At 53.5% G+C, this 44,145-nt stretch carries 40 protein-coding genes and 2 pseudogenes (1 of these 42 cut by a window edge); 20 read left to right on the top strand and 22 right to left on the bottom strand.

Translation table 11 applies throughout. The features are described 5' to 3' along the window. Window positions 1-121 precede the first annotated feature (121 nt). The 4 genes and pseudogenes from CLV44_RS17715 (at window position 122) to CLV44_RS05940 (ending at window position 2,139) form a co-directional block, all read left to right on the top strand. On the top strand, window positions 122-217 hold the full coding sequence (locus tag CLV44_RS17715; RefSeq protein ID WP_425436399.1) for a helix-turn-helix domain-containing protein: 96 nt from the start codon (window positions 122-124) through the stop codon (window positions 215-217). A gap of 86 nt (window positions 218-303) precedes the next feature. Continuing rightward, window positions 304-513 (top strand): annotated as a pseudogene (locus tag CLV44_RS17515) (integrase core domain-containing protein); the annotation flags it as partial. Window positions 514-873: 360 nt separating this feature from the next. Beyond that, a complete protein-coding gene (locus tag CLV44_RS05945; protein ID WP_106591188.1) occupies window positions 874-1,296 on the top strand; it encodes a DUF4399 domain-containing protein in 423 nt (140 codons plus the stop codon). Window positions 1,297-1,656: 360 nt separating this feature from the next. Next, a complete protein-coding gene (locus CLV44_RS05940; RefSeq protein WP_106591187.1) occupies window positions 1,657-2,139 on the top strand; it encodes a hypothetical protein in 483 nt (160 codons plus the stop codon). A gap of 130 nt (window positions 2,140-2,269) precedes the next feature. On the opposite strand, the gene CLV44_RS05935 is transcribed toward CLV44_RS05940, so the two are convergent. After that, entirely contained in the window at window positions 2,270-2,764 is a 495-nt protein-coding gene (locus CLV44_RS05935; RefSeq protein ID WP_106591186.1) for a paraquat-inducible protein A, read from the bottom strand. A gap of 247 nt (window positions 2,765-3,011) precedes the next feature. Here CLV44_RS05935 and CLV44_RS05930 point away from each other — a divergent pair, with 247 nt between their 5' ends. Beyond that, window positions 3,012-4,058, top strand: a complete 1,047-nt coding sequence (locus CLV44_RS05930; protein ID WP_106591185.1) for an NAD(P)H-dependent flavin oxidoreductase — start codon at window positions 3,012-3,014, stop codon at window positions 4,056-4,058. A 4-nt stretch (window positions 4,059-4,062) separates the two neighbouring features. On the opposite strand, the gene CLV44_RS05925 is transcribed toward CLV44_RS05930, so the two are convergent. The 3 genes from CLV44_RS05925 to CLV44_RS05915 all read right to left on the bottom strand — a co-directional run bounded on the left by CLV44_RS05925 (window position 4,063) and on the right by CLV44_RS05915 (window position 7,960). Further along, on the bottom strand, window positions 4,063-4,893 hold the full coding sequence (locus CLV44_RS05925; RefSeq protein WP_106591184.1) for a CvfB family protein: 831 nt from the start codon (window positions 4,891-4,893) through the stop codon (window positions 4,063-4,065). A 139-nt stretch (window positions 4,894-5,032) separates the two neighbouring features. Beyond that, window positions 5,033-6,535: a diguanylate cyclase domain-containing protein gene (locus tag CLV44_RS05920; protein ID WP_211298088.1), complete on the bottom strand. Its 1,503-nt coding sequence runs from the start codon at window positions 6,533-6,535 to the stop codon at window positions 5,033-5,035. A gap of 186 nt (window positions 6,536-6,721) precedes the next feature. Beyond that, window positions 6,722-7,960 (bottom strand): iron-containing alcohol dehydrogenase, encoded by a 1,239-nt coding sequence (locus CLV44_RS05915; protein WP_245912615.1) that lies wholly within the window; start codon window positions 7,958-7,960, stop codon window positions 6,722-6,724. 37 nt (window positions 7,961-7,997) lie between these two features. On the opposite strand from CLV44_RS05915, the gene CLV44_RS05910 reads away from it, so the two are divergent. Next, window positions 7,998-8,882 (top strand): AraC family transcriptional regulator, encoded by an 885-nt coding sequence (locus tag CLV44_RS05910; protein ID WP_106591182.1) that lies wholly within the window; start codon window positions 7,998-8,000, stop codon window positions 8,880-8,882. A gap of 9 nt (window positions 8,883-8,891) precedes the next feature. Here the strand turns inward: CLV44_RS05910 and CLV44_RS05905 are convergent, their stop codons facing one another. From CLV44_RS05905 to CLV44_RS05895, 3 genes are all read right to left on the bottom strand, one after another. Further along, the gene (locus CLV44_RS05905; RefSeq protein ID WP_106591181.1) at window positions 8,892-9,074 is read right to left on the bottom strand and encodes a tRNA (uracil-5-)-methyltransferase; all 183 of its coding nucleotides are present in this window, start codon (window positions 9,072-9,074) and stop codon (window positions 8,892-8,894) included. A gap of 99 nt (window positions 9,075-9,173) precedes the next feature. After that, on the bottom strand, window positions 9,174-9,758 hold the full coding sequence (locus tag CLV44_RS05900; protein WP_106591180.1) for a class GN sortase: 585 nt from the start codon (window positions 9,756-9,758) through the stop codon (window positions 9,174-9,176). After that, window positions 9,755-11,806: a marine proteobacterial sortase target protein gene (locus CLV44_RS05895; RefSeq protein WP_170069276.1), complete on the bottom strand. Its 2,052-nt coding sequence runs from the start codon at window positions 11,804-11,806 to the stop codon at window positions 9,755-9,757. The genes CLV44_RS05900 and CLV44_RS05895 overlap by 4 nt, the downstream gene beginning before the upstream one ends. Window positions 11,807-11,909: 103 nt before the next feature. On the opposite strand from CLV44_RS05895, the gene creB reads away from it, so the two are divergent. Together creB and creC are read left to right on the top strand one after the other, a co-directional pair. Next, window positions 11,910-12,575: a two-component system response regulator CreB gene (gene creB, locus CLV44_RS05890; protein ID WP_106591178.1), complete on the top strand. Its 666-nt coding sequence runs from the start codon at window positions 11,910-11,912 to the stop codon at window positions 12,573-12,575. Continuing rightward, window positions 12,572-14,056: a two-component system sensor histidine kinase CreC gene (gene creC, locus CLV44_RS05885; RefSeq protein ID WP_106591177.1), complete on the top strand. Its 1,485-nt coding sequence runs from the start codon at window positions 12,572-12,574 to the stop codon at window positions 14,054-14,056. Before creB ends, creC begins: the two co-directional genes overlap by 4 nt. A gap of 334 nt (window positions 14,057-14,390) precedes the next feature. Here creC and ppsA read toward each other — a convergent pair whose 3' ends face one another. Continuing rightward, window positions 14,391-16,724, bottom strand: a complete 2,334-nt coding sequence (gene ppsA, locus CLV44_RS05880; protein ID WP_425436400.1) for a phosphoenolpyruvate synthase — start codon at window positions 16,722-16,724, stop codon at window positions 14,391-14,393. Between the two features lie 244 nt (window positions 16,725-16,968). On the opposite strand from ppsA, the gene ppsR reads away from it, so the two are divergent. Then, a complete protein-coding gene (ppsR, locus tag CLV44_RS05875; protein WP_106591175.1) occupies window positions 16,969-17,787 on the top strand; it encodes a posphoenolpyruvate synthetase regulatory kinase/phosphorylase PpsR in 819 nt (272 codons plus the stop codon). Here ppsR and CLV44_RS05870 read toward each other — a convergent pair whose 3' ends face one another. Beyond that, entirely contained in the window at window positions 17,788-18,156 is a 369-nt protein-coding gene (locus CLV44_RS05870; protein ID WP_106591174.1) for a DOPA 4,5-dioxygenase family protein, read from the bottom strand. It lies immediately after the preceding gene. Window positions 18,157-18,304: 148 nt separating this feature from the next. On the opposite strand from CLV44_RS05870, the gene efpL reads away from it, so the two are divergent. Together efpL and CLV44_RS05860 are read left to right on the top strand one after the other, a co-directional pair. Continuing rightward, on the top strand, window positions 18,305-18,871 hold the full coding sequence (gene efpL, locus CLV44_RS05865) for an elongation factor P-like protein EfpL (protein WP_106591173.1): 567 nt from the start codon (window positions 18,305-18,307) through the stop codon (window positions 18,869-18,871). 130 nt (window positions 18,872-19,001) lie between these two features. After that, window positions 19,002-19,931 carry a tellurite resistance TerB family protein gene (locus CLV44_RS05860; RefSeq protein WP_106591172.1) on the top strand — a complete coding sequence of 310 codons (930 nt, stop codon included), beginning with the start codon at window positions 19,002-19,004 and terminating at the stop codon, window positions 19,929-19,931. A gap of 32 nt (window positions 19,932-19,963) precedes the next feature. Here the strand turns inward: CLV44_RS05860 and CLV44_RS05855 are convergent, their stop codons facing one another. Together CLV44_RS05855 and aptA are read right to left on the bottom strand one after the other, a co-directional pair. Next, window positions 19,964-21,457 (bottom strand): CoA-acylating methylmalonate-semialdehyde dehydrogenase, encoded by a 1,494-nt coding sequence (locus tag CLV44_RS05855; protein WP_106591171.1) that lies wholly within the window; start codon window positions 21,455-21,457, stop codon window positions 19,964-19,966. Window positions 21,458-21,499: 42 nt separating this feature from the next. Then, window positions 21,500-22,819, bottom strand: coding sequence for an omega-aminotransferase AptA (aptA, locus tag CLV44_RS05850; protein WP_106591170.1), 1,320 nt, complete (start codon window positions 22,817-22,819; stop codon window positions 21,500-21,502). A gap of 168 nt (window positions 22,820-22,987) precedes the next feature. Here aptA and CLV44_RS05845 point away from each other — a divergent pair, with 168 nt between their 5' ends. The 6 genes from CLV44_RS05845 (at window position 22,988) to CLV44_RS05820 (ending at window position 30,160) form a co-directional block, all read left to right on the top strand. After that, the gene (locus CLV44_RS05845; RefSeq protein ID WP_106591169.1) at window positions 22,988-23,905 is read left to right on the top strand and encodes a LysR family transcriptional regulator; all 918 of its coding nucleotides are present in this window, start codon (window positions 22,988-22,990) and stop codon (window positions 23,903-23,905) included. 144 nt (window positions 23,906-24,049) lie between these two features. After that, window positions 24,050-25,069: a TRAP transporter substrate-binding protein DctP gene (gene dctP / locus CLV44_RS05840; RefSeq protein WP_106591168.1), complete on the top strand. Its 1,020-nt coding sequence runs from the start codon at window positions 24,050-24,052 to the stop codon at window positions 25,067-25,069. A gap of 65 nt (window positions 25,070-25,134) precedes the next feature. Continuing rightward, the gene (locus CLV44_RS05835) at window positions 25,135-25,707 is read left to right on the top strand and encodes a TRAP transporter small permease (RefSeq protein WP_106591167.1); all 573 of its coding nucleotides are present in this window, start codon (window positions 25,135-25,137) and stop codon (window positions 25,705-25,707) included. Continuing rightward, the gene (locus CLV44_RS05830) at window positions 25,704-27,011 is read left to right on the top strand and encodes a TRAP transporter large permease (RefSeq protein ID WP_106591166.1); all 1,308 of its coding nucleotides are present in this window, start codon (window positions 25,704-25,706) and stop codon (window positions 27,009-27,011) included. The genes CLV44_RS05835 and CLV44_RS05830 overlap by 4 nt, the downstream gene beginning before the upstream one ends. A gap of 108 nt (window positions 27,012-27,119) precedes the next feature. Beyond that, complete coding sequence (locus tag CLV44_RS05825; RefSeq protein ID WP_106591165.1) at window positions 27,120-27,740, top strand: LysE family translocator; 621 nt, start codon at window positions 27,120-27,122, stop codon at window positions 27,738-27,740. A 161-nt stretch (window positions 27,741-27,901) separates the two neighbouring features. Beyond that, window positions 27,902-30,160 (top strand): TonB-dependent receptor, encoded by a 2,259-nt coding sequence (locus CLV44_RS05820; RefSeq protein ID WP_211298087.1) that lies wholly within the window; start codon window positions 27,902-27,904, stop codon window positions 30,158-30,160. Window positions 30,161-30,348: 188 nt separating this feature from the next. Here CLV44_RS05820 and CLV44_RS05815 read toward each other — a convergent pair whose 3' ends face one another. From CLV44_RS05815 to CLV44_RS05805, 3 genes are all read right to left on the bottom strand, one after another. Beyond that, window positions 30,349-30,651 carry a type II toxin-antitoxin system RelE/ParE family toxin gene (locus CLV44_RS05815; protein ID WP_106591164.1) on the bottom strand — a complete coding sequence of 101 codons (303 nt, stop codon included), beginning with the start codon at window positions 30,649-30,651 and terminating at the stop codon, window positions 30,349-30,351. Continuing rightward, window positions 30,639-30,896 (bottom strand): type II toxin-antitoxin system Phd/YefM family antitoxin, encoded by a 258-nt coding sequence (locus CLV44_RS05810; RefSeq protein ID WP_106591163.1) that lies wholly within the window; start codon window positions 30,894-30,896, stop codon window positions 30,639-30,641. The genes CLV44_RS05815 and CLV44_RS05810 overlap by 13 nt, the downstream gene beginning before the upstream one ends. Before the next feature lie 617 nt (window positions 30,897-31,513). Next, a complete protein-coding gene (locus CLV44_RS05805) occupies window positions 31,514-32,623 on the bottom strand; it encodes an alcohol dehydrogenase family protein (protein ID WP_106591162.1) in 1,110 nt (369 codons plus the stop codon). A gap of 160 nt (window positions 32,624-32,783) precedes the next feature. Between CLV44_RS05805 and CLV44_RS05800 the strand changes: the two genes are divergently transcribed. After that, window positions 32,784-33,650 (top strand): LysR family transcriptional regulator, encoded by an 867-nt coding sequence (locus CLV44_RS05800; RefSeq protein ID WP_170069275.1) that lies wholly within the window; start codon window positions 32,784-32,786, stop codon window positions 33,648-33,650. Between the two features lie 464 nt (window positions 33,651-34,114). Here the strand turns inward: CLV44_RS05800 and CLV44_RS05795 are convergent. Continuing rightward, window positions 34,115-34,938: pseudogene (locus CLV44_RS05795) on the bottom strand (IS110 family RNA-guided transposase). Between the two features lie 552 nt (window positions 34,939-35,490). Here CLV44_RS05795 and CLV44_RS05790 point away from each other — a divergent pair. Further along, window positions 35,491-36,498 carry an MsnO8 family LLM class oxidoreductase gene (locus tag CLV44_RS05790; protein ID WP_106591160.1) on the top strand — a complete coding sequence of 336 codons (1,008 nt, stop codon included), beginning with the start codon at window positions 35,491-35,493 and terminating at the stop codon, window positions 36,496-36,498. A gap of 62 nt (window positions 36,499-36,560) precedes the next feature. Here CLV44_RS05790 and CLV44_RS05785 read toward each other — a convergent pair whose 3' ends face one another. Together CLV44_RS05785 and CLV44_RS05780 are read right to left on the bottom strand one after the other, a co-directional pair. Then, window positions 36,561-37,415, bottom strand: a complete 855-nt coding sequence (locus tag CLV44_RS05785; protein ID WP_106591199.1) for a DMT family transporter — start codon at window positions 37,413-37,415, stop codon at window positions 36,561-36,563. A gap of 62 nt (window positions 37,416-37,477) precedes the next feature. Further along, window positions 37,478-38,044 (bottom strand): TetR/AcrR family transcriptional regulator, encoded by a 567-nt coding sequence (locus CLV44_RS05780; RefSeq protein WP_106591159.1) that lies wholly within the window; start codon window positions 38,042-38,044, stop codon window positions 37,478-37,480. A 107-nt stretch (window positions 38,045-38,151) separates the two neighbouring features. Here CLV44_RS05780 and CLV44_RS05775 point away from each other — a divergent pair, with 107 nt between their 5' ends. Further along, complete coding sequence (locus CLV44_RS05775; RefSeq protein ID WP_170069274.1) at window positions 38,152-38,631, top strand: HPP family protein; 480 nt, start codon at window positions 38,152-38,154, stop codon at window positions 38,629-38,631. A gap of 169 nt (window positions 38,632-38,800) precedes the next feature. On the opposite strand, the gene CLV44_RS05770 is transcribed toward CLV44_RS05775, so the two are convergent. From CLV44_RS05770 to pqqC, 5 genes are all read right to left on the bottom strand, one after another. Next, window positions 38,801-40,177 (bottom strand): NAD(P)-binding domain-containing protein, encoded by a 1,377-nt coding sequence (locus CLV44_RS05770; protein WP_106591158.1) that lies wholly within the window; start codon window positions 40,175-40,177, stop codon window positions 38,801-38,803. Window positions 40,178-40,449: 272 nt separating this feature from the next. After that, window positions 40,450-42,330, bottom strand: a complete 1,881-nt coding sequence (locus tag CLV44_RS05765; RefSeq protein ID WP_106591157.1) for an alpha/beta hydrolase family protein — start codon at window positions 42,328-42,330, stop codon at window positions 40,450-40,452. Then, complete coding sequence (pqqE, locus tag CLV44_RS05760; RefSeq protein ID WP_211298086.1) at window positions 42,296-43,441, bottom strand: pyrroloquinoline quinone biosynthesis protein PqqE; 1,146 nt, start codon at window positions 43,439-43,441, stop codon at window positions 42,296-42,298. The genes CLV44_RS05765 and pqqE overlap by 35 nt, the downstream gene beginning before the upstream one ends. Further along, a complete protein-coding gene (gene pqqD / locus CLV44_RS05755) occupies window positions 43,434-43,712 on the bottom strand; it encodes a pyrroloquinoline quinone biosynthesis peptide chaperone PqqD (RefSeq protein ID WP_106591155.1) in 279 nt (92 codons plus the stop codon). Before pqqD ends, pqqE begins: the two co-directional genes overlap by 8 nt. After that, window positions 43,705-44,145 carry the 3' portion of a pyrroloquinoline-quinone synthase PqqC gene (pqqC, locus tag CLV44_RS05750; RefSeq protein WP_106591154.1) on the bottom strand. The gene runs 318 nt beyond the window's last position, so only the last 441 of its 759 coding nucleotides appear in the window; its start codon lies beyond the right edge, outside the window; the stop codon is at window positions 43,705-43,707. Before pqqC ends, pqqD begins: the two co-directional genes overlap by 8 nt.

Here is a 44,145-nt window from a genome sequence, read left to right as displayed (position 1 = left end):
TTTGATTAACGCGCGACCAAGAAAAGCGTTAGAGTATATTTCTCCGTTGGAATATCTGGCGGGCAGGCGTGTGTCACTTATGATGGCAATCTAGGATCGAGCCCTCCGTAAATAACAGCCGGTGCGTCACATCGCCAGCACTTTTGGTATCAGCACGCACACAGTGTACAAGTGGCTTGTTCGCTACCGAGAGGCAGGTTTAGCTGGTATTGAATAGGTGCAATCTGTGCAGCGCTACGAGTACCCCAAGCCGGGTGACATGCTGCATATGGACATCAAGAAGCTGCCGCGCTTCGACCGACCTACACGCCCAGAACGAACGGCAAGGCCGAGCGCTTTATACAAACGATGATCCGGGAGTGGGCGTACGCTGTGCCTTACGCAAACGACATTTCAAGGACTTGGGCGTTGACGGATTGGATTAATCACTACAACAAACAACGCCTTCATGGCTGTATCGGAAATCTACCGCCGGTGTCTCGAATACCGAAACTGCGTGAACAACGTGTTTAGCATTCACACTTAGATTCTACATCCCGGGTGATAGTTTAAACGATTGTCACCCACCATGTATTTACAACTTAGCCTAATGCATTTGAAAAATGCCTATACAATCACCCGGGACATCACTTAAAAAAAGCCCTGAAAGCACCCCACGGGAACCAGCACTAACAAAAACATATATCTAATGCATTGAAATACTTTATATAATCATCCGGGATGTAAAAGTTTCGCTAAACAGCCAGTATCAAAAAACAACACAGGCGCAGCTTATATTGGACAAAATAAAGGAAGTAATATAGATTATTTATCGAGTATTTCGTATTGGCCTGCCATTCTTCGCCAATAAATCAAAATAAAAGGAGTTTATATATGTTCAAGACAGTTTTAGCCCTAGGCATGACCGCAATCATCAGCCAAACAGCCATGGCTGCCGAAACAGCAGCAAGTGCATCTGCACCAGAAGCCAAAGTTTATATCATTTCACCTGAAAACGGCGCAACCGTCAGCGAAACATTCACCGTACAGTTCGGCCTCAGCGGTATGGGCGTTGCACCCGCGGGTACAGACAAAGCCAATACCGGGCATCATCATCTGATGGTCGACGGGGAGCAAGCTCCCATGGCCGGAAAAGCAATGGGCCAGGAAGTCATGCACTTTGGTGGTGGCCAGACGGAAACCACTATCACCCTAACACCAGGCCAGCACACGTTGCAGCTTATTCTGGGCGACATGGGTCATGCACCACATAATCCTCCGGTCGCATCTGAGGTAATAACCGTAACCGTGGAATAACCTGAAATCTGCCATTTCCCGAGCGGGCCTGGAAGGTCCGCTCTTTTTTTGCATGACAAAACCGTACCTGCGATCAAAGCGCCACGCCTCTCAGTAAGCGGCAATACTGCTGACACTTCACGTCTACGTCGCAGTCTGGCGTCATTGAAAAGTAAAATTTTTTATGGAAAAATATCGAACAAATTGCCACCCAACGGCCTCCTTATATTAATCTCCTGCATATACTTCAAAAAATATTAATATAAGCAGACGATTCTAACAATCAAGCCTGCGGAAGCCATTCGGTAATTTTAAAAACATGCCTGGTACGAAATTTGAACTTACAGGAATGAAAATACTTTCATCAATCATGGAGGAATCATGAAAAAAGCACTTACTATTTTTTGCCTCGCCAGCGTTGCACTCAACGCCAATGCCGGTGTTCAAGAAAAAAAAGCCCTGCGTGCTGCTGAGCAAAACATTGCAACAGCTATTACCGATCTGAAATCAGCATGTGGCAATCCTCAGCTGGAAGCGAGTATTGCCTGGGATGCAGTAGATGAAATGGCCACAAAAAATGCCGACATCATCCAGGAAAAAGGCATTCGACCGGCATGGATCTACACTCAACTAAGCGATCGTACCGTTGCCACAGCCGAAGCACTGTCCACCATCTGCAAAGACGACGCCGATTACAAAGAAGCAATAGCCGAAATGACTCATATCGTGGTTGAACCCAAGGAAAAATACGACGATTATAAGTCCGAATTTTCACTGGACGGCACGACTTTGACAATCACTAACGGCTGGTACATGACACGCTCCGCAAGTGATTTCAGAACACGCCTACTGGATCTCTACTGATCCGACACACCAGTAAACACTGAACCGGCCTGTATCGTTACACGCCGGTTTGATACCACAAAAAGCTGCCATTGAAAGGCAACCTGTCTCGACAAGGTTGATACGCGCCTTGGCACTTTAAACAGAGATATCACCTCGCTCCCGCTTTGGCTCTGAACTCATAACCTGCCATTTGTTTTTGCACCAGCAGCATGGATAGTAAAACAGAAAGCCCGAAAAATATAATACCAACGTGGACCGAAACACTTGCAATAACGCCCAGCTTTATAGTGGAAACAATAATAGATATTACAAATACATCCGCCATGGACCACTTACCGATAATAGCAAGACGCTTTACCATAAGGGCTTTCTTTTCTTTATCAGGTTCTTTATTTTTTATTAACCGGACTATTAAATAAAGTTTTACGGCTGGTATGGCAATACTGAATATAAATAAAATTAAAAATATAAAAATCTCACCTTCTCGAAAGAGGTGTACAACTGCACTGATTAGAGAAAACTCATCGCTGAATACGATCAGTTTGTGAAAAGTGAACATGGGAAGACTAATCCCTGCGATGAATAGCACACAAGCTACTACCCAGATGATCTCCTCTGAAATAAAGCACTTCACCCTACTCATTATCAGCCTTTAAAATTTTGTAATGATGGAAATCAGCTTAAAGGTTATCATCAGTAAAGTCTGCAGCCTCAACACACCCTGCCATGCCCGATGTGGCGCAGCCATAGAGCGACATGCAGATCTACAAAAATCACCACCTAAAGCATTATTTTGTCACACTATTCATTTTGTTACTGTGTTCAATTACATATTAATAACAGTTATAAGGCAAAAAACTGCTGCCGATTGCTGGTTGACTGGAGTATCCATGTCCATACTGTACAAATTGTTCAATATTTCCCTGCCGATCATCCAGGCACCCATGGCGGGTGTTCAGGGCTGGGAACTGGCAGCTGCGACGTCTGCCGCTGGCGGGCTGGGATCACTCCCCTGCGCCATGCTGACACCGGAAGGTGTACGTGAAGCGGTACTGAAGATTCGTGAACATACTTTGAAACCGATCAACCTCAATTTCTTCAGTCACGTTCAGCCTCAGCCGGATGAATCACGCCAAAAGGCTTGGCTGGAGAAGTTCCGACCCTACTATGAAGAACTGGGTATCGGCATGCCGGAAAACATCGGTGGTGCCGGGCGGCAGCCGTTTAATGAGGCAATGGCAGAGGTTGTGTGTGAGTTGAAACCGGAGGTCGTCAGCTTCCACTTCGGTTTGCCCGAGTCTTCACTACTGCAGAAGGTACGTGACACCGGAGCCAAGGTACTCTCGTCCGCAACGACAGTTGAAGAAGCACGCTGGCTGGATGCACGCGGAGTCGATGCCATCATCGCTCAAGGTATTGAAGCCGGTGGACATCGCGGCATGTTCCTGAGTGAAGACATCAGCACTCAGACAGGTACTTTCGAGTTGCTGTCGCAGATCATGAACGCTGTAACGGTACCCGTCATTGCAGCCGGAGGTATCGCCGATGCCAAAGGCGTTAATGCTGCAATGCTGCTGGGCGCTGCCGGTGTGCAGGTCGGGACCGCATTTCTGCTGTGCCACGAGACCAACACATCAGCGGTACACCGTGCCGCATTGCAAAGCGAAGCCGCCCACACAACCGCGCTGACCAATATTTTCAGTGGCCGACCGGCGCGCGGGATCGTCAACAGGATGATCCATGAACTGGGCCCGATCAACCCCCAGGCACCCTGCTTTCCGTTTGCAACGGCAGCATCTGCGCCGTTACGGGCCCACGCCGAACGCATGGGCAGTGCAGACTTCACACCCTTGTGGGCCGGGCAGAATACCCGGGGCTGTCGCGAAGTGCCCGCCGCCGAGTTGATTGCGATGCTCTCCCGCGGTTTACTGATATAACCGTTCAGCCCTTGAGGTGGATGCCGCGCTCGTCCTGACTGATACGACCGGCCTTCATCAACTGCCCAATCGCCATCTTGTAGGCCTTCTTGCTGACACCGAAGGTCTCAGAGATGGCCGCGGGGTCGCTCTTGTCACCCAGCGGACAGAATCCATTACGGGTCTCAAGATATTTCAGCACTTGCTGCGCCAGCGGGTCGATACGGGCATAGCCGGGTTTTTCCAGCATGACATCAACCTTGCCGTCTTCTTCACGCACCTGTTTGATAAAGCCGGGCATACGCTGACCAGAACGGACGGGGCGATGTATATCCTGCGTGTGCAGCAACCCCATGGCACGGTTGTCGATAATCACCTGGTAACCGATATCCGTCGGACGCACGACCAGCAATTCAATCAGCTGCCCCTGGGGGTAGTCCTCACCGCTTTCCAGATGTTTTTCCAGCTTGGCGGTCGCTGCAATACGGTCGGTATTGTCGAGATACAGGAACACGGTGACATAATCACCGACGGTCAGCGGCTTGAGCTGTTCGTTAAATGGCAGGAACAGATCCTTGGGCAGCCCCCAATCCAGGAAAGCACCAATCTGGTTCACATCCACGACTTTCAGACTGGCAAACTGACCAACCTGAGCACGCGGCCGCCGAGTGGTGGCAATCGGCATGTCGTTGGAATCCAGATACACAAACACCTGAAGGCTATCGCCCAAACGAGTCCCTTCCGGCACTTCGGATTTAGGCAGCAGAATACCGCCATCACGCCCGCCTTCCAGATAAACGCCGAACTCGACTTCGCGAATAACTTTCAGCTTGTTGAACTGCCCCGTCTCGGCCATGTACCACCCCGTTGTTACGCTGCAAATCCACTACACCGGACAATACCGCCGCTGCAGTGACAATAAAAAGGCACCCCTCGGGGTGCTGTGCGGAGTATACCTGAGTTTACGGCCGAGAATGCAGCACAACGCCGCCGTGTTAATCGCAGGAATCAAACTGGCAAATGGCATGGCCACCGGACTGCTTCGCTTTGTACATCGCCTGATCGGCGCGGTGCAGTATTTTTTCCTGACTCAGCGTACACCCAAGAAAAAACGCCACCCCAATACTGGGCGAACACTGGTATGTGATTGATTTCGGCATATGCCCTTCCTGCTGTAGTGTGAGGGCATAAGGTCTGGCAAGGGTGTCACGAATAGACTCAGCCACCGCCTTGGCCTTACTTTGTGCGCGTGACAAGTCCGGGTCCAGGTTATCCAGCACCACGATAAACTCATCACCACCCAGGCGTGCCACCAGATCCATACATCGAACGCTGCCAACAAGTCGTTCGGCAACCTCAACCAGCAGCAGATCTCCCACCGAGTGCCCATATACATCATTCAACGGCTTGAACTTATCAAGATCCAGCAGCATGAGCGCAGCATAGCTCCCTGAAGCCTGGCTATCGGCCATCGCTTCGACCAACCGATCACTCAGCATCCGTCGATTAGGCAATTGCGTTAGAGGATCATAAAACGCCAGCTGACGAATAGTGCTTTCAGCATGGGTCTTTTCAATGGCGATGCTGGCCAAACGAGCGATGTGTTCGATCAGTTCGATCTCGCTATCGCTCGGCGTCTCAGGTGTACGGTGGTAAATGGCAAAGGTGCCCAGAAGGGAGGCTGTACTTGAATGAACAGGCTGAGACCAGCAGGACGCCAAACCTGCGCGGGCAGCCAAGTCTTTAAACTCAGCCCAATACGGGTGCGTCGCAATATTTTCGACAATAACACGTTCCCCGGTAAATGCAGCCGTACCACAGGAGCCAACGCCGAAATTGATCGGCACGCCGTTCACAGCCTCTGTGTAAAAATCGGGCAAACTCGGCGCAACGCCATCGACAAGCGATCGACCTTCACTGTCTGCCAGCAAAATGCTGCACAGCATATTCGGATGCAATGACTCCACACCTTGTACAATCGCCTGCAGCGTTAGTTCCAGACTGGAGCCTCCTGCCAGCATTTCGAGAATCCGGCTGCGAAAACACTCAAAGTCTTCTGCTTGCTTGCGCTGAGAGATATCAATGATGATGCCAAGCATACCACCGCCCAAGCCTTCACCCAGCTCGAAGGTTCTGCGCTGATACAGCACCGTTTTGGGTGGCCCGGATGCAAAGGCAAGCTCGATTTCTTCTCGGGTTTCTCCCCTCTGCTGCAGCAATGCCTGATCCGCGCGCTGGAATTCGAGACGCGTCGCTTCAGGCAGGTATGACAAATCAAGTACTGTTTTACCGATAAAATCCTCGCGCGATATACCAAAGGCTTCTTCGTAGGCCTTATTGCAGGCGATAAAGACCGCATCGTTATCCTTAACGAAAGTAGGATTGGGTAATGCATCGATAATGGCGGAAAACAGCCTGACCTGCTGTTTGAGTTCGCACTCGCTGTTTGCCAGGGTTTGCAGCAGCTGCTCAATATTGAGGCCGGCGCTCAGCCCCATATGCGGAACGTTCCCGGCAGAAAAATCATCCATAATCATGAGCCAAGTAAACTAGAGACCGATAGACACGCTAACAGCGCATTGCCCTGATATTAGCCAACATGTACGGGACTCTCAAACTCTCATTGCCTATGAAGACAGAATTCCTAAGCGGGGGCGATTACCCCCGCCCATTACAACGATTGATCAGAACGCCTGCTCAAGGATATAACGGCTCACTTCAAGATCCAGATCACCGGTTTCCGATAGTGCCACCATGCCGTGAGACTCCAACGCATTCACCACCGTATCGATCTGTTCGAAAGCAACGCCGTAGTCGGACAAGCGTGTTTTCACGCCCAGTGATTCGAAAAACGCCCGCGTTTTGCTGATCGCCAGATCAATACGCGCATCCTCACTGCCTTCAGTGATATTCCATACCCGCTCGGCATACTGCAACAATTTGGCACCCTTTTGCGCCTTGCGTGCCTGCCACAGGGATGGCAATACCACTGCCAACGTCTGCGCATGGTCGATACCGAAGATCGCCGTCAGCTCATGGCCGATCATATGTGTGCTCCAGTCTTGCGGCACACCTACGCCAATAAAGCCGTTCAGGGCGCATGTTGCACTCCACACGAGATTGGCCCGCGCGGCATAATCATCCGGTGTCGCCAGAGTTTTCGGCCCGACTTCGATCAGCGCCTTGAGAATGCCTTCTGCAGTACGATCCTGAACTTCGGCACCGACAGGATACGTCGCATACTGCTCCAATACGTGAACGAAGGCATCTACAACACCGTTGGCAACCTGGACGGCAGGTAGCGAGTAAGTCAATGTGGGGTCCAGCATCGAAAATGTCGGGAATAGACGCGGACTCATCACCGGGAATTTACCGCCCTGATGGGTTACCACTGCACCCATATTCATTTCGGAACCGGTCGCCGGCAGGGTTGCGACGGTGGCCAGCGGCAATGCCTGCTCAATCGGCAGCGGGTTAAAGCCGTGACCGAGCAGCTCGACTTCATCGCCCTTGTACAGCGCCGCTGCCGCGACAAATTTGGTGCCATCCATAACCGAGCCGCCACCAACCGCCAGCAGGAAGTCAATATTGTCGGCACGCACGCGATCAACGGCCCGCATCAGCGTTTCAAAACGGGGGTTGGGTTCAATACCGGAAAATTCCGTGATATGACGCTCACCCAGACCCGCCAACACCTTGTCCAGTGTGCCGTACTTTTTCACACTGCCGCCGCCGTAAAGGACCATCACCCGCGCATCCTGAGGCACCAGATTATCCAGCTCGGCCAAACGGTCCGGGCCAAAAACAATGTGGGTAGGGTTGTGGTAATCGAAGGCTTGCATCTCGTTCTCCCGTTGGTTCAACTGAGTGATAATTTTACGCACCTGAGCGCAGCCGTAAATGTGCTTTACTGCTACAATCATGCCTAAAACTATCAATCACGATAGAAAGGAACAGGCAATGACCGAACTGGCACAAGCTCTGGCCCCGCTGGCCCTGAATGAAGGCTACAACCCAACCCGCTTACCCGGCGTCGGTGTATACAAAACCAGTCAGGCACTGCCGCGGGAGCCGATGTGCTACCAACAGGGCATCATCATCGTTGCGCAGGGAGCCAAGCGGGTCTACCTGGATGAGCATGTCTACGACTACAACCCGAATCAGTACCTGGTAATGACCCTGCCTGTTCCTGCCGAGTGCGAAACACGGGTCACTGACGGGGAACCGTTGTTGGCCATGATCATCGATATCAATATGGATTTGCTGCAGCCGCTGGTGCGCCTGTTTGATGAGCATCATCGGATACCAGCGGAAGTGGATCGCATCGCCAACCATCGCAGCCTGTACGTCGGCCGGGTCACTGAGGGGTTTGAATGTTCCGTGTTGAAGCTATGCCAGTGCCTTGAGTCGCCACTGAGCGCAGCGGCGCTGGGTGAAGGCCTGATACGCGAAATCCTGTACCTGATTCTGGGCAGCGCACAGGCCACCCCGCTGTTTGCATTGGCGCGCCACAATACCCACCTTGCGCGGATGGAGCGTGTTTTGAAGCACATTCACGGTCACTATCAGGATGCCTTCGACGTGGAACAACTGGCGGCACTGGCCAACATGAGTACGTCATCGTTTCACCGCAACTTTCGCCAGGCCACCGGATCGTCACCGGTGCAGTACTTGAAGAAATTGCGACTCACTCGCGCACGCGAGCTACTGCAAGACAGCGGCATCAAGGTAAAACAGGCCGCCGCCCAGGTCGGCTACGAGAGCCCGACCCAGTTCAGCCGCGAGTTCAAACGCTATTTCGGCTGTTCGCCCCAAGACAGCAGCGGCATATCACCCGCCGCCTGAGCCGTGTGCTCAACGCTTTTTCTTCGCCCGTTTTTTCTTGAAGTAGTCTTTCACTGGCGTCGGTTTGTCAGGCAACGCCGCGGTAAAACGTTCGCGCATTGTCTCAACCCGACTTTCCTTACGTTCATGCTGGCGCTTGTGTCGGTGCTTGTCACCGGCAGCGGCGAAATCAACCACTTTACCATCAGACATGGCTGGACCTCCTGAAAGGGTGTTGCACCTATCATCGGCAATCACGCTTCAATTGTCGATCCTGAACAACGCCCTCCTGCACACGCAAACTTGAACGGCTCAGCCCTTCTGTTCCGGTACAGCTATCGGGGACGCCATGACGACCAACCGCTGTGTCCCGTCTGCCGTAAGTGTGTCGAACGGGTAACAGGTCACCAATATCAGTCCCTTTGGATACGCCTCGGGGGTAAGCCTGACATGGGCCGAATCCACCACCTGAACCGACTCAATCCGAAAGGTTGAGCGGCTACCGGCATCGGCCAGCGTTAATGTTTGGCCAATCTCGACATCCCGCAAAAAGGCAAAATGCGTGTCACGGTGACCACTGATAATACGGGCCGCTGATGCCAGTGCTTTTGCCTGCATGTTCTCACCGGGGCCAAATGCCAGCACATTACCGCTGTCGCCAGCCAATACAATCTGGTCGATGTTCAGGTCCGGCAGATGAAGGCGCGCAACCGGCCAGTGATCGGCCCAGGGCCATGGCTTGACCGCCTCACCCGTCTGCACAGACTGCTCCCACGCATCGGCAAGTAGCCACTGGGCCAACTGAGCCTTGGCGGGTATCCAGAGCGCCTTACCGGTCAGCAGCAGGCCGATGGCGAATACTGCCACCAGCCCGGCCTTGATCATTCGCTGACTCATGCCTGCAACTCGCTGTCACCAGCCTGTCGACGCAACTGAATCAACAAGCCACCGCCCACCAGCAACAGCACCAACCCCATCATCAGCGTCCACTGATAACCGGTTGCCCCTTGCGCCAGCGCCAGTTGCAGTCCGTGCGGCTTGGCAGTAGGAACCGCCTGTGATGTAAGTGGTTCTGCAGCAGATCGCACCGGTGTTTTATCAACCGCCACCATGCTGGTGTACGGCGTCACCAGATGATGCTTCAACCCCAACTCGACAATCGCGTTACGCATACGTTCCTGTGACTCACCGCGCAGATATGCACGACGCCAGTCCTGAACGGCGCGTTGTGCCCAGTCCATCTCAACACCTGCACTTTCATCCGACGGTTGCACGGTCAGCGTTTCCGACCAGGCCACATCACCGATACGACCGCTTATCTCAACCTGCTGACTGCCTGATTCCAGCTTCATCGCTACGGCCAACGGTTCACCTGCGTACAGATCAGGTATTTGCGTGGGCATCACCGCATGCACATCAGCACCAGCAACCCGGATATGGGTCAACGCCGGTTGTGCCAAACGGTCAAATAGATTTTCCATCACCGTTTGCGCCTCATCAGCCGTGGCAATGTAGGTGAACGTGCCATGCCCTGCCACAGCGGCTTCTTCCATGAAAAAACTGTTGGGCGCGCTTCCGATACCCACCGTGAACAAACGTGTTCCTTGCAACCGGTCATTGATCAGTTTGAACAGCCCACGCTCATCAGACACGCTGCCATCGGTAATAAATATCACCTGACGCAATCGTCGAGAGTCATCATCACGACTCAAGGCCGCTTCCAGCGCAGAGCGCATTTCAGTGCCGCCATCAGCGTCCAGCTGCTCAATAAACTGCAGCGCACGACGCTTGTTAGGCTCACTGGCTGCAACCGCGCGGCGGTGAAGTACGGACGTACTGGAGTTGAACTCGACAATATTGAAAGCATCCCCCGACGACAGCCCGTTGATGCCCGCTTTCAGTGCCTCTCGAGCGGCGATCATTGAGGTACCACCCATGGAACCTGAGGTATCAATCACGAAAATCACCTCACGATTCACGGCACTTGCATCAATGTCCTGAGGCGGCATCAGCATCAGCAACCCATAGTTTTCACCATTTTTATGCTCAGAGAAAAAGGCCGCTCTCGGCTGGGCAGACGCCACCGGCGCCCAATTCAATACAAAGTCCTTGTATTCATCGGACTGATCGATCAGCACACTCAACGCCTGTTGCTCTGTTTCATCACTCGCCTGCTCCAGGCTATGAGACGGACTGCGTAGATAATCCAGTTCAAACCCCGGCTGCAATACGACTTCAATCGCCACTTTGCCTTGCACCGACTGCTCGTCAACGCTGTTGACCATGCGCGTCTCACGCTCACCGGGCAACACTTGCCAGCCGTTCGCCAGGCTGATTTCACCTTTGATCTCACGGCGTGCAGGTTCTGTCATACCGGCATAGCGTGGTGTGATCGCCAGCGGAAAACGCAAAGAGAAGGCACCATCCTGCCAGACCAGTGTTTGCTGATATTCGATTTTGATTGTCACCTTTCCGTTGGGCGGAATATTGGCCACCGAGGTATGAAACAGATTGGGACGGTCCTGCTCTACCAGTGCCGCCTGCTTACCGTCGGTTTTAGCGGCTTCGTAGGTAGCTTTTGCCGCTTCTTTCTCCTTGATCTCACCTTCCACAATGCGATCACCAATGATCATTTGCAGATGATCGACTGCCGCTTCATTGGGCAGCGGAAACAGATACAGTGCCTCGCTCCAACTGTCACTGGGATTGGTAAAGGTTTGAGTCACTTCGGCTCTCAAAATTGGCCCTGTCACGGTCATCTTCACCTGAGTGTCCAGCAACGGCATCTCCGCGACCTGACCGGCTTCATCGCGAGAGACGAGTGACCCGCGAGTAACGTCACCACCCTTGAGCGATTCCGCACTGACCGATGCAACCTGCAGGCAGAGCAACAGCACCGCGCCTAACATCCGTGGCAGCCTGCTGATTTGTGATAACGTAGCCATCTTTACTTCCTCCATCCGATTGATACCGACAGAATCGGCCACTGATTTGAGGAAAGTATGAAGTGAATGTGAAGTGAGCAATGGAATTGTGAGGGCACGCCCCATGCTGGTGCTGATTGTTGAAGATGAACCATCGATTGCAGATACCGTGCAATATGCACTCCAGACCGAACATATCGACACGCATTGGGCCACCACTGGCCAAGCGGCGTTAGCGACACTCGAACAGGCATCGATTGATCTGGTGCTGCTGGATATCGGCCTGCCCGACATGAACGGTTTTGATATCTGCCGCCGTATTCGCCAGACCTCTTCGGTACCGATCATTTTTCTTACTTCACGCCACGAAGAGATCGACCAAGTGCTGGGGTTGGAGCTCGGTGCCGATGACTACATCACAAAGCCGTTCAGCCCCCGCGTACTCACCGCCCGCATTCGCGCCCGCCTGCGCCAGCCCCACTCTCAAACTGTCACCGCCAACGGCTTTAACCATGATGCCGAAAGCTGCAGGATCACCTTGAATAATTCCCTGCTGGATCTCAGCCGCTACGAATACCGCCTGTTATTGTTGCTGATGACGCACCCCGGACGCATCTACTCTCGCGACCAGCTGATGGAACAAGTATGGGAAGAACCGGAACGCAGCTTCGACCGCACTGTTGATACCCATATCAAAACCCTGCGCCAAAAAATCCGTACCGTAGACACCGACTGCGACCCGATCCGCACCCATCGCGGCCTCGGCTACAGCTTCGAGACACCGGCATGAGCCTGCGTGTGCGCTTGCTGGTTGTATTTTTGCTCAGCATTCTTAGCGGACTGGGCAGCGTCGTGTATTGGGTACTGGATGAGCTGGAACCCCGCTATCAGGAAGCACAGGAAGATATTCTGGTCGACTTCAGTGAATTTGCCGCCACCTGGATTGGTGAGCAAGCCGTGCAGGTCGATGCCAACGGCAATGTCCAGATCGACACCGGATTGCTGGCAAAAACCTTTTCCACCATCAAGACACGCCCACTGAATGCCCGTATTTACGACCTGGTGAAAACCGATGTTGATATCCGCCTGTACGTAACAGATGCCGGCGGTACCGTCATCTTCGACTCTGAAGGGCAGCAAGACCTGGGCAAGGATTACTCACAATGGCGTGATGTCTACCTGACCTTACGGGGCCAATACGGTGCCAGAAGCTCCGATGATGACATGGGTGACCCCACCAGCGAGCGGCTCTACATCGCCAGCCCGCTGCTCCATCAAGGGGACATCATCGGCGTGGTCGCCATCGGCAAACCAACCCGCAACATCAACCGCTTTATCGCTCACCTGAGCACCAACCTGGTATACACCTCGGTGGCTATCGCACTGGCCACCCTGCTGGTCGGCCTGCTGATAACCTTCTGGATCACACGACCCATGCACCGGCTGGAAGCCTACGCACTGGGTGTTTCTCAAGGCAAACGCGTGGCTTTGCCGCCGCTGGGCAACAATGAAGTGGGTCGCGTGGGCGATGCGCTGGAGAGCATGCGCGTGGCGCTGGAAGGCAAGTCATACGTGGCCGATTACGTGCAGAGTCTGACCCATGAACTCAAATCCCCCATAGCCGGGATTCGAGGTGCGGCCGAACTGCTGCAAGAGCCCATGACGGACGAGCAGCGTAACCGCTTTCTAAACAACATCATCGAACAGGGTTCCAGAATGCAGTCCCTGATCGAACGACTGCTGGATCTGGCCGCCATTGAATACCAGAACACCCTGAACGATGCGCGCTATTTCGCGGCGACCGATCTGATGGATAATGTCTGTTGCGGCCTTGAATACTACGCTCGGCAGCATCAGGTCATGCTGGACAAACAATGCGAGGAAGGACTCAATATTTACGGCGACTTCGCCCTGCTGAGCGATGCACTAGGCAACCTGGTCAAAAATGCCATCGAGTTCGCGCCAGCCAATAGCAGCGTTATTATTCGCGCCGAGCAAACGGATGAAAGCATCGGCATTGAAGTACTGGACAGCGGCCCCGGCGTACCCGCCTTTGCCGAAGAAAAACTGACCCAGCGCTTCTACTGCCTGCCCAAACCTGATGGCACCAAAGGCAGCGGCCTGGGCCTCAGCTTTGTTCATGAGATCATGCAACTACACGGTGGCGAACTAAGCTACCGCCGGCAGACCGAGGTTGAGCCTAATGTGACGGAGTTCCGACTTGGGCTGCCGAGTGAGTACCAGAGCGAACAACGTGATATTCGTTCGTAACCGGAACGATTTGACCGCCATTAATAGGCACGCACACTGACCATATACTCCTTGCGCACAGAGGCCTTGGATCTGAATGCTCCAGCCAGCTGCGATGATGACAGGGTAATACACTGGGTATGGAGATCCGTTTCGATGAGGTTTCGCTTGTCCATGCTGCAGTCCACTGGTCAACCACTTTAGCGACCCAGTCTACCGAAACAGGCCTGAATTGCCCGCAAACACATACGCCCGCAAACCATACAAAAACACCCGCTCAAGCATCGCTCAGGCGGGTGTTTTCAGTAGAACAAGCAGGATGCCACTAACGTAACATCCCGTTTTGTTCAGAGGCTCAGGCTTTCTCTTCGTTCGCCAGGAAGAACCAGGTATCCAGAACTGAATCAGGGTTCAGGGATACGCTGTTAATCCCCTGCTCCATCAACCAGCGCGCCAGATCCGGGTGGTCAGACGGGCCCTGGCCGCAGATGCCGACATACTTGCCCTGTTTGCGGCACGCTTCAATCGCCATGCCCAGCAGACGCTTGACGGCTTCGTTCCGCTCATCGAACAGGTGAGCAATAATGCCGGAGTCGCGGTCCAAGCCGAGCGTCAGCTGGGTCAGGTCGTTGGAGCCGATGGAGAAACCATCGAAGTATTCCAGGAACTGATCCGCCAGCAGAGCGTTGGACGGGATTTCGCACATCATGATCAGGCGCAGGCCGTTTTCGCCGCGCTTGAGGCCGTTGTCTTCCAGCAACTCGACAACCTGCTTGGCTTCGCCCGGTGTACGCACGAATGGCAGCATGATCTCGACATTGGTCAGCTTCATCTCGTCACGCACACGCTTGAGGGCACGGCATTCCAGTTCGAAGCAATCACGGAAGTTGTCAGAGATGTAACGCGCCGCACCACGGAAGCCAAGCATCGGGTTTTCTTCACTCGGCTCGTAGCGGTCACCGCCGATCAGGTGTCCGTACTCATTCGACTTGAAGTCGGACATGCGCACGATCACTTTCTTCGGATAGAACGCCGCTGCCAGCGTGGAGATGCCTTCCACCAGCTTGTCGACATAAAAGTCGACCGGTGATGCGTAGCCACCAATACGGCGCTCGATGATCTGCTTCACGTCACGTGGCTGCTCATCAAAGTTGAGCAGTGCCTTCGGGTGTACGCCGATCATGCGGTTGATGATGAATTCCAGACGCGCCAAGCCAACACCGGCGTTGGGCAGAGACTGGAAATCAAAGGCGCGGTCCGGATTGCCCACGTTCATCATGATATCGAACGACAGGTTGGGCATGGACTCGACGCTGTTGCTCTGGTGCTCGAATGCCAGCTTGCCTTCGTAAGCACGGCCCGTATCACCTTCGGCACAGGAAACGGTCACCACCTGGCCTTCGTTCAGTTTTTCAGTAGCGTCGCCACAGCCCACAATCGCCGGGATGCCCATTTCACGGGCGATGATCGCCGCGTGACAGGTACGGCCACCTCGGTTGGTGACAATGGCAGAGGCACGCTTCATCACCGGCTCCCAGTCGGGGTCGGTCATGTCGGTGACCAGTACGTCGCCCGGCTGCACTTCATGCATCTGATCCAATCCGCTGACCACACGCACAGGGCCGGAGCCGATGCGGTGACCGATGGAACGGCCTTCAACCAGCACCTTGCCTTTTTCTTTCAGCAGGTAGCGTTCAATGACGGTGCCCTTGTTCTGGCTCTGTACGGTTTCAGGACGCGCCTGCACCACATACAGTTTGCCGTCGTCACCGTCTTTGGCCCACTCGATATCCATCGGGCGGCCATAATGTTTTTCGATGATTACGGCGATACGCGCCAGCTCTTCGACATCAGCATCATTGATGGAGAACTGGTTACGATCGGCCTTGGGTACATCGATGGTCTCAACCGCTTTGCCAGCACTGCCGTCTTCGGTGTACACCATCTTGATCGCCTTGGAGCCGAGCGTACGGCGCAAAATTGCAGGCGCGCCCTGGGCCAGAGTCGGTTTATAGACGTAGAATTCATCAGGGTTTACTGAACCCTGCACCACGGTTTCACCCAAGCCATACGCGGAAGTGATGAAGACCACATGATTAAAGCCGGATTCGGTATCCATGGTGAACATGACGCCGGACGCACCGGTTTCAGAGCGCACCATACGCTGAATGCCTGCCGACAGGGCCACATCCGCATGAGCGAAGCCCTTGTGTACACGGTAGGAAATGGCACGGTCGTTATACAGGGAGGCGAACACTTCCTTGATGGCGTGCTTGACGTTATCCAGGCCACGAATGTTAAGGAAGGTTTCCTGCTGACCGGCAAAAGACGCATCCGGCAAGTCTTCAGCTGTTGCAGAGGACCGCACGGCAACGGAAACTTCATCGCCATTGGTCATCTCGGCCCAAGCTTCATTGATCGCCTGGTCCAATGCCGGCTGGAACTCGGCGTCCATGATCCATTGGCGGATTTGACCACCGGTTTCGAGCAAGGCACGGGTATCATCCGCATCCAGCTTGTCCAGTGCTTCGTTAATGCGATCGGCCAGACCGCTTTGTGCCAGAAAATCGCGATAGGCCTGCGCGGTGGTGGCGAAACCACCCGGCACACGCACACCTGCGTCACTGAGCTGGTGGATCATCTCACCCAGAGATGCGTTTTTTCCACCTACTTTGTCGACATCTCCCATGCCCGCCTGTTCAAGGCGCAATACGTAATCCTGCAAAGCCAATTCTCCTGAGTCTGAGCCGTTTGACGTAAGGATCATTATTATTATTTTCACCGAAGCCGTGATAATACTGCAGAAGAATCAAAAAATCTTGGCTTCGACGAAATGTAATTTAACTACACGAACATGGGCGTTATTTTCTGCTAAAGTAGCGCATCGTGCTCAGGGGAAATCCCGCAACATTGTCGACAATCAGGACAGTTACATGAAAAGAACCGCCTTCTTCATTTCCGATGGTACCGGCATTACTGCCGAAACTTTGGGCCACAGCCTGCTCTCGCAGTTTGAGGCAATCCGGTTTGAAAAGATCACCCTGCCCTATGTCGACACGATTGAAAAGGCGCAAGCCGTGGTGGAGCGCATCAACCGCCAGGCGGAAGAGGACGGCAAACAGCCGATCGTTCTGGACACCATCGTTAACGACGAAATCCGCGACCTGCTGGCCAGCTGCAACGGCTTCAAGATCGATGTATTTTCAACCTTTCTCAAGCCGCTGGAGTCCGAGCTGGAGACCCACTCGTCCTACTCGGTCGGCAAATCCCACGCCATCAACGAGATGGAGCGCTACAAGGACCGGATCGATTCGGTCAACTTCGCGCTCGACAACGACGATGGCGCACGCACCCGCCAATACAGCCAGGCCGACATTATCCTGGTTGGCGTATCCCGCTGCGGCAAGACGCCCACCTGCCTCTATATGGCGCTGCAGTTCGGTATTCGTGCCGCCAACTACCCGCTCACAGAAGAAGATATGGAGGCCAGCCGTCTACCGGAATGCCTGCAGGAACACCGCCACAAGCTGTATGGCCTGACCATCGACCCTTTTCAGCTGGCCGCCATCCGTCACGAGCGCCGAGCCAACAGCCGCTACGCCTCACTGGATCAATGTGACTTCGAGATACGTACGGTGGAACGGCTGCTCAAGAAAGAGAACATCAACAGCATCAATACCACCAACTTTTCCATTGAGGAAATTGCGACCCGCATCATCAATGAATCAGGTCTCAAGCGTCGACTCAGCTGATCAGCGGGAAGGTTCGAAGATCGACAGATCAAGCTCCGCAGGCTGCCCCAGCCAATAGGCGTAATCGGTATGGTCCTTGTAGTTGTCACCGGTTACGCCATGCACCAGCACATCCAGGTCGCCCCTCTGCTGGTCCAGCCACGGAATGAACGCATCGAAATCACGGTGACTGAAACTCACCTGCACACTCCAGCGCAGGTGTGGTCCCACAGGTTTTTCGTGAATACGCCCAACCGATAACCCGAAGTCAGCTGCAATCGCCGCACAGAGCACGGTGACGCGTTCAACACTGTTCTGGTCGAAATAAATATGGGCATGATAGGCCTTATGGCAATTAACCGGATAACGGCCGGGGTGTTCAAGGGTCATTGTCGCTCTCGTTTACCGCATGTTGAATTCCGAGTGTACTCGGCGACTGTGGGAGATCACAAATCCCGCCGCGCCATCTGTGCCAGCCTGAGGTTTTCTCATAGAATAGCAGTCTGTTTTCATTCAACTAGATGTATGGAGCTTCAACATGCCGAAAGCGGCTGATGTCAAACGTGGCAACCTGGTCGAAATCAACGGCCAGTATATGCTGGTCCAGCAGATCGATGTCTCCAGCCCGACTGCACGCGGTGCCAAGACCCTGTACCGCATGCGCTTCAACAAGCTGCCCGGTGGCGGTAAATACGAAGAAGCCTTTACCGGCGACGAAATGCTGAAGGATGCCGCACTGGAGCGCCGCAAAGTGTCTTATCTGTATAAGGAAGGCGATCTTTATACGTTCATGGACAGCGAAGACTACGCACAGTACATGCTCAACAGCGATGCGATTGAAGCCCAATTACCTTACCTGATGGATGGTATGGACGGCATCATGGCACTGCTGGTGGAAGGTGAGATCTTGAGCATCGAACTGCCCTCCACCATCGTGATGGAAATCATTGAAACCGTGCCGGGCATGAAAGCAGCCAGCGCCACCGGCCGTACCAAACCAGCCAAATTTGCTACCGGTCTGGAACTACAGGTACCCGAGTACCTGGAAGCAGGTGAAAAAGTAAAGATCAACACCGAGACGGGCAAGTTCCTGTCACGCGCGTAAGTGTAACGAGCAACCAGCGATACACATTCAGGCACCGCTGGTGCCTGTTTTAAAATAACACGGCCATTCGCCAACCCGACACGCATGCACTCATACCAACACACGTGTTCAAACCGGGGCGGAGTACACGATGACGCAGGAAAATAAAGCTTCATGGACTGAAGGTATCGAGCAGGTCGTCGCCAATGAACTGCAGTTCAAAGCCAAACTGGATATTGGCGAAGACGCCTTCAAATCATTGCGCCTGAAACGCTATTTGCTGGATGCACTCGATGCGGGTAACGGTGCCATCACCGGTGCTGCAATCGCAAAATCTTCATTTGTGGCCAGCAGTTTCTTTGCACCCAGCGGCCTGCTTGGTGTGCTGGGCATAGGCACAGCAGTTACGCCACTCGGCTGGGCCATCGCAGCAGGTGCATTGGGCGCGGGTCTCAGCGTAATCATCGGCAAGAAATTTGTTCGCGGCAACTCCTCCCAAGTCAAAATTATCCCCGATTTCATCAATACACCGCTGGACCTGCTGGCCGTCGGCCTGTTCGACATGATCGCTACGCTGGGCCTCAAGATGGCCAATATTGACGGCCCCATCGATAGCACCGAACGAGCCATTATCGAGCACTACTTTATCGATGAATGGGGCTATGACCGAACGTTCACCACAGCAGGCCTGGATAATATTACCCACGAGCTGGACCAGCACAGCATTCAAGCTGTCGCCCAAACACTGGCTGACTACAAAAAGAAAAACCCCGACTGTAATTACAAATCCATGAGCGCCGAAATTCTCCGTTTTCTCGATCGGGTCATGGCTGCAAACGGCGTCGTCGACGAACGGGAGCAACTCGCCCTTAATCAGATCAAGGACATTTTTGATGAAGCCAACGCCTTCAAGCTAGGAGCACGCATTGGAGCCGTTACCCACTCACTGGCTGATGGTGGAAAACGTAGTGTGAGCTTGGCCGGACGCAGCGTTAAAGGCGTCGGCAGTACAGTCGCTAGCGCATTCGGTAATTTAAAAACAGGCAAAAAAAAGCCCGGCAAAAACCGGGCAAAAGACTAGAGAGGGATACAACAATCCTTACAAGAACATTATCAACTCGGGAATGCGAACTGAGCGCCTTCACGCACACCGGCTGAGGGCCAGCGCTGGGTGATGGTTTTACGTTTCGTATAAAAACGCACCGCATCAGGACCGTAGGCGTGCAGATCACCGAACAGAGACCGCTTCCAGCCACCGAAACTGTGATATGCCACTGGCACCGGCAGTGGCACATTGATGCCAACCATACCCACCTGAATATTGTCGGAGAAGTAACGTGCCGCTTCCCCGTCGCGGGTAAAAATACAGGTACCATTGCCGTATTCGTGGGCGTCGATCAGATCCATTGCCTCCTGCATAGTGTTGACGCGCACTATCTGTAGCACCGGGCCAAAAATCTCTTCCTTGTAGCTGATCATCTCTGGCGTTACGTGATCAATCAATGTGCCCCCCACAAAGAAGCCACCGCTATAGCCCGCCACTTCGGGGTTGCGACCATCAACCACCAGCATGGCACCCTGCTCAACAGCACTGCTGATGTAACCATTCACCTTGTCACGATGAGCACAAGTGATGACAGGGCCAAAGTCATTGCTGCTGTCAGAGAATGCACCCACCTTCAGACTTTGCATGGCGGCCTGCATTTTTTCTACCAACGCATCCGCAGCCTGATCACCTACCGCAACCGCTACAGAAAGAGCCATGCAACGTTCACCCGACGAGCCGAAAGCAGCTCCCAGCAGCTGGTTTACTGCGTTATCCATATCTGCATCCGGCATGATGATGGCGTGGTTCTTGGCTCCGCCCAAGGCCTGGCATCGTTTGCCGTGGGCACTGGCCGTGCTGTAAATATATTCGGCAATAGGTGTTGAGCCGACAAAGCTTACAGCCTTGATCCGCTCGTCAGTCAATAATGTATCAACGGCTTCCTTATCACCATTGACCACATTCAATACGCCATCTGGTAACCCTGCCTCCTGCATTAACTGGGCAATAAACAAGACCGAGCTGGGGTCGCGTTCGGATGGTTTGAGAACGAAGCAATTGCCGCATACCAGCGCCATGGGGTACATCCACAGCGGCACCATCGCCGGAAAATTGAACGGGGTGATACCTGCCACAACACCCAACGGCTGGAACTCACTCCATGAATCGATATCAGGACCAACATTCTTACTATGTTCGCCTTTCAGTAGCTCCGGCGCACCGCAGGCATATTCCACATTTTCGATACCCCGCTGTAATTCACCCGCTGCATCATGCATGATTTTGCCATGTTCTTCGCCGATCATGCGGCAGATTTCATCGCTGTTCTGCTCCAAAAGCTCTTTGAAACGAAACATGATCCGTGCCCGTTTCAGTGGCGGCGTATTGCGCCAGGCAGGGAAAGCCGCCTGCGCGGATGCAATGGCCTCTTCCACGGTAGCCTTGCCCGCAAGCGCAACCTGACGGGAAGCTTCGCCAGTAGCCGGATTGAATACGTCCTGAGTGCGCGCAGCATCTGTACGCATTTCACCGTTGATGAGGTGTCCAACCAATGCTGTCATGAATATGTCCTCGTATTTCTTATCGTTGTAGGTATCGGGTTATCAGCGCAATTCGTACAGGGTGTCGCCCAGGGCACTCATAAGGCGATCAATCTCCTCAGGTTCTACCGTGAACGGCAAGCCAAGCTGGATGGTGTCGCCGCCATAGCGGACATAGAAGCCCTTCTGCCACATTTTCATCGCGACCTGATAGGGCCGCAGTGCAGGCTCACCAGGAGCGTGTTCCAGCGTGATGCCGCCGGCCAGGCCATAGTTGCGAATGTCCTGTACACCAGGTGCGCCCTTGAGTGCATGGAGTGATTCTGCAAATAGCGGTGCCATCTGCTTAACACGTGGAATCAGCTGATCACGCTCCAGAATATCGAGAGACGCCAGTGCTGCCGCACACGCGACCGGGTGAGCTGAGTAGGTGTAACCGTGCGGCAGCTCCACCATGTACTCCGGCCCCCCTTGCTCCATAAAGCAATTGTAAATTTCGTCTTTGACGATCACGGCTCCCATCGGCACCACACCGTTCGTAAGCTGCTTGGCGACGTTCATTATGTCAGGCACCACACCAAACTCTTCCGCGCCGGTGTACGACCCCACCCGCCCAAACGCAGTGATAACCTCATCAAATATCAGCAAAATCTGATGCTGATCACATATTTCACGCAAACGCTTCAGATAGCCCTTGGGAGGCGGAATAACCCCCGCCGAACCGGCCATTGGCTCGACAATCACTGCCGCTATATTGGATGCATCATGCAGGGCAATCATGTCCAGCAACTCGTCGGCCTGGTTAGCACCCTGCTCAGGCATACCCTGAGTGAACGCATTTTCCGGTTTCATGGTGTGAGCCAGGTGGTCAGCATCAACGCCTTGACCATATAGCGTGCGGTTGGGACCAATGCCGCCAACACTGATGCCGCCAAAGTTCACCCCGTGATAGCCCTTGGCACGACCGATCAGCTTGGTTTTGCTCGACATGCCCCTTTTACGCCAATAGGCACGGGCAATTTTCAGAGAAGTATCAGCAGATTCCGAGCCAGACCCTGTAAAGAAAACATGGTCCAATCCTGCTGGCGTCAGCGCTTTGATGCGGTTTGCCAACTCAAACGATAACGGGTGCCCGAACTGGAACGCCGGTGCGTAATCCAACGTCCCTAGCTGGCGTGTCACCGCTTCCGTGATTTCAGGACGGTTATGGCCCGCGCCACAGGTCCAGAGGCCAGAAAGACCATCAAATATCTTGCGGCCGTCACTGTCAGTGTAATAGTTGCCGTCAGCAGCGACGATCATGCGTGGGTTTTGTTTGAATTCGCGGTTGGCACTGAATGGCATCCAGTGAGCATCTAGAAACTCTGGGCTGTATTGACTCATGGGTTACTCCTGACAGAAGCCGATTCTGTATTGTTATTGTGTTGGCCGGACATAGCTTTGTAGCGTCGTATTTCCTTAGCCGCGCTATAGACTTTGCAGTCCCATATCAGTTAAATAAATCCAAACGTACTAATCCGAAATTAAGCATTTACTTACCTAAGGACATGTATGAAAGGAACTGAATTCAAGGGACAACTGAGTGATGTGGACTTGCGGATGCTGCGCATTTTCCGCGCAGTCGTGGAGTCAGGCGGCTTTTCGGCAGCAGAAGTCGAGCTGAATATCAGCCGGGCAGCGATCAGTATCGCCATGGCGGATCTGGAAGTCCGGTTGGGCTTCAAGCTCTGCCAACGGGGGCGTTCGGGATTTTCAATGACCGATGAAGGGCGCAATGTGTATGAATTTACCTTACAGCTGCTCTCTTCACTCGAAGAGTTCAAAACCCGAGTCAATTCACTACATGCCCACCTGAAGGGGGAGCTGAACATTGGCATTACCGACAACCTGGTGACCATGCCGCGTATGCACATCACCCGCGCTCTGTCACGACTCAAGGAAGTTGGCCCCGAGGTGCGCATCAATATCCGCATGAGCCCGCCTAACGAGATAGAACTGGCCGTTTTGGACGGCCGCCTGCACGTTGGGATAGTACCTCTACATCGCGCATTGGCCGGGCTGGACTACCTGCCACTGTACGATGAAGAATCATGTCTTTATTGCAGCAACGATCACCCACTGTTCAAAACGACTGAGGTTGAAACCACATCGCTTATGGCTTGGGATGCTGTGGTACCCGCTTATGCCCAAAGTGCCGATATCAAGCGTCATTACCAGCCACTGAATGGTGTCGCCACGGCAACCGACCGTGAAGGTATCGCCTTCCTGATTCTGACCGGAGCCTACATCGGTTTTTTACCCAAACACTTTGCCGCACGCTGGGTAGATGAAGGCCGTATGCGTGCGATTGCACCGGAAACTCAGCATTTCATAACCCCCTTTGCCGTGATTACCCGCAAAGGTATACGTCCAAACCTGGTGCTGGATACCTATCTTGAAGCACTGCGCAAGATCCAGACAAGCGCTTGATAAGGTAAATAAATACTTATCTTTAAGTAAACAAATAGGTATTTAATTAACAAAATTCGACCTGCAGACTGATTTTGCACCTTTCGATAACTGACTATCGCCAAGGTGTGATGACCACATATAAAAAAAACACCGGAGGTCACAATGACTATTAAACCCAAGTTTTCAGCACTGCTAACATCCTGCACACTTGCGGCCACACTCAGCTTGCCTATTGCGCCTACGGCTCAAGCCGATGACAACTTCATTTTAGCTCAGGCCATGAATACCGATCACATTTTCCACGCAGCATCCGAACAGTTCATAACCGAATTGAAATCCGGAAAGTCTAATTATGAAGTGGAATACCACCCCGGCGGCGATCTGGGTGATTGGACCTCACTGTTTGAACAGACTGTTCAGGGTGCCATTCCCATGACGATAACCTATGGTGCCTCCGAATTTGATCCGCGCCTGGATTTGACATGGCTGGGGTATGTCGTCGACAGCTGGGATTCTGCCCGCGAAGTATACGGACCCGGCGGCCCGATGGTGGATGTATATAATCGAATTCTGGAAGATAACGATCTTATTTCCCTTGGTATTATTCCAACCGGTTTTGGCTCCATCACAATGCGCAAGGGTATTGGTAAAGTTCCCACTAATTTCCCGGAAGATGCCAAAGGTATCAAGATTCGTGTTGTGCCTACTCCTTTGGGTGTTGAACGCTTTAAAAATCTAGGTTTCAGCGCAGTACCTATGCCCCTTGCTGAAGTTTACACCTCACTACAGCTGGGTACGGTCGATGCTCGGGCTTTTGGTGCTTCCGTTGAAATCTGGCAAATGCGTGATGTACTTGAAAGCTACATCCTGACCCGTGATTATTTTGAACATGCTTTCTGGCTGGTAAACAGAGACTGGTGGGAATCATTGCCGGAAAAAGAGCGTAATGCTATCCAAAGTGCTGCAGACGCTACCCTGAATTCTGTTTGGGACATGGCCCAGAATATTGATGAAGAGTATCTGGTCAAGGTCCGTGATCATGGTATTAACGTCGTCGAACTTACACCTGAGCAGATGCAAAAAGCCAAAAATAGCCTTTACACACATGAATGGCCCTATATGGAAGAAATTGTAGGTGCCGACATCATGCAAATGATGCGGAAGATCGCCGCCATCAACTGATCAGCCCTGGTCGTAAAGCTGCCACGGCTTTGTGGCAGCCGCTGTTCTTTCAAGAGGCTTCCGCTATGCCACACCCCTCATCGACTCTTGCCGCCGAAGGCAATGTTGAAGTGATGTCGATCAGACTGACCTCAATTACCAATCTGCTCCATACAACTTATCGTGTCTTGATGCTCCTCGCCGGATTTAGCCTCGCAGCACTCATGTGTGCTCAAGTGATCATGCGCTACTTCCTGGATTCACCATTTGCCGGCATTGAAGAAATTGCCATATTGCTGGGCGTCTGGGTTTATTTTCTGGGAATGGGTTACGCCAGCCTGACACGGGAGCACATACAGGGCGGCATCGTATCCTTGTTGGTTAAAGACCCCTGGAAACTGAAGCTCCTTGAACTCGCAGCACTGGTGGTCAGTCTTGTCGCAGCACTGATCTTCGGCTACTTCGCGTGTAAATATGCCCTTTTCGTCATTGAAAAGGGACGTAACAGTATCTACCTTCGCTGGCCAAAAGGCTTCTGGAGCGCCAGCATGATTGTTGGCTTTAGCATGATGGCCATCTGCTTCCTGGCACAGGCTGTGCAAACCTTTCATGAGTTGCGTGTACTGGGCCGTAACGCCCGAAAGGGAGGTGTACTATGACACTCTTCCTTATTGCGATGGCTGTAATCGTCATCCTGCTACTTGCCCAGGTACCCGTTGCCTTTTCATTCGGTATCGGTGCGCTGCTATTCGCTTTCATGACTGATAACAACATCTCTTTTCTAATTCCACACGGCTTCAAAACCGCCAGCGGTTTTGCCCTGCTCGCCCTGCCATTGTTCATCTATGCAGGCATTTTGATGGCCGAAGGTGGCATTTCGGAACGATTGTTGAACTTCGTCAACTCCATTGTCGGCCGTATCAAAGGAGGCCTAGGTGCCGTTACAGTACTGACTTGTGCTTTATTTGGTGCAATTTCCGGCAGCTCCTCTGCTGCAATTGCCGCTATTGGACAGGTCATGATTCCGCGTATGGTCCGCGAAGGTTATCCAGCAGGACATGCAACAGCCCTGGTCGCCTGCTCTTCGGTGCTGGCGTTGATGATTCCTCCCAGCATTCCAATGATCGTATTCTCTATCACCGGCGGCATTTCTGTAGGCGCAGCTTTCCTATCCACTATCATCCCCGGTATTCTGCTGACATTAATTTACTGCGGCCTGAATTTCTGGTTTCTGAAAGATGATCCGAACATCAAGGTTGATCCGCCCCTTCCCATCGCCGCTGCTACCAAAGGCGTCATGAAATCGGCCGGTAGCGCTGGTTTTGCACTGCTAATGCCGTTGCTTATTTTGGGTGTCATCTACAGCGGTATCGCGACCCCAACCGAAGCCGCCGCTATTGCTGTTCTCTATGCCATTCCGGTCGGCCTGTTCATCTATCGTGGCCTGACACTGAAAACTTTCGGCGAGGCTACCATCAAAGCAGTCACCATGACCGGCTCCATAATGGCCGTGCTTTTTTTCCTGTTCATCATGAGCCGCACCATGATTCTGGAGCAGGTACCAAAGGAATTGGCAGAAGCATTGCTGCAAATATCGGATAACAAGTATGTGATCCTTTTTCTGATCAACATCCTGCTATTACTGATCGGTATGATCGTCGATGATATCTCTGGCAGTGTGCTTGCCGCCGTAGTGTTTTTACCCGTTATCCAGCAATTGGGGATCGACCCTATCCATTTTGCTGCTGTAGTTGGGGTTAACCTTGGGTTGGGTAATGTCTCGCCTCCTTGCGCGCCCATGCTTTACATGGCAGGCGGTGTTAGTAAATTGTCGCTTGACCAATATCTGAAACCAACCCTGAAATTCTTGGTGTTTGGCCATTTGCCAATGGTGCTACTAGTCACCTTCGTGCCTCAACTCAGCCTGATGCTTCCGGAAATACTGATGGGATACGGTGGTTGATTGATCCTGAAGTTGTGAACGTTAAACTGATGCCTGTGCTGGCTTTGAAAACATGGCCTTGCACCGGCATCTAACACATAATGTTCCGTTTTACCTCGCAGGGCTGACATGACCTTTGAAAGCGCACTTTCCTTCTTTTTTGCCGTACTGATCTTTGGCATTACTCCTGGCCCCGGCGTGTTTGCGATTCTGGCACGGGCGCTGACCAGCGGTGCACGTAGCTGCACCGTACTGGCACTGGGCATGGTGACAAACGATATCCTGTACCTGGTTGCCGCTTGCCTCGGCCTTGCCGCCATTGCTACTCACTGGTCTGAACTGTTTACGGCCATCCGTATTATCGGGGCAGCATACCTGTTCTACCTGGGCTATAAAATGTGGACGGCACCGGTATCGGCCGACGCTATGCGCGATAGTCAAGCTGGCCGTTCCGGCATGGTCGCCAGCTTTGTGCAGGGCTTTCTGATTTCAGCGTCCAACCCGAAAGTCATTCTGTTTTATATCGCCTTCCTGCCCACGTTCATGGACCTGAGCGCACTCAACGCTGGCGACATCGTGCTCGCATCCGCACTCACCCTGGTCGCACTCATGATTGGCGTCATGTCGATTGCGATCTTTGCCGCCAAGGCACGGGGGTTCTTTCGTTCGGAGCGCGCCATGAAACACCTGAACCGCAGTGCAGGCTCCATCATGGCAGGCGCAGGGGCTTATCTTGCACTGCGCCAATAAGCGGCACTGAGACCGCACGCCTCATTCAGGCCATGCCCGGCAGTGGGCATGGCCACCTGCGACACTATGCCTCATCCCCCGCCGCTGAACCTTTAAATACAATACGCATCCCCTTCGACTTTCAGCCTGCAACAGCACTTGGTGAAGATTCAGGAGTTTGGATGAACAACGTAAAAGGATTACCGGTATTTCAGCTGGGTCAGCTTTCAATCGCTATCGCATGCATCACCTTGGCCCAATCAGCACACGCGCAAACCGCACCGAATGAACCGATTCTGGTTGAAGCCCCCATCGAACAACGCTCGCTGGAAGGTGCTGTACAGGTTGAACAGTCCGTTTTGAACCAACTGCGCGCGGCAACCAATGACAGCGCCAGTCTGCTGCGCGATGTACCCGGCGTCAGCCTTAACGGTGCAGGAGGCGTTTCCAGCTTGCCCGTCATCCACGGCTTGGCCGATGATCGCTTGCGGGTCAAAGTGGATGGCATGGACCTGATTGCAGCCTGTCCCAACCATATGAATCCACCCTTGTCCTACATGGACCCCAGCAATATCGGCCTGCTTAAGGTCTTTGCCGGTATCACCCCGGTCAGTGTCGGCGGTGACAGCATTGGCGGCACGATCGTTGCCGATAAACCGGAACCGGAGTTCGCCCGTAGTGGTGAGTCAAGCTTGACTAAAGGTGAGATCGGCGCGTTTTACCGCAGCAACAACAACGCAGTGGGGGGCAATGCTGCGGCCACTCATGCGACTGAAAACCTGAACATCCGCTATAGCGGCTCCTGGAGCAAAGCTGACAACTACACGGCTGGAGGTGATTTCAAAACCACCACCGAAACCGGCCGCCCCGGCCATACACTTCCACTGGATGAAGTGGGCTCCACCGCTTACGAGACTCAAAACCATACGTTGGGCATAGCCTTTAAAGCGGGGGATGACCTGTTCGAGTCTCAGTTCAGCTATCAGGACATGCCCGAGCAGCTGTACCCGAATCAGCGCATGGATCTACTGGAGAATACACAAAAGCTGGTCAACCTGGCCTGGACCCGTCGTTTGGACTGGGGCATCCTTGAAGCCCGTGCCTACCATGAGCAAGTCGACCACTTCATGGACTTCGGCGCCGATAAACGTTTCTGGTACGGGGCGCTGTCCGGCCCGGGCAACCCCTGTAGCCCAATCGGTTTCATGGTCGATGGTAAGGCCAATACCTGTGCGGCAGGCATGCCCATGTATTCGGAAAGTGAAAACACGGGACTTACCCTGAAAGCCGACATTGACCTGAGTGCCGATGATTTGCTGCGGCTTGGGGCCGAGTACCAGCACTACCGTTTGGATGATTACTGGACCGCCTCCGGTGGCGGCATGGGGCCTGACACATTCCTCAACATTAATAATGGCAAGCGTGACCGTGCTGCCGTGTTTGCCGAACTGGAATCACAGCTCAATGATCAATGGCTCACACTGGTCGGCATGCGCTATGAACACGTTCAGATGGATGCTGATGCCGTCCATGGATACAGCATGATGGCTGGTCAGGCGACAGAGTCAGCCACCTTCAATGCACAAGACCGCAGTCAGACCGATCACAACATCGACCTGACCGCACTGGCGCGTTACCAGTACAGTGATAATCTGGATATCGAAATGGGGCTGGCACGCAAGGTGCGTTCACCTAACCTGTACGAACGCTACACGTGGTCCAGCTGGCCGATGGCAGCAACCATGAACAACTTTGTCGGTGACGGCAACGGGTATGTCGGTGATATCAATCTGAAACCTGAAACCGCCTATACCGCATCGGCCACGTTTGACTGGCACGCAACCGATCGTAGCTGGGTATTCACGGCCACCCCCTTTTATACCCGCGTGAGCGATTATGTTGATGCGGTCAAACGCCCTGGCTGGGCTGACGATCAGTTCAATGTGCTGCAATACGCCAATCAATCTGCTCGACTGTACGGCATTGATCTGTCGATGCAAATGCCGTTGGCCAGTAATCACTGGGGTGCCTGGGGCCTGAAAAGTGTCGTTAATTACACAGATGGCAAAAATCGCACCACTGGTGAAGACCTGTACAACATCATGCCGCTTAATGGCCGCTTCACGCTGACCCACCAGCAAGGTGGCTGGGATAACGGCATCGAGTGGGTCGTGGTGGATGACAAGGACAGCGTATCCGATGTACGCAACGAGGTCGCCACCTCTGGCTACAGCCTGATCAACCTGCGCGCCAGCCATTCATGGAAACAGACCCGCCTCGACTTCGGTGTAGAAAACCTGTTTGATCGCGATTACGCCCTGCCGACCGGCGGCGTGTACACCGGACAAGGTCGCACCATGTCGATGAACGGTATCCCTTGGGGCATTGCTGTTCCCGGTATGGGGCGTTCTGCTTACGTTGGGGTGAAAGTCACATTCTGATTCACCCACCCAAGCAGGGGCAGTATTCAGACTGCCCCTTGCAGATTACTTCAGGGGGTAACAAAGCTGCTCTTCATTACCATGGAAAGTATCTACTGTTCGTGGGTAACTCGGTAAGCTAACGCTGAGCGCACCGGTGGCCCTGACGTAGCGAAGCGGAGACAAGGGCATCCGAGTGAGGCGCCTGGTTAGCTGCTCCCAAGCATGTACGCACGAAGCTGCCTCTCCTCTCGCCTGACATAGAGGACAAAAACCCGCTTCTCATCCTCACGATAAAAAATGCGACACGGTGGAACAACTACTTCCCTGTATACCGAATTAGGAAGCTCTGGAGGAATCCGCCCGGATTGCGGAAAAACTTCCAAGCGGTCGATTTTATCGAAAACCTCTTCTACCAAGCGGCTTGCAGCGGCAGGATTATCCAGAGCAATGTACTCTGCGATTGCACTTAACTCTTGAAAAGCCGGCTCAGTCCAGATTACTTCAGCCATTTACTCATTTTCTCCCTGGCCTCACTTTGGCTGTACGTTCTTCCCTCAAGTACAGCACGCTCTCCTCGTGAGAGCTCCTCAAGCAGCTCAAGCCGACGCTGCATGAACTCGTAATCCTGCACATCAACAAGATAAGCCGATGGCAGGCCATGCTCAGTGATCAGTACCGGCTCTTTAGACATATGCAGGTCTGCCAAGATTTTTGTAGCTTGGCGCTTAAGGTTTGTAACAAGCTCAACTTTCATGGGCTCACCCTGATCCAAATTGATAGTGACACTATAGTATCACTTTGCGGATCAGACAATCACATTCTCTAACGCAGCCAGCATAGTAGACGTCGCCGTGACTGGCCCTGTATGGATAATTCTCTGTGTTTTCCGGGTAAATTGGGACCCACCCTCAACGGCCATTGAGGGCCTTCATGCAGCAGCTCGATGATTGGCCGGCTCCTCTTGCGAGAGACCGATAACAAGTGTGTAGCGCTGCATGACTCGTTAGCGATAACTCGAACAGTCATCGGAGCCCCGAGCCCGCATAGCAAGGCAGAGTTAGCTTATGACTATCAACAGTCTTCCACGGCTCAATCGACGGTGGAGTTGGACGCTCTTCGGGGCAAGAAAAGTTTATGGGCGACATGGCCGCCTATGCTCAGGGCAAGCTGACGTTAACTATGTGGACCAAAGGCATCGGTGAAGCTGGAAATACCGATGGCGGTATTTTCGTTGCTGCGAATTCAGGCTCCATGCTCGGCTCAAAAATGCCAGACGGGATTGGCGGTATTCGAAGAGCTAGTTGCTCCGAAACTGGCCTGAACGGAGAATCCTGGCAACACCGACGTGTTGCCAGTCTTACCATCCTCAAATCAGCTCACCTGGCTGCCGATTTCAATTGCCAATTTGCCCGAAAAGCGCTTGGCCATAAAATCCTCCTGGGCTTGAACGACATCCCGCAAAGTATAGGTACTTGCAAGCACCGGTCGAATTTCATTGCGCTCGATGTAGCCGATCAGGTTCTCGAACACTCGCTTGGGCTGCCAGGTAGAGCCGAAGAAACTCAGATCCTTGAGGTACAGAGTGCGCACATCCAGCTCTACGATGGGACCCGCGATGGCCCCCGAGGCGACGTAACGACCGCCTCGGCCAAGCACCTTCAATAACTCCGGCCACTGCGGGCCAGCGACCAGATCCGCCACTACCTGAACGCTGTCCTGCTCCAGTACTTCCAGCAGCGACTGGCCCCTGGGAATGACCTGATCAGCGCCCAGTAAACGCACCTCGTCGAACTTGGATTCACCGCACACGCCGATGACCTCGGCACCTCGGCGTTTCGCCAGCTGAATTGCTGCTGATCCAACGCCGCCGGAAGCGCCTGTGATTAGAATCCGTTCTCCGGATTTCAGGCCGGCTCTGTCCAGCATGCCCTCGGCGGTTGAATAGGCGCACGGAAAAGAAGCCAGCTCGGTGTCGCTCAGTCTGCTGTTAACCGCAAACACTTCGCTGGATCTCGCCACGGCGTACTCGGCGTAGCCGCCATTGCACTCGGAACCAAATGTGATGAGGTTGTAGGAGGACGGGTTATCAGGCGACTGTTGCATGGGGCGAACCAGCACTCGCTCGCCGATCCGTCCCCGGTCCACTGCCTCACCGACCGCAACGATGGTTCCGCACACATCGGCTCCCTGAATACGCGGAAAGCTCAAGGGCTTTCCGGACCAGGTACCGTCTTCCTCGCTGGCCGTCTCAAATCCCGATGCCGCTCCTTGATCCGTTCCCGTTGTCACGCCCTTAGAATACCAGCCTGTGCGGGTATTTATGTCGGTGTTGTTGATTGCACTCGCACCGACCTTGATAAGCACCTCACCCACCCCGGCCTTGGGCACGTTAAGGTTCTCCCGGAATTCGAGTTTATCCAAACCACCATGCCCGGTGAGAACAACTCCGGTCATGGTCTCAGGGATATCGATGTGGTTCATGGTGTCATATCCTCGTTCGTGCCAGACCCCTTGGCCTGATCACTAAATCGTCAATTGCAATGAATATGGCGACATCATAGAAGTGCAGAGTAGTTCAATCAAACGAATATCGCTGATACACTAGTTTAGGTTTTGTGATACACGAACGAAGATGAATCCTATGAAACCCATACTGGATCTGGACCTATTGAACACCTTCGCTGCCGTGGTAGAGGCAGGCGGTTTTAAAGAGGCATCGAGTCGCTTGTACCGCTCGCAAGCAGCTGTCAGCATGCAGATCAAGCGCCTGGAAGAACAGCTGGGGCAGCGACTTCTTGAACGGAGCAACCAGGGCATCAAGCTTACGGAGCCCGGTAAAACGTTGCTGAGTTACATTGACAGACTGCTGCGTCTCAACAATGAGACGCTGAGTGCGCTTAGCGCGGAGCCCCTGCGAGGGCCGGTGCACTTCGGAATACCCACAGATTATGCCCACTCATTCCTAAAGCAGTTCATTCCTCGCATTCGGGAGGCCTTTCCCGAGCTGGTTCCCCGGATTACCTGTGGCCGCAGCCGTAAACTCCGGGAATTGGTGATCACCGGGGATCTGGATGTGGCCATTGTTACAGGCGAGCCTCAATTCGTCTCGGAGAAGAGCTTGTGGTCGGAGGCGCTGTGCTGGTATGCCCCGGCTGGGCTACCGATTAATACAGAGGAGGCACTCCCGGTTGCCTTGCTGGAGAGCGACTGCGCGTTGCGGGATCTCGCTACCTCGGATCTGAGGCAATCCGGCCTGGACTATCATCCGGTGCTGACCAGTTCGGACATGGCTAACCTATACTCGGCGGTCGAATCGGGACTGGCAGTGGCCCTATTGCCAGAGTCGTCTATTACGTGTTCAAGGGTTCGCCCTTTCCAAATCGATCAGCTACCCGGGCAAAGGTTATTGACTATGAATATAATTGACGCAGGCACCCTGAGCCCCGATTTCATGCAGCCCCTTCAGAGATGTGTCGTATCGGCTGCCAGAGCCCTTACAGTAGGTTGAAATCCTTCAGCTATCCGAGATCAGTAAGAACGGATCATTGGACGTCAGATGCCACTGGAATTAAATGATCGCGAGAAGGAGGCATCAAGAACCCGTTTATTTAGAGCAGCTGGGAAGGCCTAGGCGGTGGTCATTCTGACAATTTTCGAATGTTCGCTTTTGTTTAGCTAAGCTCAGAGGATGCCCTGGTCGCAAAGCGAACATTCAGATTGAGGGATAACATCTATGGACGCCCCGTTTTGTGCAAGCAAAACATTTCGTGACATAAAGGTATTGCAGCCATCTATCCGGATTTTTACGAGGTATTAACCTCTATCCCTGATGAATTCCGCTGACTGGGTGCTAATCATTTTAACGTTCTCTGTACGAACGATGTTAGTCGCAGCTTTATCCAGTCTCGGCTCTACCTGTCTGTCATCAGCAAGTTCTGCCCACGCAAACCTCAGCGCGTTCCTGTCATTGGTTTATTTAGCAGCCGGTTCTATGTACCGCTGCCCTTTATTCAATAATGCCCATGCTATACGTGCCAGCTTGTTTGCCATTGCTACAATGACCACATTCTTGTTTGCTCGCACTGATAGTGCATGTAACCAGTTGCTAACGGCATTTTTCTTGGTCGCTGAATGCCTTAGCACTGCTCGCGCACCATGAACCAACATCCTGCGCAAATATGCATCCCCACGCTTACTGATCCCTCTGAGTACTGTTTTGCCGCCACTCGAGTGCTGTCGCGGAACAAGGCCTAACCACGCTGAGAGTTGGCGGCCATTCTTGAACGCCAATGCATTACCCACGGTTGCGACCAAAGCCGAAGCGGTTAAACGGCCAATACCTGGTACTTCAAGTAAACGCTTACAAGCCGAATCCTGCTGGACGTGATGATCAATTTCACGGTCCAGTTCACCAATACAGCGTTCCAACTCCACCCAACGAGCTCTCATACGCTCAATGTGGCGCTGCATCAGTACCGGCAGCTGATCTTCATTTATGCCATAGCTGTCGCGGAACCACTGCTAGCGTCATTTTTGTTGGTTTTTACATAAGGTTTTACGTATTGGGGTGGAATCAGCTTCACTTCATGTCCGCAGTCAGTAATAACTCGACCCCAGTAGTGCGAGCTGCTGCATGCTTCCATCCCCACTGTACATTTGGATAACTTTGCAAAAAATGCGTAAACCTGTGACCTCCGCAATGACTTTCTGATTACACAGCGCCCACGTTCATCAGCACCGTGTACTTGAAAGACATTTTTCGCAAGATCCAAGCCGATCACTAATACCTGCTCCATGATTCATCCTCCACCTGATTGCTACCAACTAGCAGTATAGGAGGGGCGTCCATTTCATTATTTTAATCATGCGCATGCGTGTTTTTGCTCAAGTCAAGAGCCGGGAAAGTGTCACTAACTGACTGTATAGATTGGATAAATGATGAATCACAGCCATTCTCCTCCGTTGAAAACGAGCATGCGCATTTGCGTGAATGTTTGTGCGCAGTATCACACAACACAATGTCCATAGTTACCTGATATTGAACCATTTTACCTGCTGATTCCAGTAGCAAATGAGCACACTCTTGCATCGATTCGCGCACAGGCACTCGACAAATCAATATATGCTGTATATAAATACAGTGAAATGTATTCGGTTACGCACAGGAGGTGCTGGCATGGGACGGAGCCCATTTCTTAACCAAATTCTGTAGTGCTCCAGTCATCCCGCCCCCTTCCGTTGGCTTCCGACACCCTTTCAGTTTCAGCGAACGCACCTGGATGAGCGGTCTTGGATTGAAAGAACGGCGCCATTTATTTAACATGTTAAGTTAATTAAAGGAGACCTTCATGAGCATCAAACTGTCTGTTGTCGACCAGTCACCGGTCCATGGCTCCCACGCCAAGATTGAAGCCCCGCGTCTTACCGTTGAACTCGCACAGCTTTGCGATGAATTGGGCTATCACCGTTTTTGGGTGGCTGAACATCACGACAGCGTTCATTTCGCCAATCCTTGTCCGGAAATCATGGTCGCCAGCATTGCCAGCGTGACCCAGCGGATCCGCGTCGGCAGTGGCGGGGTCATGCTGTCGCACTACAGCCCCCTGAAAGTGGCTGAATGCTTCAAGATGATGGAAACCCTGCACCCCGGCCGTATCGACTTGGGTGTCGGCCGCGCGCCGGGCGGCAGTGGCCTGACCTCTCATGCATTGGCGTTCCCGCACGAACCACATCACGGTGACCTCTATGCGCACCAGGCACAGATGCTGGAAGGTTTTGTAAACGGCACGCTGCCAACCGACACGCCTTATCACAACATTAAGGTATTGCCGGACAGCTCACCCAAGCCGCAGCTATGGATGCTGGGCTCAAGCGGCGGCAGTGCCGGTTTAGCCGGTCACCTCGGTTACAACTTGGCTCTGGCCCGCTTTATCGACCCTGACAATTGCAGCCCCTCCATCTTCCATACTTATAGCGAAGAGTGGAAAAAGGCTGGCCATGAAGGCACCCCGAACACGATGCTGGCGATCGCCTGTATCTGTGCCGAAACCGAAGCAGAAGCCAAGCTACGCGCCGGTACGGCCGTGTACCGCAAATTTGCCGCACAAATGGGACAGCGGGAAGACTTCCTGACCCCCAGCGAAGTCCGCGACCGTTACAACGCCATGTCGGCATCGCATCAGGCCGCCTACGACCATATCCTGAACGGCTACACCGTGGGCACACCAGAGCAGTGCTGGCAGGAAATCGAGCAGCTGGCCAAAGCCTTTGATTGCGATGAAGTGTCTACCGTAACGGTCACCCACAGCCATTACGACCGCATGGACAGCTACCGCCTGCTGGCCAAGCATCTTTGATACCACGCGTGTGGAGTTGACCGGGATAACACCCGGTTATTCCACCGTACAGCGTATGGCCCTTATGACCGTTTCTCCCAAATCACCAGTGCGATGCCGCCCAGAATTGCACAGGATGCCAGCAGCAAACGCAGGCTGACCGCTTCGCCCAACAGCAACACGCCCCCTGCGGCTGCAATCACCGGCACGCTGAGCTGAATGGTGGCCGCACGGGTCGTCTGCAGTAACGGCAACACGGTGTACCAGAGCGCATACCCCACGCCCGACGCCAACGCCCCCGAGGCAATCGCGTAGCCAACACCAACCGGGTCCAGTTGTGCCTGTGGCAACATCAGCAGGCTCAGCAACAGGGCGACGGGAACTGCGCGGATAAAATTACCGGCTGTCACCCGCGTTGGATCACCGGCCCCACGCCCGCGCAGTGAGTACACTCCCCAGGCCACACCCGCCAGCAACATCAATAATGAGCCTGCCAGCGGCGGTGCCGAAAGCCCGGGCAACAGCAAACCGATCAGCCCGCCTAACGCTAATACCAACCCCAGTACTTGCAGACGGGTAAACCGCTCTCCCCGCCACAGGCCATACCCGATCATCGTCGCCTGCACGGCCCCAAACAGCAATAATGCGCCAATACCTGCATCCAGGCTGATATAGGCAAACGAGAACCCTGCCGCATAGACCCACAGCGCCAGCGCAGACAGCATATTGCCCTTCCCGCTGGCCTCACTGCGCCGAAGCTGAACCAGCAGCCACAATACCAATGCACCGGACAACAGGCGGATCGTGGTGAAACTGGCGGCATCGAGATCGGTCTCTTTCAATGCCACCCGGCACAATAGTGAATTACCGGCAAAGGCCAGCATGGCCAAGGTCGTTAACGTGAATACGCGTAGTGCTGGCGTTTTATTATTATTCATCAGCATCCATCTTCAGAAAAAATGCGGAAAGCTCCACGTACAACGAAGCCACCGCAACAGGATTAAACGTTGGCTAAGCTGAACAGCCGCTGCGCCACCGCCTTGGCCTTGAGCCCTGCCTCCAGGTCGCCCGCGACCGATGCCTGAACAATAGCGCCCTCTTTTAACAGCAACAACGCATCAATCAGACTATCAGCCGCATACTTTGGCATTGACTCAAGTCGCTGCCGTATCAGAGCCGCCAATTGCTGCTTATGTGCCGCACACTGTTGATGGACAGGATGTTCAGGGTTGCCGAACTCGGCACTCACGTTGATAAAGAAACAGCCGTAGAAAGGCTGTATGGAAGGGTCACGGCCATTGAACCAGTCGTCCAGCGCATCAAACAGCGCCATGACCGCCTCATATCCCTCCGCCAGATCCAAACGCTGCTGCAGCCATTGCACGAATCCGTGATCTCTATAACTCACCGTAGCCGCCACCAACTCATCCTTGCTCGGGAAATAGTGATACAAGGTTTTTTTGGCGATGCCGGACTCTGCCAATACGCGGTTGATCCCCACCGCGTGAACGCCGTGCCGGTAAAAGAGATCAAAGGCAACACTCACCAACTGCTCACGCTTATCCATGTGTTACTCCCGCTTTAATGTTCAAGCCGAACATTGACATGAATAGACAGACCTGTCTACCCTATGTAGACAAATCGGTCTACCAACCTGTCGCACAAGGAAACACAATGAAAGATCTACTCAACCTGGCCCACTACAAAGCCGCACTGTTTGCCGGCGTGGGCGCGGCACTCTGCATTACCGGTTTAAGTCTGATGGGCACACTACAGGATTCAATCTGGCTGATGGCGCCTTTCGGGGCGACTATGGTCATTCTGTTCGGGCTACCGGCCAGCCCTCTGGCCCAACCGCGCAACATTATTTTGGGTCACCTGCTCACTTCAGCGGTAGGCTTGAGCGTTGCATCCGTCATGGGCGTACACACCTGGTCCCTTGGTTTGGCGGTGGGCTTGGCGGTCATGCTGATGCTGCTGACCCATACCACTCACCCTCCCGCCGGTGCCAATCCGCTTATCATCATGTTCAGCGGTGAAGGTTGGGATTTCCTGCTGACACCCGTGGCCGCTGGCACCCTGACCATCGTGCTCTTTGGCTATCTGTATCACAACCGCATTTCGGGCCAGCAATACCCACAACGCTGGCTATAAACGGCGCAACGCACATACGATCAGGCTTGGAGTTGGTCAGAGTAGCAAGGGAATGGTGATGTGATGACGACGGGGATATGTATGCGGAGTTCAGTCTGGTTATGAACGCTATGCCAAGCGAAGCATGACCTCAAGAATAGAGGCCATGCCGTTTCACTGTCACTGATGATTAAGCCGATTCTTTATGCGGCTCAACAAAGCGGAGTGACATGAAACCTTCAAGTGAATCATCTTTAATATCCAACCAGCGTCCCGGCAATTCGGTTGCCATGGTATCGGTTACGGTTGAACGGTAGGCTTTTTCACGGAAGCCCATGATGTTTTCCTGCTTGTCCAGCAGCCACTGCTTCAGCAGATCCGCCTGCTTCTCAACAGCGAAATCAGGATAGTCGGTCGCATCTACCAATTCGCGGATATAACTGGCCTGGAAATCGATGGAGTCGTTGCAGCTTTCCGTCTTGTCATAGCGTGACAGCCACTCGTTGATGTCGTCACGGCAGGTATCGGTATCCGGCAACTGGATACGGTTCAGCATCACGTCACGCGCGAACCATGCCTGAGCATCGAACATGTTGAACGTGAAGTACTGATCCTGCATGCCCAGATAAATCAGCTGCGGATTGTTCTGGAAGAACATACCTTTGTACAGGTTGTCCGGATACAGGCAGTTATGGGTCTGCAGGCGCAACTCATCCGGCAGGAACGGGAAGTGGAACAGGTAACCCGTACACATGATGATGGCATCGAACTGTTTGCTTGAACCATCGGCGAAGTGACCGATATTGCCTTCGAAGTGCGTCAACAAAGGCTTCTCTTCGAGACCTTCAGGCCATTCGAAGCCCAGCGCATTGCTGCGATAGCTGATGGTGACAGACTTGGCACCGTACTTATAGCACTGGGAACCGATATCTTCTGCGGAGTAGCTTGCGCCCACCAGCAGAATGTTCTGCCCTTCAAACTCCAGGGCATCCCTGAAATCGTGTGCATGCAACACACGTCCCGGGAACTGCTCTACACCATCAAAATACGGCATGTTGGGCGTAGAGAAATGTCCGGTAGCGACAACGACATAATCGAATTCGTTGGTTTCCTGCTCACCTGTTTTGTGATTCATGACAGTAACAGTAAACTTTTTACTGCTTTTGTCATAAGTCACCCAGCGCACGGGGCACTCAAAACGGATGTACTTCAGGATCGCTTCCTTGTCGATGCGCCCCATGATGTAGTCTTTCAGTACTGCACGCGGAGGGTAGGACGGAATCGCGCGGCCAAAATGCTCATCAAAGGAGTAATCCGCAAATTCCAGACACTCTTTCGGGCCATTGGACCAGAGGTAGCGGTACATGCTGCCATGAACCGGCTCGCCGTTTTTATCCAGGCCGGTGCGCCATGTGTAGTTCCACATGCCGCCGATATCATTCTGCTTTTCGTAACACACAATTTCCGGAAGGTCTTTGACACCCGCGCGACGAGCGGCTTCAAACGCACGCAGCTGAGCTAAACCACTGGGACCTGCACCTAAAATTGCTATTTTTTGATTAGCCAAAACCTACTCCCTTAACTAAAAAACCATAGCAATACTAAAGGATTTAGCCTTGGATTTCCAAATAATTGCAGGTAAACCTTCAGAAAAGTCGGAAGAACTGTTACAGAACAGTTCCATATTCGTAAAAATACAGAGATTTTCTATATTAAATGATGGCTGGAATCACTTCGATTTAGCACATTTCATGCCATCGGAAAGGTGTTGTGCAAATATAAAAACACCGATATCAGTGTAATTAAGCCCGACTCGGATAACGTCGGAAGCTTATCTAATCAACTGATTATGCTGCGGTAAAATGCCAATTCATGCTCCAGAACAGCCGCCTGGTTATCCGGTTGTCGGAAGCCATGTGCTTCGTTATCGAAATAATGGGTTTCCACACGGATGTCGTTGCAATTGAGGCGCTCTGCCATATTACGGGTCTGCTCCGGCAGGACTACCTGATCTTGCATACCCTGAAAAAAAATAACCGGAGCACTGATACGGTCGGCACGGTGGAGCGGCGAACGTTCAAGGTAGCGTTCACTCTGTTGCTGCGGGTCTCCGATCAGCCAATGCAGATAACGGGACTCGAACTTGTGCGTCAGCTGATTCAGTCGGGCGGGATCACTGACACCGTACAAGCTGGCACCACCGCTGAACAAGTCAGAGTCACACAAAGCACTCAGGGTGGTATAGCCACCGGCGCTGTTGCCGCGAATGAAAAGGGCTTGAGGGTCGGCCTGTCCCTGTTCAACCAGATCGGCTGCAACCGCAATAACATCGTCCACATCACGGACACCCCACTGCCCTTCCAGCTGCATGCGGTAATCACGGCCATAGCCCGTGCTGCCGCGATAATTGACATCGGCAATCATGAATCCACGCTGGGTCCAGTATTGAATGGCCGGCTTAAAGGACGGCGCAGTCATGGCGGTGGGGCCACCATGGGTCCAGATCACCAGCGGGAGGAGCCGGTCAGCGGGAATACCGGCAGGACGATAAAGAAAGTACGGCACGCTCAGGTTTTCATCCCGTTCGACACTCAGACTGACGGGCAAACTGGGCGTGTACGCAGGACAGTCGCCACCATACAGAATATCGCATTGATCCGGGTCATCGGCTGTCAGCGCACTGTCAATCCGCACAACCGCCGGCAAGCGGTCACTGAATTCGGCCACACAACCAAGCCTGTTGCCATCACACACCAAGGCATGCATCCGTGCAGGCATCAGGCTCAACTCCAGCGGGCACCACGCTGAGCCATCATGACACCAAAGATATGTATACCCATCACACTGTCCCAGCGCCAGCAACGCACCCGCCGCATTCCAGCCATAGGTTGCAAGACCAAACTGCCAAGGGGCGGTAGTAAACTCGGTACGCTCGGGCACTGTTCCAGACAGCGCCTGAAAGCCCGTCGCCGTCAGTGATTCGATGCGCCACCAGTTGTTACGATCAACCACGACATGTAACGTCCCATCCGGCGAAAAGCGTGGCTGTGCCCAGGCCGCTTCATCCGTATCGGATACCTGCCGGGCCGTCTCGACCTCACCCTGTTCATTCAATTGCGCCAGCATGACACGCGTACAACGCCAGGGCTGCTGCGGGTGATCCCATTCGATCCAGACTAACTGGCAGCCATCCGGGCTCAAGGCCGGTGAGCTGTAAAAGTCGGCACCTTCAGCCAGAATTTCGATAGCCCCAGTATGCAGACTGATAGCAGCCAATCGGTTGACAGGCTCCAGTGATGACAGATGCGTCTCGCTGATCGCAAGCAGGCGCTCGCGCAGCGGGTCGAACGCCAGGTCGGCAAAACGGGTATCCGGCTGGCACGTTAATGGGTGAGGAGGCTCACCTGCAGCCAATGGCGCTTGCCAAATCTGCTGATCATCCGCATGGACAAAGCAGGCATGGACACCTGCAATACACCAGGCTCCACCGCCATATTCATGCACACGGCTGCGCACACTGACATGATTGGGCAGCAGGCTTTCCGCCTGCCCGCCACTGAAATGACACAACCGGTTGCGACCACTGGCGGCATCAAAGCCAACACCGTACAGGTTGCCTTGATGAAACTTGAGCGCAGCATAGTCATGAATGGCGGAGACCGCTTCTTCCGCCGCCAGCAGCGGCTCAACCGCGTGCAAAGACACGGGAGTTGCGTTCATTGCGGAACGTGATTGGAGTATCTTCGCTGACCTGCTCAGCAGCGGCACGAGCGTCGAGAATCTTATGGTGATGCGGTGATTTGCTGCATACCGGATCGGCTGCATTCATGTCCCCGGCCAGCATATAGGCCTGACAGCGACACCCACCCAGATCCTGCTCTTTCTCGTCACAGGAGCGACACGGCTCCTGCATCCAGTCATCCCCGCGGAAATGGTTGAAACCAAATGAGTCGCGCCAAATGTGCTGCAGACTATGGTCTTTCACATTGGGAAACTCGATCGGCAGCATGCGCGCGCTGTGGCACGGCAGTGCGGTACCATCAGGGGTAACAGTGAGGAATATTTCACCCCAGCCGTTCATGCACTTTTTCGGCCGTTCTTCATAATAGTCGGGGGTCACGAAGATCAACTTGATCGGGTTGCCAGCGGCGGCAAGCTGATCGCGGTATTCATTGGTAATCCGCTCGGCACGCTCCAACTGAGCCTGCGTCGGTAGCAGTGTCTCGCGGTTTTCATGCGCCCAACCGTAATACTGACAGGTAGCCAACTCAACGTAGTCCGCTTCCAGCTCGACACAGAGTTCAATAATACGGTCGATGCGATCAATATTATGCCGGTGGGTCACGAAGTTGAGCACCATCGGGTAACCCTGGGCCTTCACCTCACGCGCCATTTTCAGCTTCTGCTCAAACGCCTTGCTTGAGCCAGCGAGCATGTTGTTAACCGTCTCGTCCGAAGCCTGGAAGCTGATCTGGATATGATCCAGTCCGGCTTCGCGAAACGCGGCGATACGCTCCGCATTAAGGCCGATACCGGAGGTGATCAGGTTGGTGTAATAACCCAACTTGCGCCCTTCAGCGATCAACTGCTCCAGATCACGTCGCACCAGCGGCTCGCCACCCGAAAAACCGAGCTGGGCAGCACCCATCTTGCGGGCCTCACGGAAGACTTCAATCCACTGCTCTGTGGTCAGTTCTTCACCATGGTCGGCGAAATCCAGTGGATTACTGCAGTAGGGGCACTGCAGCGGGCACTTGTATGTCAGCTCCGCCAGCAGCCAAAGGGGCTGACCCAACGGCTTGGCCGGTGTCGGTTCCACGGTTTCAGACATAACGGATCCAGTTCTGCTCATGGGCAACCTCCAGAAACTCCAGCACATCCGGCCCCAGCGCACCCGCTTCAGGGAAGCGGGTCTCAAGCGCATGGATAATAGCCGTGCAATTCTGTTCGCCATTCACTTCAGCCAGGATGGCACCGGCACTGTCGTTGAGCTTGATCATCCCTTCAGGGTAAAGCAGCACATGACCGTTCTGCGCCTCTTCCCACTGGAAACGAAACATGGGATTCAGGCTTGGGGTCTGATCCAGTTCAGGCTTACTCATTGAACAGTCCTCGGTGGTACACACGCTCCTGAGTGACGGTATGATATGGCGGGCGTTCCAGTTCATACGCCATGCTCATGGCATCAAGCATGCTCCAGAGCACATCCAGTTTGAACTGAAGTATCTCCAGCATCCGGTCCTGCTGCTCACGGGTAGTGTAGTGATCCAATGTAATCTGCAGGCCGTGTTCCACGTCGCGACGGGCTTCAGTCAAGCGGTTGCGGAAGTACTGGTAGCCTTCCTCCTTGATCCACGGATAGTGCTGTGGCCAGGTATCCAGGCGAGACTGATGAATATGCGGAGCGAACAGCTCGGTCAACGAGGAGCTGGCAGCTTCCTGCCAAGTGGTACGGCGCGCGAAGTTGACATAAGCGTCCACGGCAAAGCGAACACCCGGCAAGACATGTTCATGCGACAGGATCTCTTCGCGACT

Origin of the sequence: Marinobacterium halophilum, from assembly GCF_003014615.1 — a bacterium.
Lineage (GTDB): Bacteria > Pseudomonadota > Gammaproteobacteria > Pseudomonadales > Balneatricaceae > Marinobacterium > Marinobacterium halophilum.
Note: the sequence above shows the minus strand (reverse complement) of the source record. Positions and strands in the feature narration are given on the sequence as shown.

Bases quoted from the DNA above. Each gene is read 5' to 3' on its own strand.
- CLV44_RS05775 (WP_170069274.1), top strand. From the start codon at position 38,152: ATGAAAGATCTACTCAACCTGGCCCACTACAAAGCCGCACTGTTTGCC.
- pqqD (WP_106591155.1), bottom strand. From the start codon at position 43,712: ATGAGTAAGCCTGAACTGGATCAGACCCCAAGCCTGAATCCCATGTTT.
- CLV44_RS05765 (WP_106591157.1), bottom strand. From the start codon at position 42,330: ATGAACGCAACTCCCGTGTCTTTGCACGCGGTTGAGCCGCTGCTGGCG.
- CLV44_RS05815 (WP_106591164.1), bottom strand. From the start codon at position 30,651: ATGGCTGAAGTAATCTGGACTGAGCCGGCTTTTCAAGAGTTAAGTGCA.
- aptA (WP_106591170.1), bottom strand. From the start codon at position 22,819: ATGAGTCAATACAGCCCAGAGTTTCTAGATGCTCACTGGATGCCATTC.
- CLV44_RS05835 (WP_106591167.1), top strand. From the start codon at position 25,135: ATGCCACACCCCTCATCGACTCTTGCCGCCGAAGGCAATGTTGAAGTG.
- CLV44_RS05905 (WP_106591181.1), bottom strand. From the start codon at position 9,074: ATGTCTGATGGTAAAGTGGTTGATTTCGCCGCTGCCGGTGACAAGCAC.
- ppsR (WP_106591175.1), top strand. From the start codon at position 16,969: ATGAAAAGAACCGCCTTCTTCATTTCCGATGGTACCGGCATTACTGCC.
- ppsA (WP_425436400.1), bottom strand. From the start codon at position 16,724: ATGGGAGATGTCGACAAAGTAGGTGGAAAAAACGCATCTCTGGGTGAG.
- CLV44_RS05895 (WP_170069276.1), bottom strand. From the start codon at position 11,806: ATGGCTACGTTATCACAAATCAGCAGGCTGCCACGGATGTTAGGCGCG.
- CLV44_RS05925 (WP_106591184.1), bottom strand. From the start codon at position 4,893: ATGGCCGAGACGGGGCAGTTCAACAAGCTGAAAGTTATTCGCGAAGTC.
- efpL (WP_106591173.1), top strand. From the start codon at position 18,305: ATGCCGAAAGCGGCTGATGTCAAACGTGGCAACCTGGTCGAAATCAAC.
- CLV44_RS05945 (WP_106591188.1), top strand. From the start codon at position 874: ATGTTCAAGACAGTTTTAGCCCTAGGCATGACCGCAATCATCAGCCAA.
- creC (WP_106591177.1), top strand. From the start codon at position 12,572: ATGAGCCTGCGTGTGCGCTTGCTGGTTGTATTTTTGCTCAGCATTCTT.
- CLV44_RS05915 (WP_245912615.1), bottom strand. From the start codon at position 7,960: ATGATTGTAGCAGTAAAGCACATTTACGGCTGCGCTCAGGTGCGTAAA.
- CLV44_RS05800 (WP_170069275.1), top strand. From the start codon at position 32,784: ATGAAACCCATACTGGATCTGGACCTATTGAACACCTTCGCTGCCGTG.
- CLV44_RS05920 (WP_211298088.1), bottom strand. From the start codon at position 6,535: ATGGGGCTGAGCGCCGGCCTCAATATTGAGCAGCTGCTGCAAACCCTG.
- CLV44_RS05935 (WP_106591186.1), bottom strand. From the start codon at position 2,764: ATGAGTAGGGTGAAGTGCTTTATTTCAGAGGAGATCATCTGGGTAGTA.
- CLV44_RS05860 (WP_106591172.1), top strand. From the start codon at position 19,002: ATGACGCAGGAAAATAAAGCTTCATGGACTGAAGGTATCGAGCAGGTC.
- dctP (WP_106591168.1), top strand. From the start codon at position 24,050: ATGACTATTAAACCCAAGTTTTCAGCACTGCTAACATCCTGCACACTT.
- CLV44_RS05820 (WP_211298087.1), top strand. From the start codon at position 27,902: ATGAACAACGTAAAAGGATTACCGGTATTTCAGCTGGGTCAGCTTTCA.
- creB (WP_106591178.1), top strand. From the start codon at position 11,910: ATGCTGGTGCTGATTGTTGAAGATGAACCATCGATTGCAGATACCGTG.
- CLV44_RS05855 (WP_106591171.1), bottom strand. From the start codon at position 21,457: ATGACAGCATTGGTTGGACACCTCATCAACGGTGAAATGCGTACAGAT.
- CLV44_RS05910 (WP_106591182.1), top strand. From the start codon at position 7,998: ATGACCGAACTGGCACAAGCTCTGGCCCCGCTGGCCCTGAATGAAGGC.
- CLV44_RS05810 (WP_106591163.1), bottom strand. From the start codon at position 30,896: ATGAAAGTTGAGCTTGTTACAAACCTTAAGCGCCAAGCTACAAAAATC.
- CLV44_RS05785 (WP_106591199.1), bottom strand. From the start codon at position 37,415: ATGAATAATAATAAAACGCCAGCACTACGCGTATTCACGTTAACGACC.
- CLV44_RS05845 (WP_106591169.1), top strand. From the start codon at position 22,988: ATGAAAGGAACTGAATTCAAGGGACAACTGAGTGATGTGGACTTGCGG.
- CLV44_RS05825 (WP_106591165.1), top strand. From the start codon at position 27,120: ATGACCTTTGAAAGCGCACTTTCCTTCTTTTTTGCCGTACTGATCTTT.
- pqqE (WP_211298086.1), bottom strand. From the start codon at position 43,441: ATGTCTGAAACCGTGGAACCGACACCGGCCAAGCCGTTGGGTCAGCCC.
- CLV44_RS05930 (WP_106591185.1), top strand. From the start codon at position 3,012: ATGTCCATACTGTACAAATTGTTCAATATTTCCCTGCCGATCATCCAG.
- CLV44_RS05780 (WP_106591159.1), bottom strand. From the start codon at position 38,044: ATGGATAAGCGTGAGCAGTTGGTGAGTGTTGCCTTTGATCTCTTTTAC.
- CLV44_RS05805 (WP_106591162.1), bottom strand. From the start codon at position 32,623: ATGAACCACATCGATATCCCTGAGACCATGACCGGAGTTGTTCTCACC.
- CLV44_RS05900 (WP_106591180.1), bottom strand. From the start codon at position 9,758: ATGAGTCAGCGAATGATCAAGGCCGGGCTGGTGGCAGTATTCGCCATC.
- CLV44_RS05940 (WP_106591187.1), top strand. From the start codon at position 1,657: ATGAAAAAAGCACTTACTATTTTTTGCCTCGCCAGCGTTGCACTCAAC.
- CLV44_RS05870 (WP_106591174.1), bottom strand. From the start codon at position 18,156: ATGACCCTTGAACACCCCGGCCGTTATCCGGTTAATTGCCATAAGGCC.
- CLV44_RS05790 (WP_106591160.1), top strand. From the start codon at position 35,491: ATGAGCATCAAACTGTCTGTTGTCGACCAGTCACCGGTCCATGGCTCC.
- CLV44_RS05830 (WP_106591166.1), top strand. From the start codon at position 25,704: ATGACACTCTTCCTTATTGCGATGGCTGTAATCGTCATCCTGCTACTT.